Annotated in this window: 56 protein-coding genes (2 of these 56 cut by a window edge); 28 read left to right on the forward strand and 28 right to left on the reverse strand. The window is 48.1% G+C overall.

The features are described from left to right. Positions 1-726, forward strand: partial view of an electron transfer flavoprotein subunit beta/FixA family protein gene (locus ACXAGR_RS16880; RefSeq protein WP_474851441.1) — the 3' portion only. Its footprint begins 27 nt before the window's first position; 726 of the gene's 753 nt are visible here — the last part of the coding sequence; the start codon falls outside the window, past its left edge; its stop codon occupies positions 724-726. After that, positions 723-1649, forward strand: coding sequence for an electron transfer flavoprotein subunit alpha/FixB family protein (locus tag ACXAGR_RS16885; RefSeq protein WP_474851443.1), 927 nt, complete (start codon positions 723-725; stop codon positions 1647-1649). Before ACXAGR_RS16880 ends, ACXAGR_RS16885 begins: the two co-directional genes overlap by 4 nt. A gap of 44 nt (positions 1650-1693) precedes the next feature. Here ACXAGR_RS16885 and ACXAGR_RS16890 read toward each other — a convergent pair whose 3' ends face one another. Next, complete coding sequence (locus ACXAGR_RS16890) at positions 1694-2002, reverse strand: isoamylase early set domain-containing protein (RefSeq protein ID WP_119501481.1); 309 nt, start codon at positions 2000-2002, stop codon at positions 1694-1696. 299 nt (positions 2003-2301) lie between these two features. Between ACXAGR_RS16890 and ACXAGR_RS16895 the strand changes: the two genes are divergently transcribed. The 4 genes from ACXAGR_RS16895 to ACXAGR_RS16910 all read left to right on the forward strand — a co-directional run bounded on the left by ACXAGR_RS16895 (position 2302) and on the right by ACXAGR_RS16910 (position 8489). Then, positions 2302-3522, forward strand: a complete 1221-nt coding sequence (locus tag ACXAGR_RS16895) for an efflux RND transporter periplasmic adaptor subunit (RefSeq protein WP_474851445.1) — start codon at positions 2302-2304, stop codon at positions 3520-3522. Then, positions 3515-6670, forward strand: a complete 3156-nt coding sequence (locus ACXAGR_RS16900; RefSeq protein ID WP_474851447.1) for an efflux RND transporter permease subunit — start codon at positions 3515-3517, stop codon at positions 6668-6670. The genes ACXAGR_RS16895 and ACXAGR_RS16900 overlap by 8 nt, the downstream gene beginning before the upstream one ends. 96 nt (positions 6671-6766) lie before the next feature. After that, positions 6767-7144 (forward strand): hypothetical protein, encoded by a 378-nt coding sequence (locus ACXAGR_RS16905; protein ID WP_474851449.1) that lies wholly within the window; start codon positions 6767-6769, stop codon positions 7142-7144. Between the two features lie 181 nt (positions 7145-7325). Next, the gene (locus tag ACXAGR_RS16910; protein ID WP_474844282.1) at positions 7326-8489 is read left to right on the forward strand and encodes a response regulator; all 1164 of its coding nucleotides are present in this window, start codon (positions 7326-7328) and stop codon (positions 8487-8489) included. 49 nt (positions 8490-8538) lie between these two features. On the opposite strand, the gene ACXAGR_RS16915 is transcribed toward ACXAGR_RS16910, so the two are convergent. Further along, complete coding sequence (locus ACXAGR_RS16915; RefSeq protein ID WP_119501476.1) at positions 8539-9729, reverse strand: amino acid aminotransferase; 1191 nt, start codon at positions 9727-9729, stop codon at positions 8539-8541. Positions 9730-9800: 71 nt separating this feature from the next. Further along, a complete protein-coding gene (locus ACXAGR_RS16920; protein WP_474851451.1) occupies positions 9801-9974 on the reverse strand; it encodes a hypothetical protein in 174 nt (57 codons plus the stop codon). A 103-nt stretch (positions 9975-10077) separates the two neighbouring features. Between ACXAGR_RS16920 and ACXAGR_RS16925 the strand changes: the two genes are divergently transcribed. Continuing rightward, positions 10078-11322 (forward strand): cystathionine gamma-synthase family protein, encoded by a 1245-nt coding sequence (locus ACXAGR_RS16925; protein WP_474851453.1) that lies wholly within the window; start codon positions 10078-10080, stop codon positions 11320-11322. Positions 11323-11762: 440 nt separating this feature from the next. Here the strand turns inward: ACXAGR_RS16925 and ACXAGR_RS16930 are convergent, their stop codons facing one another. After that, positions 11763-12302: a glutathione peroxidase gene (locus ACXAGR_RS16930; protein WP_119501474.1), complete on the reverse strand. Its 540-nt coding sequence runs from the start codon at positions 12300-12302 to the stop codon at positions 11763-11765. A 201-nt stretch (positions 12303-12503) separates the two neighbouring features. Here ACXAGR_RS16930 and ACXAGR_RS16935 point away from each other — a divergent pair, with 201 nt between their 5' ends. The 4 genes from ACXAGR_RS16935 (at position 12504) to ACXAGR_RS16950 (ending at position 18223) form a co-directional block, all read left to right on the forward strand. After that, the gene (locus ACXAGR_RS16935; protein ID WP_474851455.1) at positions 12504-14993 is read left to right on the forward strand and encodes a prolyl oligopeptidase family serine peptidase; all 2490 of its coding nucleotides are present in this window, start codon (positions 12504-12506) and stop codon (positions 14991-14993) included. Between the two features lie 92 nt (positions 14994-15085). Next, positions 15086-15784 (forward strand): 3-keto-disaccharide hydrolase, encoded by a 699-nt coding sequence (locus tag ACXAGR_RS16940; protein ID WP_474851457.1) that lies wholly within the window; start codon positions 15086-15088, stop codon positions 15782-15784. Between the two features lies 1 nt (position 15785). Beyond that, a complete protein-coding gene (locus ACXAGR_RS16945; RefSeq protein ID WP_474851459.1) occupies positions 15786-17465 on the forward strand; it encodes a GMC family oxidoreductase in 1680 nt (559 codons plus the stop codon). Between the two features lie 2 nt (positions 17466-17467). Continuing rightward, complete coding sequence (locus tag ACXAGR_RS16950) at positions 17468-18223, forward strand: gluconate 2-dehydrogenase subunit 3 family protein (protein ID WP_474844277.1); 756 nt, start codon at positions 17468-17470, stop codon at positions 18221-18223. A 20-nt stretch (positions 18224-18243) separates the two neighbouring features. Here ACXAGR_RS16950 and rrtA read toward each other — a convergent pair whose 3' ends face one another. Further along, complete coding sequence (gene rrtA, locus ACXAGR_RS16955; protein WP_474851461.1) at positions 18244-18849, reverse strand: rhombosortase; 606 nt, start codon at positions 18847-18849, stop codon at positions 18244-18246. Positions 18850-18932: 83 nt separating this feature from the next. Between rrtA and ACXAGR_RS16960 the strand changes: the two genes are divergently transcribed. Then, positions 18933-19697: an enoyl-CoA hydratase gene (locus ACXAGR_RS16960; RefSeq protein ID WP_474851463.1), complete on the forward strand. Its 765-nt coding sequence runs from the start codon at positions 18933-18935 to the stop codon at positions 19695-19697. Between the two features lie 39 nt (positions 19698-19736). Next, positions 19737-21467, forward strand: coding sequence for a gamma-glutamyltransferase (gene ggt, locus ACXAGR_RS16965; protein WP_474851653.1), 1731 nt, complete (start codon positions 19737-19739; stop codon positions 21465-21467). Between the two features lie 17 nt (positions 21468-21484). Here the strand turns inward: ggt and ACXAGR_RS16970 are convergent, their stop codons facing one another. After that, a complete protein-coding gene (locus tag ACXAGR_RS16970) occupies positions 21485-21949 on the reverse strand; it encodes a hypothetical protein (protein WP_474851465.1) in 465 nt (154 codons plus the stop codon). A gap of 105 nt (positions 21950-22054) precedes the next feature. After that, positions 22055-23020: a cysteine synthase A gene (gene cysK / locus ACXAGR_RS16975; RefSeq protein ID WP_119501466.1), complete on the reverse strand. Its 966-nt coding sequence runs from the start codon at positions 23018-23020 to the stop codon at positions 22055-22057. 395 nt (positions 23021-23415) lie between these two features. Between cysK and ACXAGR_RS16980 the strand changes: the two genes are divergently transcribed. From ACXAGR_RS16980 to ACXAGR_RS16990, 3 genes are read left to right on the forward strand one after another with little or no spacing between them, the layout of a single operon-like run. Next, a complete protein-coding gene (locus ACXAGR_RS16980; RefSeq protein WP_474851467.1) occupies positions 23416-24402 on the forward strand; it encodes an XdhC family protein in 987 nt (328 codons plus the stop codon). Further along, entirely contained in the window at positions 24387-25010 is a 624-nt protein-coding gene (locus ACXAGR_RS16985) for a nucleotidyltransferase family protein (protein ID WP_474851469.1), read from the forward strand. The genes ACXAGR_RS16980 and ACXAGR_RS16985 overlap by 16 nt, the downstream gene beginning before the upstream one ends. Positions 25011-25053: 43 nt before the next feature. After that, on the forward strand, positions 25054-25746 hold the full coding sequence (locus ACXAGR_RS16990; protein WP_474851471.1) for a rhomboid family intramembrane serine protease: 693 nt from the start codon (positions 25054-25056) through the stop codon (positions 25744-25746). Here ACXAGR_RS16990 and ACXAGR_RS16995 read toward each other — a convergent pair. The 8 genes from ACXAGR_RS16995 to cmoA form a co-directional block, all read right to left on the reverse strand. Next, the gene (locus ACXAGR_RS16995) at positions 25712-27085 is read right to left on the reverse strand and encodes an MATE family efflux transporter (RefSeq protein WP_474851473.1); all 1374 of its coding nucleotides are present in this window, start codon (positions 27083-27085) and stop codon (positions 25712-25714) included. The genes ACXAGR_RS16990 and ACXAGR_RS16995 overlap by 35 nt on opposite strands. A 7-nt stretch (positions 27086-27092) precedes the next feature. Next, positions 27093-28340, reverse strand: a complete 1248-nt coding sequence (moeA, locus tag ACXAGR_RS17000) for a molybdopterin molybdotransferase MoeA (protein ID WP_474851475.1) — start codon at positions 28338-28340, stop codon at positions 27093-27095. A gap of 97 nt (positions 28341-28437) precedes the next feature. After that, the gene (locus ACXAGR_RS17005) at positions 28438-30198 is read right to left on the reverse strand and encodes a sugar phosphorylase (protein ID WP_474844267.1); all 1761 of its coding nucleotides are present in this window, start codon (positions 30196-30198) and stop codon (positions 28438-28440) included. A 3-nt stretch (positions 30199-30201) separates the two neighbouring features. Further along, the gene (locus ACXAGR_RS17010; RefSeq protein ID WP_119501460.1) at positions 30202-31425 is read right to left on the reverse strand and encodes a glycosyltransferase family protein; all 1224 of its coding nucleotides are present in this window, start codon (positions 31423-31425) and stop codon (positions 30202-30204) included. Between the two features lie 17 nt (positions 31426-31442). Continuing rightward, on the reverse strand, positions 31443-32258 hold the full coding sequence (locus ACXAGR_RS17015) for an HAD-IIB family hydrolase (RefSeq protein WP_474844266.1): 816 nt from the start codon (positions 32256-32258) through the stop codon (positions 31443-31445). A gap of 2 nt (positions 32259-32260) precedes the next feature. Continuing rightward, entirely contained in the window at positions 32261-33130 is an 870-nt protein-coding gene (locus tag ACXAGR_RS17020; protein WP_474851477.1) for a kinase, read from the reverse strand. A 137-nt stretch (positions 33131-33267) separates the two neighbouring features. After that, entirely contained in the window at positions 33268-34242 is a 975-nt protein-coding gene (gene cmoB / locus ACXAGR_RS17025) for a tRNA 5-methoxyuridine(34)/uridine 5-oxyacetic acid(34) synthase CmoB (RefSeq protein WP_474844527.1), read from the reverse strand. Between the two features lie 8 nt (positions 34243-34250). After that, the gene (cmoA, locus tag ACXAGR_RS17030) at positions 34251-34997 is read right to left on the reverse strand and encodes a carboxy-S-adenosyl-L-methionine synthase CmoA (RefSeq protein ID WP_474851479.1); all 747 of its coding nucleotides are present in this window, start codon (positions 34995-34997) and stop codon (positions 34251-34253) included. A 183-nt stretch (positions 34998-35180) separates the two neighbouring features. Between cmoA and ACXAGR_RS17035 the strand changes: the two genes are divergently transcribed. Further along, positions 35181-35816 (forward strand): response regulator transcription factor, encoded by a 636-nt coding sequence (locus ACXAGR_RS17035; protein ID WP_119501455.1) that lies wholly within the window; start codon positions 35181-35183, stop codon positions 35814-35816. 62 nt (positions 35817-35878) lie between these two features. Here ACXAGR_RS17035 and fadE read toward each other — a convergent pair whose 3' ends face one another. The 4 genes from fadE to purM all read right to left on the reverse strand — a co-directional run bounded on the left by fadE (position 35879) and on the right by purM (position 40843). Then, complete coding sequence (gene fadE, locus ACXAGR_RS17040) at positions 35879-38311, reverse strand: acyl-CoA dehydrogenase FadE (protein WP_474851481.1); 2433 nt, start codon at positions 38309-38311, stop codon at positions 35879-35881. A 138-nt stretch (positions 38312-38449) separates the two neighbouring features. Beyond that, positions 38450-39193 carry a DUF3108 domain-containing protein gene (locus tag ACXAGR_RS17045; RefSeq protein ID WP_474844262.1) on the reverse strand — a complete coding sequence of 248 codons (744 nt, stop codon included), beginning with the start codon at positions 39191-39193 and terminating at the stop codon, positions 38450-38452. Then, positions 39153-39803 carry a phosphoribosylglycinamide formyltransferase gene (gene purN, locus ACXAGR_RS17050; RefSeq protein ID WP_474851483.1) on the reverse strand — a complete coding sequence of 217 codons (651 nt, stop codon included), beginning with the start codon at positions 39801-39803 and terminating at the stop codon, positions 39153-39155. The genes ACXAGR_RS17045 and purN overlap by 41 nt, the downstream gene beginning before the upstream one ends. Continuing rightward, positions 39803-40843, reverse strand: coding sequence for a phosphoribosylformylglycinamidine cyclo-ligase (purM, locus tag ACXAGR_RS17055; RefSeq protein ID WP_474844260.1), 1041 nt, complete (start codon positions 40841-40843; stop codon positions 39803-39805). Before purM ends, purN begins: the two co-directional genes overlap by 1 nt. Before the next feature lie 207 nt (positions 40844-41050). On the opposite strand from purM, the gene ACXAGR_RS17060 reads away from it, so the two are divergent. Both ACXAGR_RS17060 and hda read left to right on the forward strand, forming a co-directional pair. After that, complete coding sequence (locus ACXAGR_RS17060) at positions 41051-42322, forward strand: DUF2066 domain-containing protein (RefSeq protein WP_474851485.1); 1272 nt, start codon at positions 41051-41053, stop codon at positions 42320-42322. Positions 42323-42332: 10 nt separating this feature from the next. Then, the gene (gene hda, locus ACXAGR_RS17065) at positions 42333-43070 is read left to right on the forward strand and encodes a DnaA regulatory inactivator Hda (protein ID WP_119501449.1); all 738 of its coding nucleotides are present in this window, start codon (positions 42333-42335) and stop codon (positions 43068-43070) included. 23 nt (positions 43071-43093) lie between these two features. Here the strand turns inward: hda and ACXAGR_RS17070 are convergent, their stop codons facing one another. The 3 genes from ACXAGR_RS17070 to arsC are packed head-to-tail and all read right to left on the reverse strand — an operon-like array spanning position 43094 to position 44465. After that, positions 43094-43513, reverse strand: a complete 420-nt coding sequence (locus ACXAGR_RS17070; protein ID WP_474851655.1) for a DUF2069 domain-containing protein — start codon at positions 43511-43513, stop codon at positions 43094-43096. A gap of 5 nt (positions 43514-43518) precedes the next feature. Next, on the reverse strand, positions 43519-44112 hold the full coding sequence (wrbA, locus tag ACXAGR_RS17075; RefSeq protein ID WP_474851487.1) for an NAD(P)H:quinone oxidoreductase: 594 nt from the start codon (positions 44110-44112) through the stop codon (positions 43519-43521). Then, the gene (gene arsC, locus ACXAGR_RS17080; protein WP_303574728.1) at positions 44112-44465 is read right to left on the reverse strand and encodes an arsenate reductase (glutaredoxin); all 354 of its coding nucleotides are present in this window, start codon (positions 44463-44465) and stop codon (positions 44112-44114) included. The genes wrbA and arsC overlap by 1 nt, the downstream gene beginning before the upstream one ends. A gap of 89 nt (positions 44466-44554) precedes the next feature. Between arsC and ACXAGR_RS17085 the strand changes: the two genes are divergently transcribed. Then, positions 44555-45046, forward strand: coding sequence for a TlpA family protein disulfide reductase (locus tag ACXAGR_RS17085; RefSeq protein WP_474851489.1), 492 nt, complete (start codon positions 44555-44557; stop codon positions 45044-45046). Positions 45047-45060: 14 nt separating this feature from the next. Here ACXAGR_RS17085 and bepA read toward each other — a convergent pair whose 3' ends face one another. Further along, positions 45061-46524, reverse strand: coding sequence for a beta-barrel assembly-enhancing protease (gene bepA, locus ACXAGR_RS17090; protein ID WP_474851491.1), 1464 nt, complete (start codon positions 46522-46524; stop codon positions 45061-45063). Between the two features lie 247 nt (positions 46525-46771). Between bepA and ACXAGR_RS17095 the strand changes: the two genes are divergently transcribed. Next, positions 46772-47854: an AI-2E family transporter gene (locus ACXAGR_RS17095; protein WP_474851493.1), complete on the forward strand. Its 1083-nt coding sequence runs from the start codon at positions 46772-46774 to the stop codon at positions 47852-47854. Positions 47855-47927: 73 nt separating this feature from the next. Here the strand turns inward: ACXAGR_RS17095 and bcp are convergent, their stop codons facing one another. Together bcp and ACXAGR_RS17105 are read right to left on the reverse strand one after the other, a co-directional pair. Next, positions 47928-48398, reverse strand: a complete 471-nt coding sequence (gene bcp, locus ACXAGR_RS17100) for a thioredoxin-dependent thiol peroxidase (RefSeq protein ID WP_474851495.1) — start codon at positions 48396-48398, stop codon at positions 47928-47930. After that, positions 48395-48934, reverse strand: coding sequence for a glycine cleavage system transcriptional repressor (locus ACXAGR_RS17105; RefSeq protein ID WP_119501442.1), 540 nt, complete (start codon positions 48932-48934; stop codon positions 48395-48397). The genes bcp and ACXAGR_RS17105 overlap by 4 nt, the downstream gene beginning before the upstream one ends. 260 nt (positions 48935-49194) lie before the next feature. Between ACXAGR_RS17105 and dapA the strand changes: the two genes are divergently transcribed. The 7 genes from dapA to ACXAGR_RS17140 all read left to right on the forward strand — a co-directional run bounded on the left by dapA (position 49195) and on the right by ACXAGR_RS17140 (position 54714). Beyond that, a complete protein-coding gene (dapA, locus tag ACXAGR_RS17110; protein WP_303574724.1) occupies positions 49195-50079 on the forward strand; it encodes a 4-hydroxy-tetrahydrodipicolinate synthase in 885 nt (294 codons plus the stop codon). Between the two features lie 12 nt (positions 50080-50091). Beyond that, positions 50092-51207, forward strand: coding sequence for an outer membrane protein assembly factor BamC (bamC, locus tag ACXAGR_RS17115; RefSeq protein ID WP_474851497.1), 1116 nt, complete (start codon positions 50092-50094; stop codon positions 51205-51207). A 15-nt stretch (positions 51208-51222) separates the two neighbouring features. Continuing rightward, positions 51223-51939, forward strand: a complete 717-nt coding sequence (gene purC / locus ACXAGR_RS17120; protein WP_119503399.1) for a phosphoribosylaminoimidazolesuccinocarboxamide synthase — start codon at positions 51223-51225, stop codon at positions 51937-51939. 137 nt (positions 51940-52076) lie between these two features. Next, complete coding sequence (locus ACXAGR_RS17125) at positions 52077-52916, forward strand: DMT family transporter (RefSeq protein ID WP_474851499.1); 840 nt, start codon at positions 52077-52079, stop codon at positions 52914-52916. A gap of 98 nt (positions 52917-53014) precedes the next feature. After that, a complete protein-coding gene (locus ACXAGR_RS17130; RefSeq protein WP_474844250.1) occupies positions 53015-53485 on the forward strand; it encodes a zinc-ribbon domain containing protein in 471 nt (156 codons plus the stop codon). 176 nt (positions 53486-53661) lie between these two features. After that, positions 53662-54237, forward strand: a complete 576-nt coding sequence (gene efpL / locus ACXAGR_RS17135) for an elongation factor P-like protein EfpL (RefSeq protein ID WP_119501438.1) — start codon at positions 53662-53664, stop codon at positions 54235-54237. A gap of 141 nt (positions 54238-54378) precedes the next feature. Continuing rightward, positions 54379-54714, forward strand: a complete 336-nt coding sequence (locus ACXAGR_RS17140) for a hypothetical protein (protein ID WP_474851501.1) — start codon at positions 54379-54381, stop codon at positions 54712-54714. A gap of 35 nt (positions 54715-54749) precedes the next feature. On the opposite strand, the gene yfaE is transcribed toward ACXAGR_RS17140, so the two are convergent. From yfaE to nrdA, 3 genes are all read right to left on the reverse strand, one after another. Next, positions 54750-55022: a class I ribonucleotide reductase maintenance protein YfaE gene (gene yfaE / locus ACXAGR_RS17145; RefSeq protein ID WP_303574717.1), complete on the reverse strand. Its 273-nt coding sequence runs from the start codon at positions 55020-55022 to the stop codon at positions 54750-54752. A gap of 18 nt (positions 55023-55040) precedes the next feature. Further along, positions 55041-56171, reverse strand: a complete 1131-nt coding sequence (gene nrdB, locus ACXAGR_RS17150) for a class Ia ribonucleoside-diphosphate reductase subunit beta (RefSeq protein ID WP_474844248.1) — start codon at positions 56169-56171, stop codon at positions 55041-55043. 71 nt (positions 56172-56242) lie between these two features. Next, positions 56243-57671 carry the 3' portion of a class 1a ribonucleoside-diphosphate reductase subunit alpha gene (nrdA, locus tag ACXAGR_RS17155; protein WP_303574716.1) on the reverse strand. Its footprint extends 899 nt past the window's final position, so the window shows 1429 of its 2328 coding nt (coding positions 900-2328); the start codon falls outside the window, past its right edge; the stop codon is at positions 56243-56245.

Below are 57671 nucleotides of genomic sequence, written 5' to 3' on the forward strand. Positions count from 1 at the left end.
GTTATCGATTACAACGTAAAGGTACGCGTGAAAGCTGATGAGTCAGGTGTGGATCTGACTAATGCAAAAATGGCGTTAAATCCTTTTTGTGAAATTGCAGTAGAAGAGGCGATCCGCCTGAAAGAAAAAGGTATTGCGACAGAAATCGTCGTTGTGTCTGTCGGCGATAAAGCGTGTCAGGAACAAATCCGTACGGCACTGGCACTGGGTGCTGACCGTGGTTTGCACATCGAAGCGGATAGTTCGCCGGACTCTTTGCAGGTAGCGAAGCTGTTGAGTAAAGTCGTTGAGCAGGAGCAACCCGGGCTTGTGATTCTGGGCAAACAGAGTATCGACTCCGACAATAATCAAACCGGACAAATGTTGTCAGCATTGACCGGCATGCCACAGGGTACCTTTGCTTCAGCCGTTGATGTGAAAGACGGCACGGTGGAGGTCACCAGAGAGGTAGACGGCGGTCTGCAAACTGTGTCACTAAGCTTACCAGCTGTAGTAACGACAGACTTACGACTGAATGAACCCCGCTATGCGTCGTTGCCTAACATTATGAAAGCAAAACGTAAGCCTCTTGATGTAAAGACAGCTGCGGATTTCGGCGTAGATATGACCTCAAAAGTGAAGGTGATCAAAGTCACTGCACCGGCTCAGCGAAGCGGAGGCGTGAAAGTGGCAGATGTGGCTGAACTTGTCGAAAAACTGAAAAGCGAGGCGAAAGTAATATCATGAGTATTCTTGTAATCGCAGAACATGACAATGACCAGTTGAAACCGGAGACGGCGAAAGTGGTACAGGCGGCGTCACAACTGAGTGGAGACATTCACGTACTGGTTGCCGGGGAAGGTTGCAAAGCCGTAGCAGAGCAGGCCGCAGCGTTAAGCGGTGTGTCGCTGGTCAAATGTGCTGACAGTACCCACTATGCACATCAGATGGCAGAAAGTGTGTCAGCCCTGGTGGTATCTCTGGCCGCGGACTATTCTCATATTCTTACCGCTGCCACAACCACAGGCAAAAATTTTATGCCTCGTGTGGCGGCCTTACTGGATGTCGCGCAAATCTCTGACATAACCGGCATTGAGGCTGATAACCGTTTCATCAGACCGGTCTATGCGGGTAATGCTATTGCCACTGTCGAATCTGAAGAGACAGTACATGTTATTACTGTACGAACGTCCGCCTTTGACAGTGTCTCTGATGGCAATACCGCAACGGTTGAAAAGATCGATGCAGAATTTCCGTCGGAAAAATCATCCTTTACCCGTGCACAGCTCACTGAGTCCGAACGCCCTGAGCTGACTGCGGCGAACGTGGTGATCTCCGGTGGACGTGGCATGCAAAACGGTGAAAACTTCAGTTTGCTTGAGGGCATAGCCGATAAACTGGGGGCCGCAATTGGTGCCTCCAGGGCGGCCGTGGATGCCGGATTTGTACCCAATGATATGCAGGTAGGTCAGACAGGTAAAATTGTTGCCCCTGATTTGTATATAGCAGTAGGGATTTCCGGTGCAATTCAGCATCTTGCCGGCATGAAAGATTCAAAAGTGATTGTCGCGATTAATAAAGACGAAGAAGCCCCGATTTTTCAGGTGGCGGATTATGGTCTGGTGGGTGACTTATTTGATATCCTGCCGGAACTTGAAAAGGCCCTGTAGCTATAAAGCAAAGAAGGCGCTGTACCAGCGCCTTCTATCAATTTCTATACCCTTACAACCGAGTTATCCTCCAGACTCACCGGCGAAGGCATATACCCGTCAGCTTCCCAGTCATTCTCCCACACATCGTCATTCAATAAATAACGGAACTGGTATTCGGCATCAGCATCCAGCGTTACAGTTTGTGTGAAATCACCATTCTTAAGCTTTTTCATTGGTGTGACATCCGTATCCCAGGCATTAAAGTCGCCCACCAGTTTTGCTGTGGCAGCTTCACCAGCCTCGTTGGCATTTAAACGGAATGTGACCTTACAGGCAGGTTTAGTTTTTAAATACTGTTTTTTAAGACTCATGAGATCCCTCGTGCAAAATGCGTATGATTCATCACCAAGTTAAGACTAATTTTCAATCAGTTCAAGGGATTTCGTGTTAAAAATCAGCCAGTGAGCTGTTGCTGCTTTAGTAAAAATATAAACAAACAGAAATAAAATTTAACAATCTAAAAGCAGCCAGCATCAGGCAACAGGTTTACACTAAAGATGTAAAAATAATAATACCGTTAAAACGGCGCCCGGAATGCCTGTACCCGTTAATCCATCAGGGGCAGTTTTCCACGGCAGCTGTTATTACATTGCGCCTTAAAGGAATATTCATGTCTAAAAGTGGTTGGGTCAAAACACTCGGTCCTGTCATCGTCATTGTCATTGCGCTTGTGCTGGCAATCATTCTCATTTCATCAAAAACACCGCCTGAACAAAAAGTACCTGAATCTAAAGATTTTCTGGTTGAAGCAAGGCTCGCTGAGAAACAACAAACCGCTTTTGTGGTGCATTCTCAGGGTAATGTGGTGCCTAAAAATCAAACCCGTATTAGTGTCCAGGTTAATGGTCAGGTGATGGCTATATCGGAACAGTTTGAAGTAGGGGGCACATTCAGAAAAGGTGATGTACTTGCTGTACTGGAGCAGCAGGACTATCAGACTGAAGTGAAACTGGCTGAAGCTGAACTGGCGCAGGCACAGGCAACATTACAGGAAGAAATTGCCAGAGGAAAAGTGGCAGAAAAGGAATGGCGTTCTGTGAACTCAGTCGTGCCACCTGAACTGGGATTACGAAAACCACAGCTTGCCCGTGAGCAGGCCAATGTGAAAGCGGCAGAAGCGAAACTGGAAAGAGCTAAGCGCAACCTCGCCAGAACTGAGATCAAAGCCCCTTATAATGGTATTGTGATAAACCGGAATATTGATCTCGGGCAGTACGTTTCAGCGGGCAGTGAAACAGGCACGATCTACTCAACTGATACAGCAGAAATCCGCTTGCCCGTAACTGAATCTGAACTGGCTTATATTGACCTGAAGGGTGATCTGAAAAGTAAAACGTCGGTACGGCTGAAAGCTAAAGTCGCCGGAACACTTCAATACTGGGATGCTGAGCTGGTCAGAACCGAAGGGGTAATGGATGCCGGTAGCCGCGTATTATATGCCGTAGCCAGAGTGGAAGACCCTTACAACCTGAATGGCAAAAGGGACGGAGCCGTTTTACGGTTTGGTCAGTTTGCAGAAGCTGATATCACCGGCTCGGATCTCGAAGAACTGTATGTGTTACCACGCAGTGTATTACGGCTGGATAACACCATTCTTACTGTATCAAAAGACAATACATTGCAAATTAACCCGGTTGATGTGGCGCGGGCTACCGCAAAGCAGGTGTATGTGCGCTCAGGCTTACCGGAAAATCCTAAGGTAGTCTTCAGTGTCGTGCCCAATCCCTATGAAGGAATGAAGGTACGGATTTCCGGTGAAGAGTTAATAACGGAAGATGCTACTGAAAGTGACAGCGACGAGCTGAAAATCCCGGGAGCAGACAATGAGTAAAATCGATACTCATAAGGGCATTATTGCCTGGTTTGCCCGTAACAGTGTGGCTGCCAACCTGCTGATGATAATCTTACTTGCTGGCGGTCTGTTCTCTGCATTCTCGATTCAGAAACAGGTATTTCCTGCTTTTGAAATTGACGTTATTAACGTGAGGGTGCCTTATCTGGGTGCTGCACCTCAGGAGGTGGAAGAGGGCGTTATACTGAAAATTGAAGAGGCGGTAAAAGATCTCGACGGTATTAAACAAATAACCTCAACCGCTGTAGAAGGCATGGGCACCGTCAGTATTGAAGTCGATGAAGACTACGATGTGCAGGAAGTACTTGATGAAGTAAAAGTGCAGGTTGATGCCATTCCGACATTTCCCGGTAACACCGAGAAGCCGGTGGTTTACCGCCAGAAAATTCAGCAGGATGTTATCTGGATCTCCGTCTATGGGGAGGCCACCGAACGGGAACTGAAAGAATTCGCCAAAAACATGCGCGATGAGATTGCCAATCTGCCCGGTATTTCCAGTGTTTCCGTTGTGGGTGCAAGAGACTATGAAGTCGCCATAGAACTGTCTGAAATGGCGCTGCAGAAATACAACCTGACTTTTTCAGAAGTGGTGAATGTTGTCCGCCAGTCCAGTGTAGATTTGCCTGGCGGTGCGATAAAAACGGAAAACGGCGATATTCTTTTACGTACCAAAGGTCAGGCATACCGGGGAGATGATTTTGCCCGCATTGTACTGCTGACAGACAGCAACGGCACCCGTGTTACGCTGGGTGATGTGGCGGCCATTAAAGACGGTTTCGTTGAAGATAATCAGTTTTCAGAGTTTGACGGTAAATCTGCTGTAAACTTGCGGGTCCGGGCTGTGGGTGATCAGAATGCACTGGATATTTCTGATCAGGTTAATCAGTACATTGAGAAAAACAAAGAAGACTTCCCGGGTAATATTACTGCCGATACCTGGGGAGACAGCTCATTTTACCTGGCCGATCGCCTGAACATGATGCTTTCAAACATGTTTTTCGGTGCACTACTGGTATTTATTGTTCTGTCTCTGTTCCTGAAAATTAAACTCGCTTTCTGGGTTATCTGGGGGTTACCGGTGTGTTTTCTGGGCACGTTACTGGTAATGCCCATGGAAGCGGTTGATGTGTCTATCAACATGCTAAGCCTGTTTGCCTTTATTCTGGTGCTGGGCATCGTGGTGGATGACGCCATTATTATGGGCGAGTCGGCATACTCTGAAATCGATAAAAAAGGGCACAGTACAGAAAATGTCATTATTGGTGTTAAGAAAGTGGCAATGCCGGCTACCTTTGGTGTGCTGACTACCGTTGCTGCCTTTACACCTATGCTAATGGTTTCCGGGCCCTTCGGTGTGATCTGGAAGACAATCGGCTGGGTTGTAATCATCTGTCTGCTTTTCTCCCTGCTGGAGTCAAAGCTCATTCTGCCTGCCCACCTGGCTCATATGAAATTAAAGCCCTATGACCCGGCAAAAGCCAATCGTTTCCAGCGCTTCCGGGATTTTTTCAGTGAAGGTATCAAAACCTTTATCGATAAGGTGTACGCCCCGTTTTTACGCAAAGCCATTCATTTGCGTTATCTGACTTTGTCGATATTTCTGGCCATGATGATCCTGACTATCGGGCTGTTTATGGGCGGTATAGTACGCTTCGTGTTCTTTCCGAATATTCCCAGTGACTTCATGATGGCATCTTTCGAACTTGAGCCGGGTTCTTCGCTGCAACAGCGGGATCAGACCCTGGCAACCATGCTGGATGCCATGTACCGCATGGATAAAAATGTCACAGATGAAACCGGTGCCGGAATCATTAAACACGCCATTGCTTTTGACAGCGGTACTACGGGCGGTGAAGTCTTCGTGGAAATGACCAAAGGCGAAAGCCGTGAAATGAAAGACTTTGAGATCCACCAGCGCTGGCGGGATGAAATGCCTGAAATTCCCGGCGTAAAATCCTTCAATATCGGCGCGCCGGGGGGAATGGGGAGCGGGGCTGATCTCAGTTTTGAATTCAGTTCATCAGATATTGCCGCTCTGCAATCTGTCAGTGAAGCATTAAAGACCAGATTATCGTCTTTTGACGGGGTGACAGATATCAATGATACGTTTGCCGGTGGCAGCGATGAAATTCAGCTTTCTCTGACCACGCAGGCAGAGGCGCTGGGGATCTCACTTCAGCAGCTCGGTCAACAGGTACGGTATGGCTTCTATGGTGCTGAAGTACAGCGGGTGCAGCGTGACGATGAAGAAGTCAAAGTCATGGTGCGATATCCCAAAGAGGAACGCTCATCGGTTTCTCATTTGCAGGAAATGCGGGTACGGGCGCCTAATGGCGATGATATTCCGTTTGAAGAAGTGGGTGAAATCACATTAGGCAAAGGCTATGACTCTATTATCCGTGTAGACGGCAGCCGTTCGGTGACGGTAACCGCTAAAGTCGACAAGGATATGTTGGATCCCGGTGAAATTACCAAAGAAGTGGTCATGAAAATCGTGCCTGAATTACTCAAACAGTATCCGAAGGTGCACTTTAAACTGCAGGGCAACTCTAAAGAAGAAGCCGATGCAATGATGGGACTGGTTAAAGGGCTGCTCTTTGCTTTATTTGCCATCTATGCACTACTGGCCATTCCGCTTCGCTCATACAGTCAACCGCTGATCATTATGTCTGTGATCCCGTTTGGTGTAGTCGGGGCAATATTTGGCCATCTTGTGCTGGGACTTGCTGTGAGCGTGCTGTCAATTTGCGGCATCATTGCGTTATCCGGGGTGGTGGTAAATGACAGCTTAATCATGGTGGATTTCGTTAACCGTGCCAGACAGGAAGGACACAAGTTAATTGATGCCGCTATTCTCGCCGGTACCCAACGCTTCAGAGCCATCATTCTGACCTCACTGACAACCTTTATGGGGCTGATGCCCATCGTAGCAGAAAAGAGTTTGCAAGCTCAGATTGTGATACCCATGGCTGTATCACTGGCTTTCGGTATTCTTTTCGCCACGGTGATCACCCTTCTGCTGGTGCCTTGTCTGTACCTGATGATGCACGATGTACGCAAACTGTTCAGAAGCCGGCGTGATGAGAAAGTCCGGATTTACGGAGAAGCAGAATCTACCACTGATTAATTCAGCAGCCCCGCTTGCGGGGCTTTTTTGACCAATATGCTTGATAAGTGTGCAAATATACAGTACTGTTTGTACGTACAGTATATGGGGGGACTTATGAATACAGGTCTGAAAACAGTTGATAATTTAATCCGCACGTTTGGTATACGCACCAGAAATGGCGCTGATAAATCACAATCGCTGGTCACTCTGTCATCTGCTGATGAACGTCTGGCCTCTATGCGCATTCCTTTTTGTATGATGCAGAAAATACTGTCATTACCGCAAAACCGTTCACTGCGTTTTCACCAGTGGTATTTACCCCATAAAGGGGCAAAGCTTGCCTGTTTTCTCATAGACGAAGAAGGTCGTATTATGGAGCAGGTCTATTTTCAGCGCGATACAAAACACGTGAATGCAGCAAGAAAGCTTCAACAAATGGTGGAGCAGGCACACCGCAGTCAATATGAAATGACGGTGAAAATGGCCGCTTAGTGTAAGAACAGACTGTTTTAATTATAAATTCAGGTGGAATCCGTGCAAGATGTACTGACAGTGTCTATAACTTAGTAATTGTGAACCTGCCCGGTCATGTGCTGTCCGTCGTGTATTTCTGCGCCGGATAATGCGAAATGGTCAGACAGTCACTGCTAAGATTCTTACACTGGAGGTAATTTTGAATTTACTGGTCGTCGAGCCGGATGATATTCAGGCTGAAATTTATCAGTTGTCTCTTGCTGAAGCTTTTTTTGTCGATGTAGCTGACTCTTTTGAGAATGCCCGCATCATGATGAGAGACAAATATTATCAGCTGGTAGTGTGTGAATGGGAAATTGAGGGAGAGAAGGGATCCTGCCTTACCCACGCCAGTTATAAGCCGGATTATGCGGCGTCACCGGTTATCGTTGTTGTCAGTCATCATGATGAAGAAGAAACCATGGTTGAGGCATACAATGGCGGGATTTCTTATTATTTCACCAAGCCTTATACCATCGTACCGTTCTATGAAACTTTACTGGCCATTCAGGATCAGATTGAAGCGCTGCAGCAACTCGAACACGATAAAAAGCAATCCGTGATTGTATCTGAACAGGCAGTAAACAGAGCAGCTATATACCGTTTAGGGTTGGAAACCCTGGGCAAACTGAATGATGCCAAAAGTGTTGCCGATATCGCCCGTATTACTCTCACGGCATTAAGAGAGCAGGGGATCCATGCTGTTCTGGAATTCCGGCACAGTAACAGGCCTCTTTATTTTGACGGTAAAACAGACTCCTGTGATGAAACTACGGTTAAAGTGTTTACAACCCTTCGCAAACAGGGAGAGTATTTTTTCTTCGGACATCGGCTAATGTTAAATGCTGAGCACGTCTCTATGCTGGTGAAACAAACTGATAATCTCACCATTCCCTTGCAATCAGTTCTCACAGATTTAGGCACGAAATTTATGCCTCTGCTAAATATGCGTTACGTCGCATTATTGCAGGAGCAGGCCTTGTATGATGCCGGTAACGATGTCAACAAGTTGGTGAACAAGCTTCACGATGTGCTTATTGACCGCCGGGATCAAAAACATAAATTCTCATCCAGGGTGCGTAATGTGGTCATGGAGGACAAAAGCACAGGATCTCTGAAAGACACTGACAAAGAAGCTCTGGTCCGGCTGTTACAACAGGCGACAGACAGCACGTTAAATGACGAGGAACTGATTAATGCAGATGCGTTACTTGCAGGCATTGCCGCCAGGATGCATAGCCGGCTGGTGGATTTATCTGTCAGGGAAATCTCCGGAGAGGATGACGAGCTGGATGACGAATTGAGAGGGCTGGAATATTTCTGAAACAAAAAAGGTGGCAATCAGCCACCTTTTATCGTTTGTCTTACAAAGGTTAAAGCACCGAAACCAGGGCCTTAGCCAGCGCATCAACGTTTTGCTGGTTAATACCGGCAACGTTAACGCGGCTTGAATCCACGAAGTAAACGCTGTGTTTTGCACGTACTTCACGAACCTGCTCCGGTGTAATACACAGGAACGAAAACATCCCTTTTTGGGTGTTCAGGAAGCTGAAATCTTTCTGGGCGCCATTCTCTGCCAGTTTGTTAACTAACATTGTACGCAAATCAGACATGCGGTTACGCATTTCATTCACTTCAGTTGTCCATTCGTCCTTCAGCGCTGTGTCAGACAAAATGATATCAACTAATGCGCCGCCCCAGCTTGGTGGCATAGAGTAAATACCACGGGCAACAGACTGAATCTGCCCCTGGGCAATTTTACGGGTAGCACTGTCATTCGTGACAATTGCAGCCAGACCGGTGCGCTCACGGTACAGACCAAAGTTCTTTGAACAGGAAGCCGCAATAATCACTTCAGGCAGGTTTTCAGCCAGTAAACGGATGCCGTAAGCATCTTCTTCCAGACCGTCACCGAAACCCAGATAAGCCACATCGATAAATGGCAGGAAACCTTTTTCCTGAGCCAATTTAAGTACTTCATCCCACTGTGCGTTGGTTAAATCTGCACCGGTAGGGTTGTGACAACAACCGTGCAGCAACACGATGTCGCCTTTACCGGTTTGCTTAAGCGTTTCCATCATCGCATCGAAATTAATGCCCGCAGCAGCTTTATCGAAGTACGGATACGTTTCGATTTGCAGACCGGCAGAACCGATTAACGGAATGTGGTTCGCCCACGTAGGGTCGCTTACCCACACTTTCAGGTTGTCGCCGCAACGTGCAAGTAATTCAGATAAAATACGCAGCGCACCGCAGCCACCCGGCGCCTGAACCGCAGCGACGCGATCAGCCAGCATGACTTTGCTGTTTTCACCCAGCAATAATTTCAGCATGCCATCAATATAACCCTGATGACCCTGCGGGGTGATGTAAGTTTTTGAGGTTTCTCTTTCCAGCAAAATTTGCTGAGCTTTAGCCACCGACGTCATGATCGGCGTATTACCCTGCTCATCTTTATAAACACCAACACCTAAATCAATTTTAGCCGGATTGGTATCTTCCCGAAATGATGCAGACAATCCCAGAATTGGATCAGGAGCTAGTTGTGGTAATACTTCAAACACGATTTTTCCTCACGTTGCGTGATAATTAAGCGAGGTCGGCATTATGCCACTGCTCACGTAAATTACGAGACTTAAAATGCAATTTTCTTCAGGTTAAATTGGAATAAATCATTGCCGGATGCTGCGGGTTGTAAAATACATAGTTCATCATGGGGTTTTAAAGCGGATCCGAACGAATGATTTGTCACTTCACCGGCAATTGGGACTGGGCGTAAACGCTGGTTTGCGGTAATATCCGCTTCCACAGGCAAACTCAAATCCGCTTTATTTTAGCGTTACAGACAGCCGGCACTCTCTGTGCGGCCTGATTTTGCTTCCTACATTTTTTATCAAACGTGGAGTTTCAGCGTGAATAACAAGGGATTCACTACCCGTCAGGTACATGCAGACCGCCTTTTGAATCAACCTGAGCACGGCGCTGTGCATACAGGGACGACCAATTCTGTGCTTTATGCCTTTGAGGATGCACAAGGTATTATCGATGTCTTCCAGGGTAAGAAAGCCGGTCATGTGTATTCACGCTCTTCGTCAGGCTCGATTGCCGCGTTGCAGAATATCCTTAACGAACTTGAAGGTGGCGCAGGGGCTTTGTGCTTTGCCACAGGTATGGCTGCAATCAGCAGCACGCTGTTATCACTGCTTAAGGCGGGCGACCATATTATTGTCAGTCAGTATTTATTCGGTAATACCCGTTGCTTCGTGGATACGCTGGCGGATCTGGGTATTCAGGTCAGTTTCGCCGATGTGACATCAATAGAGGATGTACAGGCACTTTATCAGCCGAATACCCGCATTGTGTTTTCTGAAACCGTGGCGAATCCGGCTACTCAAGTCGCAGATGTTCAGGCTATCAGCCAGTTCTGCCGTGAAAAATCATTATTATTTATCATCGACAACACAATGACACCGCCGCCGCTTTTCGATGCTAAAGCTGCCGGTGCTTCGATTGTTATTTCCTCGCTGACCAAATACGTGTCCGGTCACGGCAATGTGCTGGGTGGTGTGATGGTAGATCTTGGTACGTTCGACTGGTCAACTTACCCGAATATCAAACCCGGCTACCAGGTCGCTGACAAGGGGCAGTGGGGAATTACTCAGGTCAAGAAGAAGGGGCTACGTGACATGGGGGCAACATTAGCCCCGGGTTCTGCCCATGCAATTGCTACCGGTCTTGAAACCCTTTCCCTTCGTATGCAGCGTAATTGTGAGAATGCGATGAAACTGGCTACCTGGCTGGACAGTCATCCGCTGGTAGAAAAGGTGTATTATCCGGGTCTTGCTGAGCACCCTCAGCATTATACTGCCAGAGAAATGCTGTCAGGTGGCTATGGTGCCATTTTGAGTCTTGACCTGGTAGACCGCATTAGTCCGCGGGACTTTTTAAATGCCCTGGAGCTGGTGATTTGTGCAACTCATCTTGGTGACAACCGCACCCTGGCGCTTCCTGTTGCCTCAACCATTTTCTTTGAAAACGGACTGGAAGAAAGACAGAAAATGGGAATTTCTGAAGGTATGATCAGATTATCAGTAGGTATTGAAGATACTGACGACCTGGTAGCTGATTTTACCCAGGCTTTCGGACAGTTTAACTGACACCGTTTAGAATTTTTGTAAAGACAGGGTTATTTTAGAAGCAATTCTGCAACAACCCTGTTATGATAATTTTCAGCAAGTAAGCGGGCTTTCTTTTCTCGTAGGGTGTTTTGGCGAACTTCGAACCGGGTGATGCTTGAATTTCCGCTACTTGCTCCATTTTCCTCACCTTTATCTCAAATTTTTCCCACTATTTTTCTATCTGAAGTTACAGATTTTTCTCACTTTTTTAACATTCAGATAATTTATCAAAAATAATTTGAACTAAAGACTGTTAGTAATGACTAAATCTATGCAGTTAGCAATTAACGGTTTAAGCCAGGACTTGTGCTTAATCGTTACCGCTAAAGTGTGTTCCAAGTTGAGTGTGCTTGATTGCCCCGCCATGTGCGGGGCTTTTTTATGTCTGTTTATAACTGAGAGTGTGGCAGAAAAGCCAGTTACATGGCTGCTTTAATATCTGCGCGCAGATCTTCATCTGAGGGCTTAACGCGGCTTCCGTAGTGCTTGACGATGTTACCGTCTTTATCTACCAGGTATTTATTGAAGTTCCATGAAGGCTCTTCGCCGGTGGCGCGGGTGAGCATGCGGTACAGAGGGTCCTGATCATCACCGGTAACCACAGTAGGTTCAAACATCGGGAATTTTACGCCGTAGGTCAGCTCACATAATTCCGCCGTTTTACCTTCATCTTTTGCTTCCTGATTAAAGTCGTGGGCAGGAAAACCAAGAATGGTGAAGTTTTGATCTTTGTATTCTTCATACATGGCTTCCAGTCCTTCAAATTGCGGCGTGAATCCACAATAGCTTGCTGTATTCACGATCAGCAGAGCCTTTCCCTGGTATGCTTCGCACAGGTTCACTGTTTCCTGGGAATTCAGTTTACGTTTAACAAATTTCAGGACAGAAGGGCAGTTTTCAGCAGCGAAAGTAGCACTGCTGAACAGAGTAAGTGTCGCAAGCAAAAGCGTTTTTTTCATAATGGCCTCAAGATGTGGAAGAGTTTGTCTCAACCTTAACAGTAATCTGCGCAGAGAAACAGTTGCGCGGTTGACGACACCGGTCAGTCACCGTTAGGCTGGGATAATCCGACAAGTTAACCCGATGAAAACGGCTGTCGGAATTACCTTGTTGCGTATAATTAACATGCTTATAAATAACACACTTAAGACAGAACCATAATGAAAAAAATGTTAAGCCTCGTTATTGCTGCTGCGTTAGGCACGTCACTTTCCGCTTGTGTCTCTACAGCTGCTGATCCCGCTACTTCCTCAACGCCGGTACCGGTCAATGCACCACCTGCAGTGGTAACACCGGAAACAGTCACTCAACCGGTGTCATCAGAAACGATTACACTGAAACAAATTATGGCCGATCCACAGTGGATGGGTCGTTCTCCGGTACGCCCCGGCTGGAGCCTTGACGGCAGCATGCTGGTGTATGAGCAGGAACGGGAGAACAGTCATCTCCGGGATGTATTTGCCGCTCCGGTCAACATGCCTGCCAATGCAGAGCGTATCCCGCTATCCGAACAGTACCTGTACCGCTACAACGAAAAAGCACAAAGTGTTGATGGCCAGACAATGGCATTTCTCGCCGGAGAGAGTGTTTTTATAAAACACAAAGGTCAGCCGGCTGAACAACTCATCCGTGGCGGAGCACCGGTACACGGATTGTCTTTTATGACCGACGGCAGGCTGATGGTGACCACAGGTAACCGTATCGTTGCTATCGACGTGAATAATGGCAGACGTGAGCAACTGTTCAGTTGGGCATTCGGGGACAAACCTGAAGCAGTAAGCGAACCGGAAGACTATATTGCCGGTGAACAGATAAAATTAATCAAATATATCGACAAAAAACGCAGACAGAGCCAGCAAAGTGCTGACCGTAATGAAAAACTGAAAACGGTAAGTCCGGCCTACGTTCAGGATAAGGTCTGGTTCGATAAGGGTGACAGACTGGTCACCGCTTCGGTATCTCCGAATGGTAAATTTGCACTTGTCGTGACTACTGCTGATGTGAAGTTCAGAGACGACTCTGACATCATGCCGCATTTCATTCAGGAAGATGCGCGGATCTTGCCAATGCGGGTGAGAAGCCGTGTTGCTGATGCAGAGCCGGTGAATCACGATGCCTGGCTGGTTAATCTGCAAACCGGTGAGAAATCAAAATTATCCTACATGAGCTTGCCCGGCTACAACGACGATGTACTTGCAGACGTGAAATCTGAAAATGCTGCTGCCCGCGGCGACAAGTATGTGGTTAACCGCCTGCCCAGAGACATTACCCTGTTCAGCAGCTGGGACCGGAACAATCCGTCTGTTCGCTGGCACAAAAGTGGCGGGGCTCTTGCCCTGATGCTGGAAGCGTGGGACAACAAAGATCGCTGGATTGTAACTGTTGACTTTGAAAAAGGCCGGTTTGAAACTCAGGAGCGATTACACGATGATGCATGGGTGAATTACAGCCATAACCAATTTGGCTGGCTGAATAACAGTGAAACACTTTTCTATCAGTCAGAAAAAGACGGTTACTCCCATCTTTATCTGCAGGTACCCGGTGAGAGTCCTCAACAACTTACACGTGGTCAGTTTGTCACGGAAGAGCCGGCACTCACCAGCGATGATAAGTTCATTTACTATCAGGCCAATAAAAAGCACCCCGGCATTTATGAAGTTTACCGGGTGAATACCGCTACCGGTGCCAGTGAAGCCATGACCGATTTGAACGGCATAACGGACTTTGTACTCAGTCCTGACAACAACACACTGCTGTTAACTCACAGCAAAGTAAACCGTCCGCCTGAGCTTTACATTAAGAAAGCCGATGACAGTGGCGCAGCACAGAAGATCACAGATACTGTCAGCGATGCATTCCTGTCAATGCCCTGGGCCGTACCTCAGGTGGTAGCGATGCCATCATCTCATACCAGTCAGCCTGTTTATGCCCGTGTGTATTTACCTGAAGGCTACAACGAGGGTGAAAAGCGTAAAGCGGTGGTCTTTAACCACGGCGCCGGATATTTGCAGAATGCGCACCTTGGCTGGTCAGGGTATTTCCGTGAATACATGTTCAACAGTATGCTGGTGCAGCAGGGTTATGTGGTGATGGACATGGATTACCGCGCATCAAAAGGCTACGGCCGCGACTGGCGTACTGCCATTTACCGTCAGATGGGCACACCTGAAGTTGAAGATTTACGGGACGGAGTGAACTGGCTGACAGAAAATGCGAATATTGATCCGGCGCGAATCGGCACCTACGGTGGCTCATACGGTGGTTTCCTGACTTTTATGTCTATGTTTACCGCACCGGATCTGTTCGCAGCCGGCGCAGCATTACGTCCGGTAACTGACTGGGCGCATTACAATGCACCTTACACATCTAATATTCTGAATACGCCGGATGTGGATCCCATCGCATTTGAGCGCAGTTCTCCTATTTACTTCGCAGAAGGGCTGGAAAAACCACTACTTATCATTGCTCCTATGGTCGACGATAACGTGTTCTTCCAGGACTCAGTGAGACTGGTTCAGCGCCTCATCGAACTTGAGAAAACTGATTTCGAAACGGCGATATATCCGGTTGAACCTCACGGATTTGTTCAGCCCAGTTCCTGGCTGGATGAGTACCGCAGGATCTACAAATTGTTTGATACAAACCTTTAATAAAGCAGGCAGTGACTGACCATCACTGCCTTTTTTTATCCGCCGGAGACGGCATACAACAAGAACGAAAACACCAACAACAGGCAGGAAATATGATGAAAGCGCTTATGGCAATCGCCGCAACGATCTATCTGGCCGGTACCGCCACAGTGCAGGCTGCACAGGACAATACACTTACTGCAGAGGAGTCTGCCGCCGGATGGCAGTTACTCTTTGACGGGCAATCTTTTACAGGCTGGCGTAACTATCGTGAAAAACAGGTAGGTGACGGCTGGACTATCGAAGAGGGGGCCATGAAGCTGGCTGAAGCTGGTGGTGGCGATCTGATCTCTGACAAGACTTGGGAGAACTTTGATTTTCTCATTGACTGGAAGATCTCAGAAGCAGGAAACAGCGGTATTTTTATTCTCGCCGATGAGACCGGAAAATATATTTATTCCCATGCACCTGAGATTCAGATCCTCGATAACGAAAAAGCGCACGACAACAAAACAGATACTCACCTTGCCGGTTCACTATATGACATGGTGGCCGTGCATTCCTCTGCTTCAAAACCCGCCGGAGAGTGGAATACAACCCGCATAAAACTGAACGATAATTTGTTACAGGTGTGGCAGAACGGTGTGATGACGACCAACGTGGTTATCGGTACATCAACCTGGAAGAATCTGGTGGCGGCGAGCAAATTTGCTGACTGGGAAGGCTTTGCGGCTAACTCTTCCGGTCATCTTGGATTGCAGGATCACGGCAACACGGTCTGGTTCAAAAATATAAAAATAAAGGAACTGTGAAATGGATAACACTGATTTTCAGGTACTGGTAGTTGGCTCCGGTGCCGGCGGTGCCATGGCTGCTTACGAGTTAACCCGGCAGGGCATCAAAGTGTTGCTGCTTGAAGCTGGCCGTGATTATGACCCCCGTACAGAAACCCCCATGTTTAAAAGACCCGGTGATGCGCCTTTGATGGGCTCGGGGAATGTGGATAAAGATTTTGGCTACTACGACGCTACCGTAGACGGTGGCTGGACCGTACCTGACGAGCCTTACACGACTGCGGATGATACCGAGTTTCTCTGGTGGCGGGCGCGGATGCTGGGTGGCCGGACTAATCACTGGGGCCGTTATTCCCTGCGTTTTTCTCATCATGATTTTAAAGGTAAGACCCGTGACGGTCATGGCGCTGACTGGCCATTTGAATATGATGACATTGCGCCCTGGTATGATAAAACAGAAACCCTTGTCGGCGTGTGCGGGGAGAATACAGGTCATGAAGATATGCCTGACTCTTCTGAAGGTGTATTACAGCCACCTCCGGCCCCCAGAGTCACTGAATTACTGGTGGCTGCTGCCGCCGGTAAAGAAGGCATACGAACCGCGCCTATGCACCGTGCAGTGCTGACACGCTCACAGGATATCCGCCAGAAGTGTTTTTATGCCACGCCCTGTGGTCATGGCTGCTCTATCGGTGCGGCTTTTCAGACCACCACATCATTGATCCCTATGGCCAGAGCTACCGGAAACCTGACTGTGATTACGAATGCAATGGTTAAAGCTGTCCGTACAGATGTGAACGGTAAAGCCACGGGGGTGACCTACGTGGATAAGAAAACAGGTAAGGATACCGACCTTGATGCTCCCGTGGTTATTCTGGCCGCCAGTGCCTGTGAGTCGGCGCGGATCCTGCTGAATTCAGCATCAGAACAACATCCTGCCGGACTGGCTAATTCCAGCGGACAGGTAGGTCGCAATCTGATGGATTCCACCGGGGCGAACATCGGTGCCTACGTGCCGGCACTGCGGGACCGGCCACGGTATAACGAAGATGGCCATACATCGAACCATTTGTTCATTCCCTGGTGGGGCCACGAGGCGCAGGAAAAAGGGGAGCTGGACTTTCCGAGAGGTTATCACTTTGAAATCGGCAGTGGTTTCCGTGAGCCCGGCAGTTGGGTAGCCGGTGATTTTCAGGGATACGGTGAAGCTGTAAAAGCTGAGGCCCGTTCTGCCTATGGCAGTTACATTGGCTTCGCGCTGCGTGGGGAAATGGTGCCGAATGAACATTGTTATATGGAAATTGATAAAGACGTGAAAGACAAATGGGGTATACCTGTTGCGAAGTTTCACTGGAAGTGGTCGGAAAATGAACTCAATCAGGTCAGGCACGGCCTTGAAACCGCGAAGAAAATTTTTGCCAATATGGGCGCTGACCCGGGGGAATTACCTTCTCCTGAAGAGGCTATCCTCAAAGGCGGCGAAATTATTCATGAGGTGGGCACAACCAGGATGGGAGAGGATCCCGGCACCTCTGTGACCAATGAATGGGGACAAACCTGGGACTGTAAAAATCTGTTTATCATGGATGGCGGCGTGTTCGCCTCTAATCCTCATAAAAACTGTACTCTGACTATACTGACCCTGGCCATGCGTAATTCAAGCTGGCTGGCAGGACAAATTCAACAAGGGAGCCTGTAGCCATGAGAGATGTAAAATCTTCCGTTTATGTGCCACGGTTAACACGCCGCGAATCGTTAAAATGGCTGAGTGCTCTGGCAGCCACTGCGGCATTTCCTGCATTAACAGCGTGTTCAGGCGAGCCGGATAAAAGCGCAAAGGCCACAGCAGGAGCGGGTGAGGGGCACTGGCCTGAACTCACACTGAAGCCGGTGAATGCCGCCGGTTACGGGAAAGATCCTGATCTTATCATGCCGCCTGAATCACCCTGGCCGCGGCTCCTGTCACAAAAAGAGCTGCAACTGGTTGCTGACATCAGCGATCTTATTGTTCCTCAGGAAGGGGAATACCCTTCTGCGACCGGGGTTAATGTACCGGATGTCATTGACGAGTGGATAAGTGCACCCTATGAGCGGCAGCAAAACGACCGCAAATTCATCATGCCACTTCTGGTATGGCTGGATGACGAAGCTGCATTGCGTCATGACATGACGTTCACGGACCTGACAGAAGCCCGGCAGAAAGCCATCCTGGATGATATAGCGACGGTGGACGACAATACTGGTGATGCATATCTGCGTCCGGCTGACGCTTTTTCCCGTCTTCGTGGTTTGGTTCTGGCTGCCTATTTCAGTTCGCCGGAAGGCACCAGAGATATTGGCTATCAGGGGAACGTTGCCATTGCCGGAGACTATCCAGGGCCCACGGATGAGGCTATGACGCACATTAACCGTGTTATCAGTGAGTTAGGTTTGTCGGAGTACGCGCTTAAAGGCTGATAATTGAATAAAGCCGTCTGTCAGTGCTGCACTGCCGGTCGGCGTTTGTTCACCGGAATAATCATCAGCAGAAACATTAAAAGACCCGCTACCGCGCCGTAAAGGTGGGCATCTGTTGCAACCGCAGCGCCAATCAGTGCCTCCACATCAGCAGAACCGCCATTGATTTGTTCATAAACAATTTTAGCGACAACACCGCAGGCCAGTAACCAGCCCGAATTTAAACCTGCACGGATATCCATGCAGGCGCCCCACAAAAACACGCCATGTAATGCGCCGGACAAACCTGCATACCATATGAGTTGCGGTGAAAAGTAATAAATACCTGCACTGGTCAATAAACTGCACCAGAGAAATAATTTAATAAACCGCATGAAACGATAATGGTCGCTATGCAGAAAGGTGAGCAAAGTCAGCCCGGCCAGATTCAGTAAAGCGTGCCAGCCGTTGGTGTGGACAATATTGGCTGTAAGTAAACGCCAGGTTTCAAAGCCCTCTATGGCGTAACGGTCATATGCCAGCCATTCCCCTGAAACGGGTTCGAAGACGCAGGCCAGTAACACACAGAGTGTCAGTAGCAGGGGCCCGCCATAAGGTCCGGCAAATTTGGTGAAATCAGATGACATGAAATTTTGTAGTTTTTGCTGTTAAATCGCTATGATACAGAAAACTGATAAGAATTTGCCTGTAATTTTGTGAGGATTTTGTCATGAGCACTGTGACTACACAGATAGAAAACCACGTTCTGACCATCAGCCTGAACCGCGCGGATAAGAAAAATGCGTTAACCCGTGAAATGTATCAGTTAATGGCGGATGCAATTAATACCGCGAGCCTTGATCCGGAAGTGAAGGTTATTCTGCTCAGGGGGGAAGGCAGTGCGTTTACGGCCGGAAATGATATTGCAGACTTTGCACACAGGGAGGAGGGCGACAACGTTGCTGAGATTGTTGCCTTCATGAATGCTCTGACTCAGTGTACTAGTCCTGTTGTAGCGCAGGTTCATGGCGTTGCCGTTGGCATCGGGACGACCTTATTGTTACATTGTGATCTGGTGTACTGTGCACCGGACAGCGTTTTTTGTATGCCTTTTATTAACCTGGGCCTGGTGCCCGAATATGCGTCAAGCTATCTGTTACCCAGACTGGCCGGCCGCAGAAAGGCCAGCGAATGGCTGATGTTGGGCGAAACCTTTGGCGCAGAGGAAGCACAGCAGTTTGGTGTCGTTACCGCTATCATTCTGGCAGAAAATCTAAGCGAACATGTTGAGGCTGTGTGCCGTAAACTGGCACAGAAGCCTGCATTCGCGCTGAACCAGACAAAAGCATTGATGAATAATGAGCAGGATGCCATACAACAACAAATCAGTGCTGAACTGGATATCTTTCTTGAAGCGCTGTCTACGCCGGCAGCTAGAGAAGCATTCGATGCATTCATTAACAAGCGCCCGTTAAACCGGGATAAATTTAAGTAATTCAGAGGAAGCGATACATTGAAGTTCAGTCAGGGAATTCTGGCAACGGCTGTTAAAGTCGTTTGTTTATCGGTCACACTGGTGTCCGCCACTCAAGCTGTTGAACGTTTTGAGCCTGAAGCGGCTACCGGATTTGAAAATAAAAAAGCCCGTATAGCCAATGATTATATGGTTGTGGCTGCAAACCCCTACGCCTCATGGGCGGGTAAAAACATTATCGAAAAAGGTGGTTCTGCCATTGATGCTGCTGTGGCTGTGCAGGCAATGCTGACACTGGTTGAGCCCCAGTCATCGGGGATCGGTGGCGGTGCCTTTATTCTTTACTGGGATAATAAAACTAAGACGCTGCATACATTTGACGGACGGGAAACCGCACCGGCTGCCGTAACACCTTACTGGTTCTTCAAAGGTAAAAACCAGATGAACTGGCTTGAAGCTGTGGTTGGTGGTAAATCTGTGGGTGTTCCCGGCGCGTTAAAAGCACTGGAAACTGCACAGCAGGAATTCGGCAAGCTGAAATGGGAAGACCTGTTTGACGATGCTATTAACACCAGCGCTGAAGGGTTCCGGGTATCAGCCCGTCTGGCGCACCTGGTCTCGCTGAATAAACACCCGGGTCTGAAAGAGTTTCCATCCAGCGCTACCTATTTTTATCCTGCCGGTGCACCGCTGAAGGAAGGAACGGTTAAAAAGAATAAAGCACTTGCAGATACCCTGCGCCATATTGCCAGTGACGGTACAGACTATTTCTACAAAGGCCCTGTGGCTGAGAAAATTGTTAAGGCAGTGAACGGGGCATCCATCAACCCGGGACAAATTACCACGGCTGATATTGCCGGATACGAAGCATTAAAGAAAAAACCTGTGTGCGGAGATTACCGCGAACATAAAATTTGTGGCATGGCACCGCCCAGTTCCGGGGGGATCAATGTATTCCAGATCATGAAACTGCTGGAAGGTCAGGACATTGCTTCATTGCAGCCTGACAGTGCTGAATTTGCCCATTTATTTGCACAGGCCAGTGCCCTCAGTTTTGCTGACCGGGAAATGTATATTGCCGACAGCGACTTTACCGATTTACCCTTTGCGGCATTGATCAACGCGCCTTACCTGAAACGCCGTGCAGAGACGATTGGCATCAATGAAAAATGGCATAAAGCAAAGGCCGGCAAGCCTTACACCGATGCTAAAGTTCACCTTGGGATGAATCTGGAGCAGCCTAACACCAGCCACTTCTCAATTGTGGATAAAGAAGGGAACGCGGTGTCTATCACGACCAGCATTGAGTTTATGTTCGGTTCCGGCTTAATGGTCGACGGTTTCCTGCTGAATAACCAGCTTACGGACTTCTCATTTAATCCGGATATTAACGGCTGGCCTGTGGTTAACCGTGTGGAGGCGGGTAAGCGCCCGCGCAGTGCTATGAGCCCGACCATGGTGTTTGATGATAAAGGTGATCTTGAACTGGTCATCGGCTCACCGGGTGGCAGTCGTATTATCGATTATGTCGCGCAGACCCTGTTTGGTGTTCTCGACTTTAACCTTGATGTGCAGCAGGCCATTAATCTGCCCAGAATGACCAACAGAAATGATTATACTGCGCTGGAGTCCGGTACGTCCGCTGAGGCGCTGAAACCTGCACTTGAAGCACTGGGTCATGATGTCAAAGTGATGGATCTGAACTCAGGTTTACATGGCGTACAAGTGAAAAACGGTAAGTTGATTGGCGGCGCCGATCCCCGCCGTGAAGGGGTAGCAGTGGGGCAGTAAAAGCCCCGCTTACCGGTTTACATAAAATGGTCCGGGTCGATGCGGTCAACTTTCCATAGCCCGTCGTCGCGGATCATTTGTACCGTTCTTAAATCTTCCACTTTGTCATCATTATACTGGCCGCTGAAAAATAAAGTGACGGTGGCATTTTCCGCAAACTCATTACGTCCCACACGGTTAGATCCCTGAGGTGTAATGGTTACTGTATCGTAACGCAAATTAACAATGTGTCTCTGAACGTTGCGGTTTGTATGGTAGCGCTTAAGCATTCTTGCCATGCTGTCAGAACTCAGTTCTACTGCACGGTTTATATTCTTGTCTTCATAAATACTTTTCATAAATGCCACAGCAGCGTAGTCCGGCGTATTTTCATCCATCATCCCGTAGCGCCCGAGCCCTTCTTCCTTTTCTTTACAACCGGATATCAAAATCAGACATAAAGCGATGAACAGGGAACTGAGGTGGCAGGAAGGGTAATTCATAATATTTATTCCGGACGGCTAAACTATTATAAAAATAGCAGATTTTACAGGCGAAAAAAAAGCGGAGTAATCATACCCCGCTTTCTGATTTTATATCTTTAACGCTTACTGAACTTCTTCCTGTTCACCAAATTCACCGGCAAACAGCGGACTGCTCAGGTAACGTTCTGTACCACTGGCAAGCAGAACAACAACGATTTTGTCTTTGTTTTCCGGACGCTCAGCAAAACGCTTGGCTGCGACAACCGCCGCACCGGAAGAAATACCGGCAAGGATACCTTCTTCCTTCATCAGACGGTGAGTCATTTCCATACTCTCGTCGTTAGTTACCTGTTCAACTTCATCTACCAGATCCAGATCCAGATTACCCGGAATGAAACCGGCACCGATCCCCTGGATTTTGTGAGGACCCGGTGTCAGTTCTTCACCATTCTTGGCCTGAGTGATAACAGGTGAATCTGTCGGTTCAACGGCGACAGAAGTAATTGCTTTACCTTTAGTATTCTTTAGGTAACGGCTAACACCGGTAATCGTACCGCCGGTACCGACACCGGCAACGAATGCATCAACCTTACCGTCAGTGGCTTCCCAGATTTCAGGGCCGGTTGTCTTTTCATGGATTGCCGGGTTAGCAGGGTTATCAAACTGCTGCAGCAGAACGAATTTTTCAGGATCTGAAGCAACGATTTCCTGAGCGGCTGCAACGGCACCTTTCATGCCTTTAGGGGCTTCAGTCAGTACCAGGTTTGCACCCAGTGCCTTGAGTAATTTTCTGCGCTCAAGACTCATGCTGCTTGGCATGGTCAGTGTCAGCTTGTAACCACGGGAAGCTGCAACGAATGCCAGTGCAATACCTGTATTACCACTGGTCGGTTCAACAATCTCTTTACCCGGGCCCAGAACACCACGCTTTTCTGCATCCCAGATCATGTTAGCGCCGATACGGCATTTGACACTGAAGCTCGGGTTGCGTGATTCAATTTTTGCATACACATTGCCACCGGTAACGCGGTTGAGTTTTACCAGCGGTGTGCGGCCAATAGATAATGAGTTGTCGTCAAATACTTGCATTATTATTCCTTACCTGGTTAAAAATACCTGCAGACAATGATGTAGTCTGTCAAATGAACAGAACCACACAGGTATTTGTGTACGGTTATATAATTGGTGTCATTTTGTAAAATGAAAAGTGCTTTTTCGATATAACTTATTTTGATTTGCGATGAGGGTTAAAAAGCAGGCAAACGGGTGGTCGTTACAGTCAAATTCACCGTAATTACAAACAGCGTTCAGCCGGGATGACAGGTGCAGTGGTACGGGATTTACGACAGACGTCACGGATGCGGTACTACTTTGTTATATATTAGCGGTAAATTTGCCGGTGATACCGGCTTAAGAAATATAAAACATGAACTGGTATCTGCGTTTAGCGTACTGGCCGTTCATGGTCGTTCAGGCGGGGAAAAATGAATCATCATATTTACCATGTGTTGTCGGACTGGTTCCCTCAGCGCGATGCAGGTAACTGGTTGCTGGCAACCATCATTAATACCGAAGGCTCTTCTTACCGCAAAGCCGGTGCAATGATGCTGTTCAGTGAATTTGGCAGTCAGCTGGGTGTTGTTTCCGGCGGATGTCTGGAAAGTGATTTATTGCATCAGTCACGACGGTGCTGGGAAACAGGTAAAAGTCGTATTGTGACTTATGATATGCAGGAAGAAGGTGATGTTGCGTGGCGGCTGGGTATAGGTTGCGGCGGTGAAGTGACGCTTCTTTTACAACCTGTGAGTGCACAAAATAACTGGCTGGGGCTGACAGATGTGCTGGATGCGCTCAGCCGGCAGCAAACCGTTTATTTTTCACAGCCGGTCACACCGGGTATTCCGTCAGGGTCTGCGGCGGCATCTGATCCCGGCGACAAAGCTCTGTTTACAGCCACACTCACACCACCTCCCACGCTGGGCATTTTAGGTGGCGGGGTTGATGCACTGCCGTTATGCGATATGGCTTCAAGGCTCGGCTGGCGGGTTATTGTTAATGACAGCAGAGCGCGATATGCGCGGCCTGCAGACTTTACCACAGCTACTGTGACAGACGAACAGGCAGCGGGTGAGATTAGCGGCACAGACTGGTATCACCAGATGAACGCAGTCATTGTTATGCATCATCAGGTGCGTATGGACGGTGAGGCGCTCGCAGCAATGGTCTCTGTACCGCCGCATTCTTTACAGTATATTGCCTTGCTGGGTCCCTCTCATCGGGCTGAGCGGGTGCTGGAAGAAGCCGGCATTGAAGAATCTCTGTTACCGCTGCCACTTCATGCACCTGCCGGTATCGCAATCGGAGGTGAATTACCTGAGTCAATTGCATTATCCATGCTTGCCCAGGCACACGCTGTGGTACATGGCAAGTCAGCCCGTTCACTGAAGGGTAAGCCATGTCAGGCAGAATAGCGGTAATTATACTGGCTGCCGGTGAGGCCAGCCGGTATGGCGACAACAAATTACTTACTGCCCATCCGCAAGGTGACACATTACTGGAGTATGTTGTACAGCAATATGCGCCGTTTACGGATTTGCCCGTATTTGTGGTGACCGGTTGTTACCGTGAGGCAGTTGCAGAATGTCTGGTAAGTAGTCCGTTATTGCCAGAAATTTCTCTCAGCCACAATGACGCCTGGCAGCAGGGAATGGGCGGCAGTATTGCTACCGGTGTTAAAGCCGTGCTGCATTATTGTGAGGAAACCGGCACATTGCCGCCGGATCATTTTTTTATCGGATTAGGTGACACGCCGGCCGTCACTGCAGATTCCCTTCGCGCACTCGCGGAAAAAGCCGGGATTTTTCCTGCCAGCCGGATTGCCAGCCTGGCTGAAGGAAAACGCATGTCACCGGCTATCTTTCCTCACCTTGATGAAGCATTGCTTTTGTCTCTGAGTGGGCAGAAGGGGGCGGCAAAACTGCTCAACGCTGCTGCCCCTGAGTGTTTTGCCGTACCTCACCCGCAAGCTGCGCTGGATATCGATACGCCGGATGACTGGGATAAATTAAACCGTAATTAAGCCGCTGTCTGGTAATTCCCGGTATTGTCCCAATATCGGGATTATGAAGCATTCAAATAAACGCGATATCCTGCTGCGATCGGTATGGCTCAGTGTCCTGTGTGTCACAGTGCTCTGGGTCATCCAGTCCGCCGGTGTGTTGTTCCATTTACCCTTAAATACACTGGGTATTGTGCCTTTGTCCTTAGCAGGACTACACGGCATTATTACCGCTCCTCTGGTACACAGTTCCTATGAGCATTTATTCCATAATACATTGCCACTGATCATTCTTGGTTCCGCCCTGTATTATGGCTATCCGGCTACGAGAGGCAAAGCGCTGGCATTCGCATGGCTGGGTTCAGGTATTGGGGTATGGTTATTTGGCAGGCCGTCTGTGCATCTGGGGGCAAGCGGAGTTGCACACGGATTGTTTTTTTATCTGTTTGTTATTGCCATTCTGCGCAGAGATAACCGCTCAACGGGCCTGATGATGATCGCGTTCTTTCTGTATGGCGGCATGATGATGTCTATTTTTCCCCGCGACCCGCAAATTTCTTACGAGGCGCATTTTTTCGGTGCAGCAGGGGGGGTTATTGCTGCACTGCTGTTTGGTAAACAGGATCCCAAACCGCTGAGGAAGCGCTATTACTGGGAATCGCAGGATGAAGAAGACCCGGTGATTGGTGATCAGTGGCAATCCACCGGGGCGGAAGAGCCGCCTAAGCCGCGTGAACGCGCTGGCGGCGCTGAATAATCATAACGCGGCTGCCTAACATTACGGCAGCACTGCTTAACCCCACTATAAAACCTATCCAGAAGCCGGCAGCGGACATGGGCTCACTGGTTATCCAGTCTGTACGACCCAGAATAAGCCCGGTGGGAAGACCGATTAGCCAGTAGGCAATGAAAGTGATGATAAACATAGCCGTGGTGTCTTTGTATCCCCGTAACGCATTGGCCGATAACACCTGGATTGCATCAGAGAATTGGAAAAGCGCGGCGTAAATCAGCAATGAGTTAGCCAGTGCAAATACCGTTTCATCCTGCGTATACAGGCTGATGATGGCATCCTTTGCCAGTAACGTGAAGCTGGCGGTTAACGTGGCAATACACATACCGATGGTAATACCGCTTTTTACCACCATGCGGGCCTGCGCAGGATTGTTCTGGCCAATCCGGTAACCTACACGGATTGACAGCGCCATGCCTAAGCTCAGGGGAAACATGAACATGATTGCACTGAAATTGAGTGCAACCTGGTGAGCCGCTACGGTGCCGGGTCCGAAAGGGGCCAGCATCAGGGCAACGACGGCAAACAGGGTAACCTCAAACAGAAGCGTCATGGCCACCGGAAATCCGAGTTTGAATGTGCGCAGGATCATGCGCAAATCCGGGCGATAGATGTGGCCGAACAGGTTGTACTTCTTCAGTCTGTCAGACAACAAAACGTAAGCCATGGTAGCGAAAAACATCGTGTAGATAACAATGGCCGTGGCGATACCGCAACCTGCGCCCCCGAATGCCGGCACCGGCCCTGCGCCATAAATGAATATGTAGTTACCCGCGACGTTACACATTAATCCTATCAACGTAATGGCCATGGTGGGTTTGGTGGTGCCAAGGCCTTCACAGAAGTTACGCAACCACTGGTAACCGGCAAATGCCGGCATGGAAAGCAACACAAACTGCACATAGTCCACGGTAATATCGTAGAGTGCCGGTTCCATGGGAAACAGTGCTACCAGCTGGCCGGTAAACGGCCAGATAAGCAGAATGAGTAAACTGATTGTCAGTAGCAGGTATCCGGCCTGCCAGGCCGCAGAGGCTACGTCAGATGTATTTCCCTTTCCGTGTAATCTGGACAGGATAGGGGGCATAGCAAGGCCCAGGCCCTGAATAAAACACTGCAGCGGTACAATGATACTGAAACCCAGTGCCACAGCGGCCATATCCGTAGCGCTGTAATGACCGGCCATAATGGTATCAATAACACCCATCATCATCTGCGTTATCTGGGCAATCAACAGAGGCCAGGCAAGGGTGATCAAACGTTTACTTTCCACGGCAAAGCGCGGAGAAATGAAAGCCGCCATGGGTGAATTATGCTCCGTTAACTGAAAATGGCTGCACTTTTACCGTGTCACCGGCACTGAGCATTTTGCAGTCAGACGGAACGACAATGTAACAATTGGCCTGTGTCACGGTGGTCATCACACCGGAACTTTGTTTACCTGACGGAGTGACGTTATAGCTGCCATCCTCCTGCACAACCATAACCGCCCGCAGAAATTCTTGTCTGCCGGCTTTACGTTTTATACCGGCGGTCAGTGTGGCATTAATGGTAAGAAGCTTACCTGCCCCGTCAGTTTCAATACCGCTCAACCGCTTGAGCATGGGTAACACCAGTTGCTGTGTGGTGACCCAGGCTGACACCGGGTTGCCCGGTACGCCACAGAAGCGTGCATTTCCCAGAGAACCGAATGCGAAGGGTTTGCCCGGTTTAATCGCGATTTTCCAGAACGCAATCTCACCAAGCCTGGCAACCAGTTCTTTAACAAAATCGGCATCACCTACAGATACACCGCCGCTGGATATAATGACATCCTGAGATTCAGACGCCTCTTTAAATACCGTTTCCAGAGCGGCTTTGTCATCAGGAATAATGCCATAGTCAGTGATTGTGACCGGCTCATGTGCGAGTAAGGCCCGTGTGCCGGTACGGTTTGATTCGTAAATCTGACCTGACTGCAAAGGTACTCCCGCCTCAACCAGTTCATCGCCGGTAGCCATGATCCCCACTTTCAGTTTGCGGAAAACACTCACTGAACTGATCCCCATTGAGGCAAGCAGTACCAGATGACCGGGCTCCAGGCGGGTGCCCCGTTTAATGACCTGTGCGCCTTTAGCGATATCTCCGCCGGCGCGGCGAATATTTTCACCGGCAATAGCGGGTTTGGTCACTGTGATAATGTCATCTTCCCTGCGTGTATTTTCCTGCATAACCACGCATTCTGCTCCGGGAGGGATAAGCGCACCGGTCATGATCCTTACTGCTGTACCCCGCTGTATTTTTTCTTCCGGCAACGCCATGCCCGCAAACTGCGTACCGGATACCGTGACGGGTGCGCCGGCGGTATCGGCTGCATAAAGAGCGTAACCGTCCATCGCAGAATTATCAGCCGGTGGTACATCTGTCTGTGAAACAATGTCTTCGCCGGTAATCCGGTACAGCGCATCAGATACTGCAACGTTTTCAGTTTCTGTAACAGGAGTAACAGCGGCAAGAGCACGGCTCAGGGCCTCGTCCAGTGGAAGCCAGCCGGAGGGAGTGGAAGCAGAATTGGTCATATTTATTAGCGCAGGCGAATTAAGAAGGGGATTATTACTGATTGGTATAAGAAAACCAACACCTGCGGCCAGAATTCCGCAGGTGTTGATAAGCGTGTCAGTCTTCAAACTCCATATTGCTGATCCACACAGTCTGGTACGGCTTTAACTGCATGAATCCGCCCACGTCTTCAATTTCATCACGGGTAATGAGGTCCATCCATTTATCTGTGCCAATCAGATTAATACTGGAAAGCAGGATAGACTGTTCTTCATTAGTGACATTGCTGACGCAGAACACGCTCTGGCGTCTGTCGAGACTTTGCCGCCAGTAGCCAAACAAGGTGTCACCCAGTTGCAGGGTAAACTGTGTGGCATTGGGGTGAAAAGCCGGTTGTGCTTTTCTGATACGGATAAGCTGGGACAAACGGGTTAATACTTTATGGTGTTGAGAAAACGGCGAGTCCAGCAGGGCTGCCAGTTCCTCAAAGTTCCATCTGTGCCGGTTGATAGAGCGGTTCTGACCGGTGTTAGCCACTTTTTCATAGTCATTACTGGTACCCAGTAAACTATGGATGTACAGACCCGGTATACCTTCCATACCCAGCATAATGGCATGAGCACAAATAAAGCGGTCTACCTGATACTTATCCGGGCCTGCTGTGGTTCCCTGCAGTGCGTCAAACAAAGTAATGTTGATTTCATACGGCTTCTGCTGACCATGATCAGACGCCCGCCAGGAGACTTTTCCGCCGAAATTCTGCATGGTATGCACCAGTGTAGAAATTTCTTCATCGTCAAGTAACCCTTCAGCCGGGCGCAGACCGATCCCGTCATGGGATGCAATGAAGTTAAAATATGTCGTGCCGTTTTGGGCAGGCGGCATACTCATCATCCAGTTCTTCAGATAACCACAGTTGCCGGTCACGAGGGTATTTACCAGCAATGGGGGGAGTGAGAAGTTATAGATAGCATGGGCTTCATTGGCATTACCGAAATACGTCAGGTTCTCCCGGTTAGGGATGTTGGTTTCAGTAATAATAATGACAGTAGGATCAGTGTGTTCAATCAGTGTACGGAGCAAACGGATAACTTCGTGGGTCTGTGCCAGATTGATACAACTGGTCCCGATGATTTTCCATAAAAACGCCACTGCATCCAGACGGAACAGCTTAGCGCCTTTATCCAGATACAGACGAATAATTTCCACAAAAGCCAGCAGTACCTTCGGATTGCGGAAATCAAAATCCACCTGGTCGTGACTGAACGTACACCAGACATGTTTCGTGCCGGTGGCGGTTTCAGTTTCCCGCAGCAGGGGAGACACCCGCGGGCGGGTAACCATAGATAAATCATCAGACGGATCGGCAGTAAAAAAGAAATCACTGCCAGTGCCTTCGCCTTTCTGAAAATTGTCAAACCAGGCACTACGGGCAGAACAATGGTTGATAACAAGATCAAACATCAGGCCGTAGTGCTTTGACAGCCGTTCAATATCAGGCCAGTCTCCCAGTGATTCATTCACACTGGAATAGTCGATGACGGAAAAGCCATCGTCTGAACTGTAAGGAAAGAAGGGCAGCATGTGTACCTTGTTGATCGTGTTCTTACAGTAGGTGTGCAGAAAACGGTCAAGGGTAAACAATGGCTGCTCATTATCACTGATCACACTGTCACCGTAAGTGATCATGATAATATCTTCTTCATCCCAGTAATTGCAGTGCGGCGTTGGTTGAACAACGTCTTTATCTTCTTCAAGACGCATCGTATGCATCAGCTGAGTGGCAAGATCTCCAACAGGGATATCCAGAACCACATCAGCATAAATCGACTGCAAGTGATGACTGACTTTTTCGTGTAATTGTTCCCAACTCGTCATGCGTTACCCTAATAATTCTGCTGTGTCTGCTTCAACGGCCTCCAGCAGGCGGTCAAGAATGTCCGGTACTGCACTGGTGACCCTGTTCCAGCTTGGAATAAACGGTGTTTCCATCGGATTATCCAGGAAGCTGTTACCCGCTTTCATAATATTGCTGGCAAACAGTTCAACGGCTTTTTCTTCATTGTGAATGTCTAATGTCAGGCCATTCATTACTGCATCGTTGTGATAGGTTTCAACGAAATCCAGCGCAATACGGTAATAGGTTGCTTTAATGGAACGGAACATTTCGTTGCTGAAAGTAAATCCCTGAGTCGCCAGCTTTCTGAACAGTGCTTTGGTGATGTCGATAGACATCTTCGACAAACCGCCCTGGTCATTATTGAATGACAAGTCCTGGTGTTTATGATCGTAATTATCTGCTATATCGGCCTGACACAGGCGGTTGTGATTGTAGTTGCGGTGCATTTCAGACAGCACGCCCACCTCAAGGCCCCAGTCACTGGGAATACGGATATCGTTCAGCACATCACGACGGAAAGAGAATTCGCCGGCCAGCGGATAACGGAAGCTGTCCATGAATTCCAGATATTCGTTATCACCCAGCGTGCGTTTCAATGCGCGCAGCAACGGGGTAACCAGCAAACGGGAAACCCGGCCATTGATTTTTCCGTTGGCTACGCGGGCGTAATAACCTTTACAGAACTCGTAGTTGAACTGAGGATTCGCGACCGGATAGATAAGGCGGGCCAGCAGGTCGCGGTTGTAGGTGACGATATCGCAATCGTGGAGGGCGACGGATTCGGCACGGTTTGATGCCAGAATATACCCCATACAGTACCATACGTTACGGCCTTTACCCAGTTCCTTAGGTGCGAGATTCAGAGCCGATAATTCTTCGTCAATGGCTTTAAGACGGGGGCCATCGTTCCACAAAACGCGATGATGTTGCGGCAGCTTTTCGAAAAATTTTAATGCAGATTTGTATTGCTCTTTATCTGCACGGTCAAGGCCAATGACGATTTCAGACAGATAGGGGACGTGGGTGAGTTCGTCGACGATGTGCGGCAGGGCTTCGCCTTCCAATTCTGAATACAAAGACGGCAGGATCAGCGCCATCGGACGTTTCTGAGAAAATCGTAACAGTTCAGCTTCAAGCTCTTCTGTAGGGCGTCTTGATAAGTTGTGTAACGTTGTCACTACGCCATTTTGATAAAAATCAGCCATGTGTTCTCCATGTCCTGTTAAAAAAGTAATCGGGTCAGTACTTCAGTCCAGCCTTGCGGGCCGTGCAGGGTACTGGTGTATACATTTTCTTCTTTTTTTAGTGTAGGGGGTTGATGACTCGGGGAGGCGATCCGAACGGCAATATCCGCTGCCTCAAGCATTGCAATATCATTTTTACCGTCACCCAGCGCAATACTGGTCACCGGTTCGTCATGTTGACGGATAAACTCTTCGACAAACCATTGGAGGGCTGCGCCCTTATTACAGTCGCCGGAAATATGAATAAAACGGCCGCCTTCCAGCGGATAGGCGCCTCTGTCTGTCACAGACCGGATAAACGCCTCTTTTCTCTCCTCTGTGCCTTGCCATAAGACCGGCTCACCGAATTGTCGCTGTGCAGCCAGTGCAGCTTCTGCGGGTGATAACCCGGTGGCTTCGCAGATGTCCTCGTTGGACATCTCGCTGAAATGGGTGAATTCACCGGCAAAATCCGGTTTGACCTTTTCGAGTAATTTCAGCCAGTACATTTTCGATGAGGTGAAAGATTTGCACCAAAATCCATCCTGCCACACGGTACCGGCTGGCTTTTTCGCGAAAAAACCATGAGGAATGTATGCTGCTGCGCCGTTTTCTACGATAAACGGGCCGGTCAGGCCAATGGTTTCCCGCAATTCAAGCAATTCAACAAAGGTCTTGCTGGTGGTAGGGATGACGGGAATATTTCGCTCTGACAGTGAGGTCAGCGTAGGCTTTGCAGCTTCAAAACTGTATGTATGGTGGTCAAGCAACGTACCGTCCATGTCAGTGAAAATGAGTGTATTCGCTGTGTCCATGACTACTTCCTGATGACGTTTTTAATGACTCTGTTTTCATCTAACTCAAATACCTGATTACACTTTGCAGGCAGGGAATTAAACGCATGTTCTGTGAGTCTCTGATAATGTTGTATGAAACGAAGGATTTGTTCATCGCTCATTATACCGCTTCCGGTTTTTCCGGTTTTCGCGGCCAGTTTGTGTTCCTGTTCACACCGCCATTTGTAAACATGCTCAAAAGACGGACCTTTTAACATTACCCAATACTGCATTTCATCGTATAAAGATTCATAATCTGCAGCAATTTTATCATTCACATATCCCCGCCATGTGCCATCCGGGTCTTCGGTACGCTCAAGATCATTAACCGGCTCTTTAAGTGCGTCCTCAGATTGCGCTGACACGCCCCAACACCAGCCTTCAATTAACACAATATCAGGTGGAGAGGTGATTACCGGCCACGCAGATCCTTCAAAAGGATCATCGTTGGCTTTATTAAAGCGGGGCAGAGCAACGCTGCCTGCAGATTTTAACGCTGTGAAAGTGCTATCAGCCAGAACCGTATTGTGCGTACCGGGTACGCCTCTGGTGCAAAGCAAGGGATGTACGTTGGCAGCAAGTTCTTGTCGTCTTGCACGGGAGAGATAGAAATCGTCAAGGGAGATCGTGACGGCTGACAGCCCGTGCTGGTTGGTGAAGTAGTGGATAAGAAAGTCGCATAATGTGGATTTCCCTGATCCCTGGCAGCCATTAACACCGACGAAAAATGGCCCTTCTGCACCATTTTCGTGCGAAAGGATTTCGTCTGCTAACGGTATGAACCATTCTTGTGCAATGGCCTGGTAAGTGTCCGGTAACTGGTGCTCGTTCAGAAAGCCCGTAATATCCATGTTACTACCTGTGTGACGTGCTGTTTCAGCACAGTTTATAAAGTAGTAACTACAACAATTATGCCAATCCGGGTCAGGAATGCTCGCAGACCGGTGCCAAGAATTGGCAACAGTCTGCAAACGAACAGGACATAAAGTTACTTTTTCGTGGCTATCAGCACTGCACGTTGTGGTGCAGGATAACCTTCAATGGTTCTGCTGATGTCATCAGGATCCAGAAAATCTTTTAAAGACTGAGACGTCATCCATTCTGTGGTGCGCTGCTCATCAAGAGACGTGGTGTTGATATCAGCGACCTTAATATTTTCAAAACCCAGCCTGCTCAGCCACACAGTGAGTGCCTTTACACTTGGCAGAAACCAGACGTTGCGCATCTGTGCATAACGTTCGCCTGCCATCAGTACGGTTTGTTCATCACCTTCCACTACCAGTGTTTCAAGCACCAGTTCGCCGCCTTTGCGTAACTGATCTTTTAGTTGGGTGAGAAACTGTACCGGATCTTTTCTATGGTATAGCACACCCATTGAGAACACAGTATCAAATGCTTTTAATGCCGGCATCTGCTCAATGCCCAGGGGTAAAAAATGGATATTGGCGGCAGGAATAAAATGCCTGATAGCCTGAAACTGAATTAAAAACAGTTGAGTCGGATCGATGCCATAAACGCCGGCAGCATCTTCTCCCAGCATACGCCACATGTGATAGCCGCTACCACAACCCACATCCAGAACATGACGGTTGGCAAGCGGGCTGATATGAGGCAGTACCCGATCCCATTTCCAGTCTGACCGCCATTCTGTATTAATATGAATGCCGTGAATGTGATAGGGGCCTTTTCGCCAGGGCATAAACTGTTTCAGCAGACCTTCTATCTGTTTCTGCTGATATTCGCTGATGTCAGCGGCGCTACCCGCAGTAACACTGTGTTTCAGTTCTTTTGAACTGACAGTGGTCTCAGGAAGTTTTTCCAGCAATTTACACCATTTACTGAATTCTCCGTGAAGGTGTCCCCTTTGCCATTCGCTGATTTGTGCCGGCAGCGTTTCAAGCCAGTGTGCCAGAGGCGTGTCCAGCAACTGACGGTAACATTCAGTGAACCAGGGATCAGAAATACGTCGCATCAGGCAATGTCTCCACCAGCCTTAATGGCCACCATTGAAGTAAAGTTATAGCATTTGAACCACATCACCACATCTTCAAACCCTACTTTTTTCAACCGGTTTTCGTGAGTCTGATAGCTGTCGGTGAGCATCACATTTTCAAGCGCTGCCCGTTTCTGGCTGACTTCCAGTTCACTGTAACCATTATTGCGCTTAAACTGATGATGCAGGTCGATAAGCAGATGATTTCCCTGTTCACTGGGATGCTGGATTTTCTCTGACAAAACGAGGATCCCACCCGGGTTAAGGCCGTTGAAAATTTTGCTCAGCAGCGTTTCTCTTTGCTCCGGCGGAATAAATTGCAAGGTGAAATTCATGATCACCATAGATGCATTTTCTATTTTGGTGTCCAGAGCAGATTCACAATGGAGTGTGACAGGGTTAGGTAAATGAAAACTGGAAATTACCCGTTCACAGCGCTCAATCATTGCCGGAGAATTATCAATACCGGTTATCTGACAGGACAAATGATCCGTGTTGCGTGCAACAGAAAGACTGGCTGCCCCCAGAGAACAGCCGAGATCATACACATTGCTGCCATCAGTAACTCTGGCTCTGGCCAGTTCTCCGATGGTATGCAGAATCGTCTGATAACCCGGTACTGAACGTTGAATCATATCGGGAAATACGTCAGCTACGTGTTCATCAAATCGGAAATCACTGACGGTTGTCATATGGCTGGCAAAAATATTATCCGGCTTTTGCACTGAAAGACCTTACTGATTAGCTAAAAAACGGGGCAGATTTTAAAGGATTGCCACGTTTTTTTCATTTAAAAGGAAAAATTTCTTGATTATAAAGCGCCTTAAGTTAATTTGACTTTATATCATTAGCCTAAAGTATTACCCTATAGTAACAGGAAAAATTACATAATTCGGGCACCGCATTATATGACTCGTATATTAGTTGCAGATGATCATCCACTGTTCAGGGAAGCATTAAGTGCTGCACTGGAACCGTATTTCAAGGACGCTGAAATTCTTGAAGCGGACAGTCTTGAATCCATGATGACCGTGTTAACTGAAAATCACCACATTGATTTACTGTTATTAGATTTAAATATGCCGGGAGGCGAATACTTCAACGGTCTTATTTCCGTTAAAGATGTTTATCCGGAATTACCCGTCGCGGTTATCTCTGCCAATGAAAGCATTGATGTTGTCGCTCAGGTTATGGGATTGGGTGCACAGGGCTTTATTCCCAAATCATCGCCCACAAAGCAAATTGCTGAAGCAATCGTGACCATTAAAGGTGGTGAAAACTGGGTACCGGAAGAGATGAAAGCGGACCTGGAAAACGTTGATGAAGAACTCACTCAACTGTTGAAACGATTCCGTGAACTGACGCCGAAACAAATTCAGGTGCTGAGCTTCCTGCGTGCAGGTTTAATGAATAAGCAAATTGCCCACGAAATGAATGTGACCGAAGCGACTATCAAGGCACACATCAGTGCAATTTTACGCAAGCTTGAAATTAACACCCGGACTCAGGCTGTACTGCTGATGGACAAATTGCAGTTCAGTTAATTCTCCCGAGGAATAAAAAAGGCCGCATCATTTTGATGCGGCCTTTTAGTTTCAGGCAGTATTTAAGCCATTGTATTCACTTTTGCAATGAGTTCTTCGTTGTCGAAATCATCTACATTGATAGTACGCAGGCGGCCGGCTTCGGCTCTGGTAAGTAACTCAGCTTCTTCTTCGTCAATAATACCCTCTGATAATGCTGCATCAGCCAGTTTATCCAGACCGGTAAAGGGAAGACGGGCTTTTCTGGCCTTACAAATTTTATCGAATACCGGCTCAGCAGCCAGCACGTCATCCAGTGTTTGCTCCAGATCACCAAACAGACTGCCTTCCTCCCGTGTGAGGTACTGTCCGTCACCGAGTCGGGTACGCACTGTGCCGGGCGTTTGCAGAATGGTTGCGATCTGGTGTTCCAGTTTGTCATCGGGACGTTTACAACGTCTGCCAAAGGGTAATATCAATACTCTTAATGCCGCAGCCATTGCTTTGTTAGGGAAGTTACTGATAAAGGTATCCAGTGCTTCTTCAATGTCGAACAAGGTGTTTTGCAGTGCCCAGTGCATCAGCGGAGCATCTTCCTGTAACCGGCCTTCTTCATCAAAACGTTTCAGCGTTGCACTTGCCAAATATAAGCCACTGAGAATATCCCCCAGTCGGGCAGATAAACGCTCTTTACGTTTCAGTTCACCACCAAGCAGACCCATTGACACGTCAGTCAGAAATGCCAGGTTAGCACTGTAACCCTGGAGTAACTGGTAATAGCGACCGGTGTCGTCATTAAACGGCGTGCGGTGAAATAAACCACCTGTGAGTGAGAACCACAGGCTTCTTACTTTATTTGCAGCGGCGAATCCCAGGTGACCAAATACCGCTTTATCAAATTCCCGGAGTTGTTCAGATTTATCCGTCATTGCCGCAGCCTGAATTTCAGACAGTACATACGGGTGACAACGCATAGCGCCCTGACCGAAAATCATCATATTGCGGGTAAGAATATTGGCACCTTCCACGGTAATGGAAATGGGCGCGCCCTGGTAACCGCGGCCAAGATAATTATTTGGCCCGAGCATAATGCCCTTACCACCGTGAATATCCATAGCGTCGTTTATGACCTGGCGCATTTTCTCCGTCAGGTGATATTTGCTGATGGCAGATATCACGGACGGTTTTTCGCCTAAATCTACACCTACCGTGGAGAACCGGGTGACGGCATCCATCAGGTAAGCATTACCGCCGATACGGGCAAGCATTTCCTCCACGCCTTCCATATGACCAACGGGAATGCGGAACTGACGGCGTATACGTGCATAGGCGCCGGTTGCCAGTGCCACTGATTTTGCACCGCCTGCGCCGGTAGAGGGCAGGGTAATGCAACGACCCACTGATAAACACTCCATCAGCATGCGCCAGCCTTTGCCCGCCATTTTCGGTCCACCGATAATGAAGTCCAGGGGCACAAATACGTCTTCACCTTTAAGCGGCCCGTTCTGAAAGGGGGTATTCAGCGGGAAATGACGACGGCCAATTTCCAGTCCTTTCGTTTCTCTTGGGATCAGAGCACAGGTTATGCCTGCGGTTGTCTGACCTTCCAACAGCCCTTCAGGATCTTCCAGCTTAAATGCCAGTCCGATAACCGTTGCCACCGGTGCGAGAGTGATATAGCGCTTATTAAAATTAAGACGCATGCCCAGAATTTCTTTTCCTTCCCATTCACCACGGCAAACGACGCCGGTATCTGGGATGGCGCCGGCATCGGAACCTGCTTCAGGCCCGGTAAGTGCAAAACAGGGAATTTCTTCTCCGTTAGCCAGCCGGGGCAGATAATAATCCTGCTGCTCTTTAGTGCCGTAATGTTGCAGCAATTCGCCGGGACCAAGAGAATTCGGAACGCCTACCGTACTGGATAACACTGCAGAGCAACCCGCCAGTTTCTGCAATACTCTCGATTGTGCGTAGGCTGAAAATTGCAAACCGCCATATTTTTTCTTAATAATCATGGCGAAGAATTTATGCTCTTTCAGATAGGCCCAGATTTCCGGCGGCAGATCAGCGTTCTGATGATTAATTTGCCACTCATCAACCATATGGCATACACGGTCTACCGGACCGTCAAGAAATGCCTTTTCTTCCGCGGTCAGACGGCCTTTAGGAATTGCATGGAGTTTGTTCCAGTCAGGTTTGCCGGAGAACAACTCGCCGTCCCACCAGACTGTACCGGCATCAATGGCTTCCTGTTCAGTTGCGGACATTTCCGGACTGACTTTTTTGTAAAAAGCGAGCAGGCGTGACGAAATGAATTTTCTGCGTACATCCGGCATAGACAGTGGAACAGCAATGATGAGGAAGAGTAGCCAGCTGAAGAAACCGATGCTTCCGGTGATTGTGCCAAGCACCATAATGCCCGCCAGTAAAGACACGGTAGACGTTAAGCTCATACGCTTATACGCGGCTACACAAACGGCCACCATGAATATGATAAACCACGCGAGTTCACCCATACATTGCTCCTTAACAGTATGAAATATGCTGAATCAGTAAGTTGGACTGAGGTCAGACCAGAGTATGATGCTAAAACTAATGTCTGTCACATCAAAGGTCAAGAAAGAGAACACAAAAATTTTACAACTTAACGTAGATTAAAGATGACGGTATGCACTGAGCTTGATATCCCCCTGCTCATCACCATCTTTAAATTGCTGCAGGCGGACCAGATTATAATCCAGAGCGGGGGCAAACCAGGCAAATGTTTCCCGGCTGCTATTATTGTCGCGAAGAATTTTTACCTTAACAGTGTCAAGTTCGCCGTAAGGCAGTGACAGTTTTTCTTCACCGGTGACTTCAATACCATAATTTTTCCGTTCACCACGGTAGTTAATGAAATCATAAGACAGGGTTGTTTTGCCTGCGGCCAGTTGTCTGGCGAGATCAATACGGTAAAGTTGATTATCGGTTTCTCCCTGCCATGGCAGAGTCTCACCACCTTCGATTTCTATCTGCTTGTCAGGGAAACTGGCAAACTTAACCGAAAGCTGTTTATCAGGTCCGGTACCCGTGCGCTTATAGTAGTAGGAGAAAGGCAGAATTGTATCTTCCGAGGCAAAAAACACGGAGTGTTCAAAACGTTCGTCAGATAAGAAGAATTTGGAAACGTCTGAAGAATAGGTGAGGGAGTATTGTTCGTCGCTCAGATATTCAAGCTTGATTTTGGCTTCACCCACATCATCACCCCATTTATAAGCGGTATAATGCGCTTCAAAAGGAGTAATAACAGGTTTGTCTTCTGCAGATGCCGGTACAGAAACCAGCATCAACAAAAGTGACAGCAGAAACCCTGCCGGTTTAGTCGTTGGCGTAACCTTCCGGCGGAAGAATTTTATCATCAAGCACAGCCTTATTATCTTTCATTGTCAGACGACCGGCGACAAACCACTTCAACACTAACGGATAAATCCGGCGTTCCTGTTCCTGAACCCGTTCAGCCAGTTCATCTGCGGTATCATCTTTAAATACCGGTACACGACTCTGGATGATTACCGGACCACCGTCCAGTTCAGGAGTCACAAAATGCACACTGACACCGTGTTCTTTGTCGCCGTTATCAATCGCACGTTGATGGGTATGTAACCCTTTGTACTTTGGCAACAAAGACGGGTGGATGTTCAATAATTTACCGGAAAAATGTTCAACAAATTCAGGCGTAAGAATACGCATGAATCCGGCCAGTACTACGCCATCCGGGCTAAAACTATCAATCAAAGATTGCAGTTTTGCGTCAAACTCATCGCGGTCTGAAAAATCTTTATGATCCAGGCAATGTGCAGGGATGCCGGCTTTTCCGGCTCTTTCAAGGCCGAATACATCGGGGCGGTTTGAGATCACCGCCACAATTTCAGCCTGCAACTGACCGGCTTCGATACTGTCGATCATAGCCTGCAGATTAGACCCGTTACCGGAAATCAATACGCATAAGCGGGGTTTAGCGGTAGTCATTACTTAATTTCTACCTGTTCTTCGTCGCCGCTGCGATCTTCAATATGACCCAGCAACCAGGCTTGTTCTCCGCCTTCATTCAGAATACGGACGGCTTCATCTGCATCGTTTTCATCGACAACGAGGATCAAACCAACGCCACAGTTGAAGGTACGGTACATTTCATGTTGCGTAACGTTACCGTTTTCCTGCAACCAGTTAAATACGACAGGCCATTGCCAGCTTGACTCATCTACTACAACTTTGGCGTTTTCAGGCAGCACACGGGGAATATTTTCCCAGAAACCGCCACCGGTGATGTGAGAGATGGCCTCTACTTTTACTTTTTCCAGCAGTGCCAGTACCGGCTTCACATAAATACGGGTTGGCGCAAGAAGATGATCGATAAGCGGCTTACCATCAAGGTCTGCATTCACGTCTGCTTTGCTGACTTCAACGATTTTACGGACCAGTGAGTAACCGTTTGAATGGGGGCCGGACGAAGCCAGAGCAATAATTTTCTGACCAGCTTTTACGCCGCTGCCGTCAATCACTTTATCAGCTTCTACAACACCTACGCAGAATCCGGCAATATCGTAATCGCCGTCGTGGTACATGCCGGGCATTTCTGCTGTTTCACCGCCAATGAGCGCACAGCCAGCCTGTTCGCAGCCTTCACCGATACCGGTGACCACGTCTGCAGCCACATCTACGTCCAGTTTTCCTGTAGCGTAATAGTCGAGGAAGAATAACGGCTCTGCACCCTGAACAATCAGATCGTTAACACACATAGCAACCAGATCGATACCCACGCTGTCATGACGGTTGGCATCCATCGCTACGCGCAGTTTAGTTCCTACACCGTCGGTGCCGGATACCAGTAACGGGCGTTTATACTTCGCGGGCAGTTCACATAACGCACCAAAACCACCAAGGCCACCACGGACTTCCGGACGGGTTGTTTTTTTAGTAACAGATTTAATACGTTCAACCAGCTGATTTCCGGCATCAATGTCTACGCCTGCATCTTTATAACTAAGTGACTGTTTGTTTTCGCTCACGAGTATGGCCCTGGTGCGGTGATTGGAAAGACGCGGATTCTACCAGTAAGTTGCAGTAAGTCCAACAGGGCGCAGGGGGGAATTCGGCTGCTGATCTGTCCTGATGCTAATCTTTTACATTTTAGTGGTGAAATATTCCGGTAAATAACACACAATACGTTTTCGCATAGTCCAGGTACGGGTTTCACGGAGCGGCGTTAATTCTTCATGCTTTTTCAATTATCTTCCTTTTCTTTAGTGTTCATTGTTGTTTCTCTGTTTGCCGGAGCTTTCTCAGGATCCGTTCAGGCCAGTACAGTGGTATCAGTTAACGAGGCCAGTGTGGCTGTGTCCGATCAGTCATCATCGACCCAGAAGAAAGCGGCCCGTCAGGCACTGGAACAGGTAGTCATAAAAATTACCGGTCAGCGTGCAGCTACTTCAAACAGTGCAGTAAGGGCCATGTTGTCTCAACCTGAACGGTATTTGCGGGCGTACCGCTTTGATGTGGTTAACGGTCAGTTGTCTTATGTCGCTGAGTTTGATTCCCGGGCAGTTATAAAGGTGATCAGGGAAGCCGGATTACCCGTCTGGGGGCAGCGCAGACCGGATACTTTATTATGGCTTGCCACCGAAGATGAAAATGGAAACCGCCAGATCATCGATGACGGTGCTAAAGGACAGGTAAGCCGTCGTCTGCGTGAACTGGCTGTTGAAAGAGGCGTGCCTGTCGTGTTCCCGCTGATGGATTTAGATGACAGCGTGAATATTTCCGTTTTTGATGTTTGGGGACGGTTTGCCAGAACGTTGCAAACTGCTTCGGTCAGATATCAGCCTGATTACATTGTCGGCGCGCGGTTATACAAAGTAAAGATGAATGCTGTGCCTGACATTGAAGAAGAACAGCAAACGCGGGAGCAGGCATCAGCATTTCGCTATGACACCTACCGGCCTGCTTTTTCCAATAATGGTTTACAGGATTTGAATACCTACCTGGTGGATGATCTTGTGGAAGAAGCCCGTTCTCCGGCGTTCACCCGCAGCGAATTCGAAGCAATGTCACAAAAGCACACGCAAGGTGACTGGGCGCTTGACTGGGTAGTGATCAAAAATAACGACATTCAGTTCGGTACCCTTTATGCAGATGATGAAGACAGCCTTACCGCGTTGTTTTTTGAAGAATACAGCGATTATCTTGGCCAGCATTTTTCAGTCCGTAGCGGTGATGAACAAACAGAAGTGAATAACATTTCTATCTCTGTTGCCAATGTGGACTCGCTGGAAAAGTACGTGCATGCCAGAGAATACATGGAACAGATGAGCATGGTGAGTCATGTGTCGCTGGTGAGTCAGAAAGGGTCTGTGGCGACGTTCTCACTGTCGCTGTTGTCGCAAACCAGTGACTTTTTCAAACTGGTGAGCCTGGATTCAAAACTCAAGCCGGTGTCTGACGTGTCAGGTAACCCCCTTGACGGACTGAACTTTTACTGGAACGAATAACACAGCGCCTATGCAGTTACCTCTGGCGGTATCGTTACCTGATGATGAAACCTTCGCAAGCTTTGAGGCTGGTGAAAACAGCGGCCTTGCAGACTTTCTTTCTGCACTGAGCCAGAGTGGCAGCCGCTGGCGGGATAACACGGCATTCAGTTCGCTGGACAATAGTCCGCTGGCGGGTGTCGGTATTACCGGTGCTGCGGGGCGGGGCAAGAGTCATTTACTTTATGCCGTATGCCACCAACTTGCCTTTCACCAGACACGGCATATTTATTTAAACTTACGGGAATATGCTGACTGGACGCCGGTGATCTTTGATGGCCTGGAGCGCCTGCCTTATGTGTGTCTGGACAATATTGATGCCATTGCCGGCATTGATGAGTGGGAAGAGGCGCTTTTTCATTTTATTAATCGTGTGGTAGACAATCATACGTCCATATTTATCTGGACCTCTTCCATAGGCCCGAACCATCCCGCTTTCAAATTACCTGACTTACGTTCACGTCTGAGCTGGGGTATTACCTGGCAACTGGCAGGCCTGACTGATAATGAACGTTTGAATGTGCTGAAAAAGCGCGCGGCGCAACGGGGTATGCGTTTTTCCGAACAGGCTCTGGCGTTTTTACTCACCCATTGTGACCGTGATTTACCGGCGTTGCTTGCTATGCTCGACCGGCTGGACACCCGCTCTTTGCAGGAACAGAAGAAACTGTCTGTGGCTATGATTAAGCGGGAACTGGAAAAAGAATAACCTTTCTGTGTGTCATGGTGTCTTTATTCCGTTTCTTCGAAGCGCTGCTTCTCTTCCTTCATGACATCTTTCAGTTTTTTAAGTCCGAGACCCAATTCCCGACCCCGTAATCTGGCAAACAGGCTGCAACCGGCAAACATGCCCGTGGCAAGTATCAGTTCCGTTATGGCATAACCCAGTTCCTGCGGTGCCGCGTAACCGGCTGTAATGCCGTGGATGACGTAAAACAGTACCACAAAGTTTGCCCAGGCGTGGGTATAGGGTTTGCCTGCAATGATGCCGCGAAGTGGCAGGAGTAAAGGCAAAATATAAATTATGGCGATGAAGAGCGTGCCGTAGACCCTTTCATCAACCAATACAAATTGCCACAAGGTTACCCAGGCGAGTAATCCGAGATAACTGAGTAACGCCAGCCAGCGTGCTTTTTTAGTTGCCGGTGCCATTTCTGTCATGATTTCTTCCGTGCTAATTGCCGTACCAGTTCCCCGAGACGCTTTCCCTGGGCAAAAGCCAGCGCTGATTCATCAGCAGTCAGTTTACCGTCACTGAGGCCTGACACATGTCCGGCACCATAAGGCGAGCCGCCGGAAGCAGTATCGTGTAATTGCGATTCAGTGTAAGGAATACCAAAGAGCACCATGCCATGATGGAGCAGGGGCAGCATCATGGTAAGCAGGGTTGACTCTTGTCCGCCATGCATACTGCCACCGGAGGTGAATACACAGGCGGGTTTATCAATCAGTACGCCTTTCAGCCATTCCTGAGAAGTACTGTCGAGGAAATGTTTAAGCGGAGCGGCCATATTTCCGAACCTGACCGGACTCCCCAGTGCCAGACCGGAACATTCTGTCAGATCAGAACGGGTAACGAAGGGCGCGCCTGCTTCTGGAACATCCGGCCATGGTGTCATATATTCAGGGATCGCCGGCACGGTACGCACCCGTGCTTCGGCTCCTGTACTTTCAATGCCTCTGGCGATATGTGTTGCCAGTTGCCGGGTTGTCCCGTTTCTTGAGTAATACAACACCAGTACCGGCGACATCAGAGTATGTCCAGAACACTTTCAGGTGGACGACCTATGCGGGCCTTATCACCTTTAATGACCACCGGACGCTCAATTAACTTCGGAACAGAAACCATGGCATCGAATAATTGTTCGTCGGTAACAGAGCTCTCACCTAATGCCAGCTCTTTATATTCAGCTTCTTTTGTCCGCATCATGTCACGGGGGGACGAAACACCCAGCTTTGTAGCAATGGCTTCAAGCTGTTCCCGGGTTAACGGGTGTTTAAGGTATTCGGTGACTTCAACATCAATACCCTTTTCCTGTAATAAAGTGAGGGTCTGGCGACTTTTGGAGCAACGGGGGTTATGAAGTATTTGTACTGAAGACATAGGCTTTTTATTCAATGTGTTATAAATTTCACTGAGATGAATTCTAACAAGTATTAATGTAAGAATAATATGACCGGACGCAATTAATCATGAAAAAATCATTAATGATTGTCAGTGCGGCTGTGGTTGCACTGATTGCCGGCTGGCAACTTCAGCAATATACCCGCGCAGATGCCGTTACACTTTCTGTACAGCCGGTTCGCTGGGCAGACAATGGCGGAGAATGGCATATCATCAACTTTTTCGCCCCCTGGTGTTCTCCCTGTTTACGGGAGATCCCGGCCCTGAACAGGCTGATTAATCGCCTGCCTGACCATGTGAAGATAACCGGTGTCAGTTTTGATGACAAAAATGAGCAGGAACTGCGTGCCTTAACACAACAGCTAAATATTGAGTTTGCTGTGATAAACACCGCAAAAGAAACCATTTTTCCCATGCCGTATCCGGACTATCTGCCCGCAACGTATCTGATTTCACCTAAGGGGGAGGTTGTGAAAGCGTTGTACGGTGAGCAGGACGATGACTCCCTGGACGGTTTAATTCAGTATACAAACGCGGAGGCGGGTACCTCCGCTCACTGAATTAAGGGAGGTATTTACAGTCGTTTCAGCCGCTCTTCCTCGTCCCGCAGTTGTTTAATCCTTGCGCGGATCCGCTGCTTGTCAAGGTGCTTGTCGGCAGTAAAGTTATAAGCAAACTGTAATTCATCCACAGCGCGACGGTAAGCACCGTTCAGTGCCATCACTTCTGCTTTACTTTGATGCATGCCCTGAAAATCTTTGTTGTTTTTATATGCTTCAGTGAGTAACTGCCAGGCGATTTCATAGTCAGGATGCACCAGCAACAAGTCTTTCAGTAACTGAACAGCTTTGTCATTTTCATTGGCGGCAATAAGCGCATTGGCCTGATTCAATGCCAGTACCTGATTGCGTGGTGTTAATTGCAGGTGCGGTGCCAGACGTTCTGTTGCTTCCTGTGGTTTACCCATTGCCAGAGAAAGATCAGTGGCTGCATCAAGGTAAAACAGATTATCCGGGTCTTCATTGAGTAATGTATCGATCACCTTCGCTGCTTCCGGAATCTTCTCATTGCGCATGAGTGCCAGCGCTAGACCATACATTGCCGCTTCACGGACTACATAGTTCTTACGGTCCACCGCATCCTGGTAGTATTCCAGGCTGTATTTTTTATTGAACGTGTACCTGGACATCACTCTGGCCTTTGCCAGATGAAAAGAAATACTTTCTCTTAACCGCACAGGTGGAAAATCACCGGCTCTGGCGCGGGCATCGGCAACACGCGTTTCCGTTAACGGGTGAGAAAGCAATCTTGCAGGCGGACGGGATACCATGCGGTATTGTTCCAGCAAGGTTGAGAAGAAGCTGGCTGCCGCGTCAGGATCAAATCCGGCACGGTATAACATGCCTATCCCAATCCGGTCAGCTTCCTGTTCATTAGAACGGGTATAATCAATCTGCATTTGCGCTGAAGCGGCCTGACCGGCGGAAATGGCTGCCATACCGGCCTGAGGATCTGCCATCGCCAGTAAAACACCGCCTAATATACTGGCAATGGCCAGTGGCGTAGCACGCTGTTGTGCCTGCATGTGGCGGGCAAGGTGACGCTGGGTAACGTGAGAGATTTCGTGGGCCAGCACTGACGCAAGCTCACTTTCGTTTTTCGCATTATGAATAAGGCCGGTATGCACACCAATGTGGCCGCCAAAGAAAGCAAAGGCGTTAATGGCATCGTTGTTGACCCAGAAGAATTCAAAAGGAAACTTGGTGTTGTCGGCATGAACAACAAGGCGGTTACCCAGATCCTGCAAATACTCATCCAGCACTGGGTCGCCGATAATCGGGGCCCCACCGCGCATTTGCCGCATAACGGCATCGCCAATCAGCATCTCTTTGTCAAGGGAAAGGGCTTCGGACGCTACCACACCTATTTCCGGTAACGTATTACGATCGCTGTATTTACTGGTTTGTGCGATGGCAGAAAAACTCATTGCCAGCAAACACAAGCCTATTTTAATTCCGTTTCGCGCTAAATATCTCATTGAACCTGTTACTGTTGAGTACCACTGAAGCGTTTACAGATAGAGTGGCAAACTCCATGATTAGTTTCATTTTTCCATCGCATTATTTTAGCATTGTGCCGTACAATACGGGTGATTGCTATATTGCTTCATGCATAATGTAACCCGGATGTTTTCATTTAGCCTGTAATACCGTGGAATCCGGGTTGCAGAGCGGTCAGTGATTCTCCTATGATGCATTTTTTTCCGTTCCGACTGAGCAGAATTTATGAGTTTAATCAGTGTATTCGGCCGCTGGTACCGCCGGAAGTTCTCTGACCCCGATGCAGCCATGTTGCTGATCTTAATCCTGTTGACGGCAACTGTGTTCGTCTTCTGGGGTGGGCTTATCATGCCTGTTCTGGTGGCAGCTGTGATTGCTTATCTGCTGGACTGGCCGGTGAACCGGCTGGTAAATATTGGTGTCAGCAGGACCATTTCCTGCAGCGTTGTGATGCTGGCGTTTGTTGCTGTCACCATACTGATGATTGTCGGCTTGTTACCTACTGTGAGCCGTCAGAGCGTGAATCTGATTCAGGAAACGCCGCTAATCTGGCAAAACGCGCAGGACTGGATCCTGCGGTTACCGGATAAGTATCCTGACTATGTACAGGTTTATCAAATTCAGCAGATGATGGAGAGTCTCAATGATCATCTGGTGGATATGGGACAGCAACTTTTGTCAGCATCTGTCAGTTCAATCGGTAATGTTGCAGCGTTACTGGTATATATGATTCTGGTGCCGTTGATGGTGTTCTTCATGCTGAAAGACAAATTGTTTTTTCTTGATGGCATTTCGTCATTGTTACCGAAAGAGCGGCGGTTGATTACGCAGGTCGGGCATGAAATGAATACCCAGATAGCAAATTATATCCGCGGCAAAGTTATCGAAATTCTGATTGTGGGATCTGTATCCTGCATTGTCTTTGCTCTGATGGACTTGCGCTATGCCATTCTGCTCGGCGTACTGGTTGGCTTGTCAGTGCTTATCCCCTATATCGGTGCAGCCGTTGTCACCATTCCGGTAGCTGTTGTGGCATTGTTTCAGTGGGGGCTGACCCCTGATTTCTGGTATCTGATGATTGCCTACGGCATTATCCAGGCATTGGACGGTAACTTACTGGTACCACTTTTGTTCTCCGAGGCGGTGAGCTTACATCCTCTTTATATCATCGTGGCGGTTCTGTTCTTCGGCGGATTGTGGGGGTTCTGGGGAGTGTTTTTCGCCATCCCGCTGGCAACACTAGTCAAAGCGCTGATAACAGCATGGTCCGGCGGACCGGATGAACCGCCGCCCTGTAACACTTATTGACGGTATGTCCGAACAAAAAAGCCCTGCTCTGACAGGGCTTTTTGCTTTGTGAACGACGGGGTAAACCGGGTTATCAACCAGCCTGATTCAGATAATCCAGTACAACCTGATGATGGTCTTTGGTTTTAAACTTATTAAACACGTGTTCAACAGCACCGTTTTCATCGATAAGAAAGCTTAAACGATGAATGCCGTCGTATTCTTTGCCCATGAATTTTTTTGGACCCCAGACGCCAAAAGCATCAGCCACAGCGTGGTCTTCGTCCGAGAGCAGGGTGAAGTTCAGGTTTTCTTTCTCAATGAACTTTGGCAGGCGTTTAACAGCGTCCGGACTGATCCCCAGTATCACAACATTGAGTTCATCCAGTGATGTTTTGCTGTCGCGAAGGTTCTGTGCCTGCACGGTACAGCCCGGTGTCATTGCTTTAGGGTAAAAATACACCAGTACTTTCTTACCTTCAAAATCTGCCAGATTAACGGCTTCGCCATTTTGATCCGGCAGGGTAAATGCCGGTGCTTTATCACCTGCTTTTAAGGTGTTCATAATTCTCCTTTATTTTTGTCTATAATCTTGCCACTCAGATTCAGGGAACCGAACAGGGCATCAGCCTCCGAACGAAGCTGCGTGATATCAACGGAATCCGGCGTACTGACAACAAATTTGCAGCGCATCATTTCTTTGCCGGTTTTTTTATCTTTAAAGGTACGCTGACGAAACGCACTGATGGAGACGTGCCGTTTCGCAAAAAAGCCGGTTACCGACTTCAGCAGGCCATGACTGTCTTCGCCGCTGAACTCCACATCGTAAAGATAATCTAAATTTTGTTTCTCATGATGGCTGGTTCGCTTCATCATAGAAAGCAGGCCGAACTTCTGACACATGGGGGGAATGGCCAGCTCCGCCCGTGTGATTGCCTGATGGGAACCTTCGATGATCATGGTCAGGGAAAATTCTTTCCCGTATATCGCCTGCCTGCTGTCGAGAATATTGCATTGAGCTTCCGACACGGTGCCGGCAATTTCGCTCAGCATGCCGCTCTTGTCGGTACCCAAAATCGTGACTATTAACTGATGATTCATGTCGTTACTTATAAAACCGGAGCCACATTTATACTAACACATCAGGATTTTTTGATGCCACGTTCCGGCATCATAAAGTGAGCTTAAGCACCGCGTCAGTTCGAAAAACAGTCTGATGTAAGGGTTTTATCCCCAATTTTTGACGGAATAGTGATTATTTAGAATAAGGTTGTCGATTAACGTCTAAAAAGCCCTTGCGATAACTTGTTTTTAGGGCTGTACCTCATTACCATGTGCGCTCACAAAACGCGGGAGATAATATGTTTAAAGGCAGTTACGTTGCACTTGTCACACCCATGACCAACGCGGGTGACATTGATTACCCTGCACTTGAGAAACTTATTGAGTTTCATATAGAGCAGGGCACACACGGTATTGTTTCAGTAGGAACAACCGGTGAATCCGCCACATTGCCTTTTGAAGAACATATTGAAGTGGTCAAACAGACCGTTGCTATGACAGCAGGGCGTATTCCTGTGATTGCCGGCAGCGGCGCAAACGCAACGGATGAAGCCATCTTCCTTAGTGAACAGATGGCCGGTTTAGGTATCGATGGTTTTCTCAGCGTTGTACCGTATTACAATAAGCCGCAACAACGGGGTATGGTTGCACACTTTAAAGCAGTCGCTGATGCGACTGATTTACCTGTTTTGCTTTATAATGTACCCGGCAGAACCGTTGCGGACATGTTACCCGAGACAGTGGCAGAACTGGCCACGCACAAAAACATTGTCGGTCTGAAAGATGCAACCGGCAGTATTGAACGTCTCAAAGCCACACAGAAACTGGTGCCTGAAGATTTTCTGTTGCTTAGCGGTGACGACGGTACCAGTGCAGAATTTTTATGTCAGGGCGGACACGGCGTTATTTCAGTAACGGCTAACGTGGTTCCCGGCGCAATTTCCAAAATGTGCGAAGCAGGCCTGGCAGGCAACGCTGAGGAATGTCGCCGTATTAATGCTACTATCGAAACCCTGCATAACGGCATGTTTATTGAGCCAAATCCGGTAATGCCAAAGTGGGCGTTATACCGTATGGGGCTGATAAACAGTGCTGAATTACGATTACCGATGGTTTTACCGGAACTTGCGAGCCAAAAAGCACTCGAAGAACTATTACAAAAACACGCTTTGATTTCTGGTTAATAAGGAACACCGATGAAAAACACTCTGGCTTTGCTCAGTGGCTTATCTGTAATAGCCCTGACAGGTTGTTCAAGCCAACAGGATTATGAAACTGCATCGGGCAGTTATGACTACCTTGAAGTTTCCCAGCGGGCCTCTGTGAAAGTGCCTGAAGGTTTAGATTCGCCTGAATTTACATCTGATTATGATCTTCCGGAATTAAGTCAGAATGCAGACACCCGTCTTACCGGCCGCAAACTGACGATTCAGTCTCCGGCGCTTGTCCTGCCCCTTGTGGCGGGTTCACATGTTGAAGAAGGCAAACAGGAAGCAACGGTCTGGTTCGATCAGGTAGATGACAGCAAGCCGCTGAATACCGCTATCTGGGACACGGTGCTGAGCTTTCTTGAGCAAAATCACATCGGTGTAGACAGCTTCGATAAAGAAAATGGCCGACTTGTTACTGACTGGGCCGTTGAAAAGACGACCGAAGAGTCAGCCTGGTACGACTGGACTGAGGATGAAACGTCAGAGGTTTCACGTCGCTTTGTTTTCACCATGGAACTAAAGCCTCACGGCCGGACTGCTGCGTTACGCGCTAAATTGCAGGATTTCAAATTTAATGGTGCAGATGGTGAAACCATCACCATGGATTCCATTGATGCGATGAAAGAACGCAGAGAAGAAATCGGCATCCTGAACGAAGTACTGACTCATTACGAATACCAAATCAGACTCGACGAGAGTAAACGTATTGCTGAAATCCGCAGTGGTCTTAATTTGGAAATGGGTTTTGACGCTAACGGTGATGCAGCCTACGTGGTTGACGCCAGACACGATATTGTATGGCCAAGAATGCTGCTGGTGTTACGCAACCTTGGTTTTGACGTAAAAGATTTAGACAGAACCACAGGCCTGTTATTTGTCACTTATAATGGTGAGGATAACGGTTGGTGGGGCAGCCTGTTCTCTGACGGAGAATCCCTTCTTGAAAAAGGTGATTATCGTTTGAAAGTGGTGCCGGCCGGCGAAAACAGAACGAGTGTGACCTTCATGGATAATGAGAGTCAGCCGTTTGAACCTAATCAGGTTGCCGACATGTACGAGCAATTTGCCCGTGTCATGACTCAGGACAATCTGGATATCTAATTTTTGAGACTGATGATGGAAAAGCGCGAAGAACTTTACCGCGGTAAAGCCAAAACTGTATACCTCACTGATGACAGCGAAAAACTCATCCTTGAGTTCAGAAATGATACGTCTGCATTTGACGGTGAAAAAATTGAACAGCTTGACCGTAAAGGTGAAGTGAATAACAAGTTCAATCATTTCATTATGACAAAGCTGGAAGAAGCCGGCATTGCCACACAAGTTGAGGCGTTGCTGTCAGACACCGATTCTCTGGTGAAAAAGTTGGATATGATTCCGGTAGAGTGCGTCGTTCGCAACGTTGCTGCAGGTTCACTGGTTCGTCGTCTGGGCGTTGAAGAAGGTTTGATGCTTAACGATTCTCCCATTTTTGAATTCTTCCTCAAAAATGATGCGCTGCATGATCCTATGGTTAATGACTATCACATCACTGCATTTGGCTGGGCAACTGAAGCGCAAATTGCAGAGATGAAACGTCTGACTTTTGCCGTTAACGATGTACTCAAAGATCTGTTCGATAAAGGCGGTATGATTCTGGTGGATTATAAACTGGAATTTGGCCTGGACAGTGATGGCAATATTATTCTGGGTGATGAATTCAGTCCTGACGGTTGTCGCCTGTGGGACAAAGAAACCCGTAAGAAAATGGATAAAGACCGTTTCCGTCAGGGCTTAGGTTCTGTAGTAGAAACATACATTGAAGTGGCTGACCGTTTGGGCCTAAAGCTCTAAAGTCGTCTCTTTTTGAAAAGCACCTGCGGGTGCTTTTTTTGTGTCCGGTGTTTACCGGACCGGAGTAACCGGATCTCAAGTACCATTGTAATTGCTCCTTTGTCGTGGGAAGGTGAACAAAATAAAAGGAGCGATTCATGCCTGTATCTACGTTGTTGTACGCCTGCTTAGCCATGGTGGCTTTTGCTGCTAATTCCCTTTTGTGCCGGATGGCGCTGGTAGAGACTGATATCGGGCCGGCTTCTTTCACACTCGTAAGGTTACTCATCGGTACTGTGGTGCTGAGTTTGCTTATCCAAATGAAAGGGCATAATCCTGCAAAACAGGGAAGCTGGGCAGGATCTGTCGCACTATTCTGCTATGCAGCAGGTTTCTCTTTTGCCTATCAAAGCGTAACTACGGGCACCGGCGCTCTTTTGCTGTTTGGTGCTGTACAAATTTCAATGATCAGCATCGGCTTTTTAAGAGGGGAACGGTTCAGTTTTATTCAGACAGCCGGCTTTGTAGTAGCTTTTGCAGGTTTAGTTTATCTGGTACTGCCCGGCGTTACAGCCCCGCCGCTGCCCGCTGCATTGCTGATGATTACTGCCGGTATCAGTTGGGGAGTGTATTCACTGTTAGGCAAAGGCGTAGCATCGCCACTTTTAATGACGGCAGGAAACTTTGTCCGTACGACGCCGTTTATTGTCGCGCTGTTTATCTTTGTTGATGAGCCACTTGCACTTTCAGAAACAACTATCCGCTACGGTATCATCTATGCCGTATTGTCCGGTGCCATCGCATCGGGTTTGGGTTATGCCTTGTGGTACGCCGTACTCCCTAAAATTGCGGCGACTAATGCCGCCACTTTACAACTCAGTGTACCGGTAATTGCCATCTTGATGGGCTGGGTATTTCTATCTGAAAGCCTTAACGTCAGAGTCATTATTGCCAGTGCTGCAATCATTGGTGGCATTATACTGGTAATAAGAAAATAGCGCTGACCGGCAGGTTTAACAAACAGGTTTCTATACATGCGCTTCGCATAGAGAAATAACTTTGTGTGTTTTTGCTACAGAAAGTCAAAGGATCGGTAATGGAATATGTTAATCATCCAAAATATGGAAATGTCCCGTTAGCTTCAGATGAAGAACACTCACTTGAAGAGATTACCAATGCTCACTGGAGATATTCGTCACTTCAGTTTTTTCCCCAAACAGCGATTAAGGCGGACACGTCGTTACAAAATTTCCGGATGTGCCCGCGTCGCATCTACGTAGATATAGAGGAAACCTGTACGGTCTGCAGCAGGCTTTTCATCTTCTTCGCAAGAGAACAACAATACTGGTTTGAACATTTAAAGTTTTATGTGGACTCACATTGCCGCGAGTGTTTTGAGTGCCGGCAAGTGTCCAAAAGAACTAAATCCATGCAAGCGCATTATCAACTTCTCAGAGAGACTGCTGACCGGACTCCTGAGCAGGATGCGGAACTTGAAGACATTGCCCTGGCGCTGTATCAGCTTGGTATTATTAAAGACGAAAAGTTACTCCGCGTTGGTAAGTGAAGTGGCACAAATTCTGTGCTTATAACCAAACAGCGTTTCCTTAATCTGACGTCGCCGTTTCAATCAGCAAAACATACATTTAAAACGCTTTCTTACCGACGAGAAATCGCGGAAAATAGAGGCTTTCCACTCCTGATCGGGCCCGTTGGTCTGATTTACTAATACAGGGAACCGCCATGCCTAAGGCAAGTGAAATTAAAAAGAATAACACCATCATTTTTGACGGTAAGACATGTATTGTCAGAGATATTGACCGTTCTGTACCACAGGGCCGTGCAGGCGGCAGCATTTATCGTATGCGTATGTACGATGTGGTAAGCGGTGCAAAATATGATGAAACATTTAAGGATTCTGACATGCTGGAAATGGCTGATTTAGTGCGCCGTCCAGCAATGTTCTCTTACATCGACGGCGATGAATATGTATTCATGGATAAAGAAGATTACACACCTTACCATCTGAATAAAGACAGTATTGCTGATGAAGCTTTGTTCATTAACGAAGAAACTGACGGTATTCAGGTTCTGGTTGTAAGCGAAGTGCCGGTAGCGCTTGATTTACCCATGAGTGTTGAACTGGAAGTGGTAGAAACGGACCCTTCCATTAAGGGAGCCTCTGCGACGTCCCGTACCAAACCCGCTACTCTGTCTACCGGTCTGGTTGTTCAGGTGCCGGAGTACATCAGTACCGGCGAGTGGATCAAAATCAACACCGAAGAACGTAAGTTTCAGAGCCGTGCCGATAAGCACTGACAGCATACGGTTCAGTAGCCATAAAAGTCAGGTGGCTGTTGTTACCTTGTAATATTGTGTTATTTTTAACCAGTCCTGCAGGTATTGATTGCCCACAGGATTAACATCAGTACACACTCAACTGCGTAAAAGGAAAGACATATGAAAATGACAAAACAACTCTCATCATTACTATGCATTGGTCTGTTTACCTGCGTGCTTGGCGCATGTAGCGAAGAAAAACAGGAACAGGCTGAAGACTCAATGACTAAAGCAAAAAGTGCCGCCAGCAGTGCATTTGATGATGCAAAAAATGCAGCATCTGATCTGGCAGATAAGACAGAGGAATTTGCTGAAGATGCAGCAGATAAGGCGGAAGACTGGACAGAAGGTGCCAAAGATAAAGCTGAAGAGTGGGCCGACGATGCCGGTAATGCTATTGAAGACGGCTGTGAAAAAATGAAAGATAAAATGGAACTGGAAGATAAGGATTGCTAAAGATTCATTCCTGATAATGCGTTAAGTCAGGTAAGTTAAAGCGGAACATCTATTTTGATGTTTGTTACCGGCTTACAGCAACAGGGCAGTATTTCATCGTCGTCAATAAAGGCGAGGGGGTCTGTGGTATATTCCACCGACCCTTCTATCAATTTAGTCCGGCAGGCTCCGCAGAATCCGTCGCGGCAATGATAATGACAAGCGACACCTGCGGATTCTAAAGATTCCAGCAGTGTTTTATCCGGTACGGCATCAACACACCCCGTATCGACAATATCGATACGAAGTGTGGATTCAGGTTTTCCCATTAACGGGGAAGGTAGGAATTACAATTCAAAATCGGCGAAGTCATCTTCGCTGACTGAAGAGTCAATCTGACCAACCAGATAGGAACTGATCTCTGATTCCTGAGGCGCAACCTGTACATTATCTGAGTTCAGGTAGTTGTTCATCCACGGCAACGGATTACTTTTCACTTCGTATGGTGCGTCAAAGCCAATAGCGGTCATACGCTGATTCGCGATGTATTCCACGTACTGACACAGAATTTCCTTATTCATACCGATCATTGAGCCGTTCTTGAACAGGTAATCAGCCCATTCCTTCTCCTGCTCAACAGCGCTGATGAAGATCTGGCGTGCCTCTTCATGGCACTCTGCGGCGATTTCTGCCATCTCAGGATCGTCCTTGCCTCTGGCCCACAGGTTCAGCACGTGCTGAGTAGAGGACAGGTGCAGGTTTTCATCACGGGCAATCAGACGGATAATTTTCGCATTACCTTCCATCAGCTCACGCTCAGCAAACGCGAAGGTGCAGGCAAAGGACACATAGAAGCGAACCGCCTCCAGGGCATTAACTGAATTCATGCACAAGTACATTTTCTTCTTCAGAACACGCATGTTCACTTCGTACACTTCGCCGTCGACGGTATGAACGCCTTCACCTTGTGTCTGCCACAACTGTGTGTGGAAAATCAGATCATCGTAGTATTTAGAAATATCAGCAGCACGGCGCTTGATTTGCTCGTTAACCACGATGTCTTCAAAAATTGCACTCGGATCGGAAAACAGGTTACGAAGAATATGAGTGTAAGAACGGGAGTGAATCGTCTCAAAGAAAGACCAGGTTTCAATCCAGGTTTCCAGCTCCGGTAATGACACGATGGGCAGGAATGCAATATTCGGACTGCGGCCCTGAACGGAATCCAGCAAGGTTTGATATTTCAGGTTAGAAATAAAAATATGCTGCTCAGGCTCTGTGAGTTTCTGGAAGTCTACACGGTCACGCGTAACGTCAACTTCTTCCGGTCGCCAGAAGAAACTGATTTGTTTTTCAATGAGTTTTTCGAAAATGCTGTGCTTCTGCTGATCGTAACGGGCTACGTTAACAGGGTTACCGAAAAACATTGGCTCGACGAGAGGATTGACGCTTTGTTGATTAAACGTTGTGTATTTCATAACTGCGATAGTACTCAGAACAGATTTATCAGTTAAAAACGGAAGAAACCAGGGCAAGCCCTGGTTTATCGTTAAATTTTACATGCACCGCCGGCACAGTCGTCGTCTTCTTCAATCACAGCGGTTTGCGCCTGTGGCTGAGGTTTCGCCTGGCCTTGTTTGACTTCCATTGAGCTGGTGTCGGTGTTGCCGTCACGGGTGTTATGATAATACAGTGTTTTCACACCCAGCTTGTAAGAGGTCAGCAGATCTTTGAGCAGCAACTTCATCGGTACCTTACCGCTTTCATATTTGCCCGGATCGTAACTGGTGTTAGCAGAAATAGTCTGGTCAATGAATTTCTGCATAATACCAACCAGTTGCAGGTAACCGTCATTGGACGGAATATCCCACAGCAGTTCATAGGCATCTTTCAGATTTTCATATTCAGGAACAACTTGCTTCAGTACACCATCTTTACTGGATTTAATGCTGATATGACCACGGGGCGGCTCGATACCATTGGTTGCATTGGAAATCTGCGAAGACGTTTCAGACGGCATCAGCGCAGACAGCGTAGAATTACGTAGTCCGTGCTCCATCATTTCAGCGCGCAGGCCTTCCCAGTCCATGTGTAAGGGTTCATTACAAATGGCGTCCAAATCTTTTTTATAGGTATCGATAGGCAGAATACCTTTAGAGTAGGTAGTCTCATTAAATTTAGGACACGCACCTTTCTCTTTTGCCAGATTCACAGACGCTTTCAATAAATGATACTGCATCGCTTCAAACGTACGGTGAATAAGCGGGTTTGCGCTGAAGTCAGAGTACTTCACGCCGTTCTTCGCAAGATAATAAGCGAAGTTGATAACACCTATACCCAGCGTACGACGATTCATAGTGGCATGGTATGCCGCCGGAACAGGGTAATCCTGATAGTCGAGCAGGCTGTCCAGTGCACGCACAGCAAGGTCGGATAATTCTTCGAATTCATCCAGAGATTTAATCGCGCCTAAGTTAAATGCTGACAGCGTACACAGTGCGATTTCGCCGTTTTCGTCGTTTACGTGCTCCAACGGCTTGGTCGGCAGCGCGATTTCAAGACACAAGTTGCTCTGACGGACAGGGGCAACAGCCGGGTCAAACGGGCTGTGAGTATTACAGTGGTCAACGTTTTGCAGGTAGATGCGTCCGGTTGAAGCACGTTCCTGCATAAACAGACTGAACAGTTCCATGGCTTTAATTTGCTTCTTACGAATGGAGTCATCCTGTTCGTATTTCACATACAGCTCTTCGAACTTGTTCTGATCAGCAAAAAAAGCATCGTACAGACCGGGTACATCAGACGGGCTGAACAGTGTGATGTAGCCGTCTTTCATCATACGCTGATACATCAGCTTGTTGAATTGCACGCCGTAGTCGAGATGACGTACGCGGTTTTCTTCAACACCACGGTTATTTTTCAATACCAACAGTGATTCAACTTCCATGTGCCACAGCGGGTAGAACAACGTCGCTGCA

The organism is Alteromonas sp. ABH4_457, from assembly GCF_056160625.1.

Excerpts from the sequence above, each read along its gene's own strand:
- ACXAGR_RS16885 (WP_474851443.1), top strand. The coding sequence starts at position 723 with ATGAGTATTCTTGTAATCGCAGAACATGACAATGACCAGTTGAAACCG.
- ACXAGR_RS16890 (WP_119501481.1), bottom strand. The coding sequence starts at position 2,002 with ATGAGTCTTAAAAAACAGTATTTAAAAACTAAACCTGCCTGTAAGGTC.
- ACXAGR_RS16895 (WP_474851445.1), top strand. The coding sequence starts at position 2,302 with ATGTCTAAAAGTGGTTGGGTCAAAACACTCGGTCCTGTCATCGTCATT.
- ACXAGR_RS16900 (WP_474851447.1), top strand. The coding sequence starts at position 3,515 with ATGAGTAAAATCGATACTCATAAGGGCATTATTGCCTGGTTTGCCCGT.
- ACXAGR_RS16905 (WP_474851449.1), top strand. The coding sequence starts at position 6,767 with ATGAATACAGGTCTGAAAACAGTTGATAATTTAATCCGCACGTTTGGT.
- ACXAGR_RS16930 (WP_119501474.1), bottom strand. The coding sequence starts at position 12,302 with ATGAAAAAAACGCTTTTGCTTGCGACACTTACTCTGTTCAGCAGTGCT.
- ACXAGR_RS16935 (WP_474851455.1), top strand. The coding sequence starts at position 12,504 with ATGAAAAAAATGTTAAGCCTCGTTATTGCTGCTGCGTTAGGCACGTCA.
- ACXAGR_RS16940 (WP_474851457.1), top strand. The coding sequence starts at position 15,086 with ATGATGAAAGCGCTTATGGCAATCGCCGCAACGATCTATCTGGCCGGT.
- ACXAGR_RS16945 (WP_474851459.1), top strand. The coding sequence starts at position 15,786 with ATGGATAACACTGATTTTCAGGTACTGGTAGTTGGCTCCGGTGCCGGC.
- ACXAGR_RS16950 (WP_474844277.1), top strand. The coding sequence starts at position 17,468 with ATGAGAGATGTAAAATCTTCCGTTTATGTGCCACGGTTAACACGCCGC.
- rrtA (WP_474851461.1), bottom strand. The coding sequence starts at position 18,849 with ATGTCATCTGATTTCACCAAATTTGCCGGACCTTATGGCGGGCCCCTG.
- ACXAGR_RS16960 (WP_474851463.1), top strand. The coding sequence starts at position 18,933 with ATGAGCACTGTGACTACACAGATAGAAAACCACGTTCTGACCATCAGC.
- ACXAGR_RS16970 (WP_474851465.1), bottom strand. The coding sequence starts at position 21,949 with ATGAATTACCCTTCCTGCCACCTCAGTTCCCTGTTCATCGCTTTATGT.
- cysK (WP_119501466.1), bottom strand. The coding sequence starts at position 23,020 with ATGCAAGTATTTGACGACAACTCATTATCTATTGGCCGCACACCGCTG.
- ACXAGR_RS16980 (WP_474851467.1), top strand. The coding sequence starts at position 23,416 with ATGAATCATCATATTTACCATGTGTTGTCGGACTGGTTCCCTCAGCGC.
- ACXAGR_RS16985 (WP_474851469.1), top strand. The coding sequence starts at position 24,387 with ATGTCAGGCAGAATAGCGGTAATTATACTGGCTGCCGGTGAGGCCAGC.
- ACXAGR_RS16990 (WP_474851471.1), top strand. The coding sequence starts at position 25,054 with ATGAAGCATTCAAATAAACGCGATATCCTGCTGCGATCGGTATGGCTC.
- ACXAGR_RS16995 (WP_474851473.1), bottom strand. The coding sequence starts at position 27,085 with ATGGCGGCTTTCATTTCTCCGCGCTTTGCCGTGGAAAGTAAACGTTTG.
- moeA (WP_474851475.1), bottom strand. The coding sequence starts at position 28,340 with ATGACCAATTCTGCTTCCACTCCCTCCGGCTGGCTTCCACTGGACGAG.
- ACXAGR_RS17005 (WP_474844267.1), bottom strand. The coding sequence starts at position 30,198 with ATGACGAGTTGGGAACAATTACACGAAAAAGTCAGTCATCACTTGCAG.
- ACXAGR_RS17010 (WP_119501460.1), bottom strand. The coding sequence starts at position 31,425 with ATGGCTGATTTTTATCAAAATGGCGTAGTGACAACGTTACACAACTTA.
- ACXAGR_RS17015 (WP_474844266.1), bottom strand. The coding sequence starts at position 32,258 with ATGGACACAGCGAATACACTCATTTTCACTGACATGGACGGTACGTTG.
- ACXAGR_RS17020 (WP_474851477.1), bottom strand. The coding sequence starts at position 33,130 with ATGGATATTACGGGCTTTCTGAACGAGCACCAGTTACCGGACACTTAC.
- ACXAGR_RS17035 (WP_119501455.1), top strand. The coding sequence starts at position 35,181 with ATGACTCGTATATTAGTTGCAGATGATCATCCACTGTTCAGGGAAGCA.
- fadE (WP_474851481.1), bottom strand. The coding sequence starts at position 38,311 with ATGGGTGAACTCGCGTGGTTTATCATATTCATGGTGGCCGTTTGTGTA.
- ACXAGR_RS17045 (WP_474844262.1), bottom strand. The coding sequence starts at position 39,193 with ATGATAAAATTCTTCCGCCGGAAGGTTACGCCAACGACTAAACCGGCA.
- purN (WP_474851483.1), bottom strand. The coding sequence starts at position 39,803 with ATGACTACCGCTAAACCCCGCTTATGCGTATTGATTTCCGGTAACGGG.
- ACXAGR_RS17060 (WP_474851485.1), top strand. The coding sequence starts at position 41,051 with ATGCTTTTTCAATTATCTTCCTTTTCTTTAGTGTTCATTGTTGTTTCT.
- hda (WP_119501449.1), top strand. The coding sequence starts at position 42,333 with ATGCAGTTACCTCTGGCGGTATCGTTACCTGATGATGAAACCTTCGCA.
- ACXAGR_RS17070 (WP_474851655.1), bottom strand. The coding sequence starts at position 43,513 with ATGGCACCGGCAACTAAAAAAGCACGCTGGCTGGCGTTACTCAGTTAT.
- wrbA (WP_474851487.1), bottom strand. The coding sequence starts at position 44,112 with ATGTCGCCGGTACTGGTGTTGTATTACTCAAGAAACGGGACAACCCGG.
- arsC (WP_303574728.1), bottom strand. The coding sequence starts at position 44,465 with ATGTCTTCAGTACAAATACTTCATAACCCCCGTTGCTCCAAAAGTCGC.
- ACXAGR_RS17085 (WP_474851489.1), top strand. The coding sequence starts at position 44,555 with ATGAAAAAATCATTAATGATTGTCAGTGCGGCTGTGGTTGCACTGATT.
- bepA (WP_474851491.1), bottom strand. The coding sequence starts at position 46,524 with ATGAGATATTTAGCGCGAAACGGAATTAAAATAGGCTTGTGTTTGCTG.
- ACXAGR_RS17095 (WP_474851493.1), top strand. The coding sequence starts at position 46,772 with ATGAGTTTAATCAGTGTATTCGGCCGCTGGTACCGCCGGAAGTTCTCT.
- bcp (WP_474851495.1), bottom strand. The coding sequence starts at position 48,398 with ATGAACACCTTAAAAGCAGGTGATAAAGCACCGGCATTTACCCTGCCG.
- ACXAGR_RS17105 (WP_119501442.1), bottom strand. The coding sequence starts at position 48,934 with ATGAATCATCAGTTAATAGTCACGATTTTGGGTACCGACAAGAGCGGC.
- dapA (WP_303574724.1), top strand. The coding sequence starts at position 49,195 with ATGTTTAAAGGCAGTTACGTTGCACTTGTCACACCCATGACCAACGCG.
- bamC (WP_474851497.1), top strand. The coding sequence starts at position 50,092 with ATGAAAAACACTCTGGCTTTGCTCAGTGGCTTATCTGTAATAGCCCTG.
- purC (WP_119503399.1), top strand. The coding sequence starts at position 51,223 with ATGGAAAAGCGCGAAGAACTTTACCGCGGTAAAGCCAAAACTGTATAC.
- ACXAGR_RS17125 (WP_474851499.1), top strand. The coding sequence starts at position 52,077 with ATGCCTGTATCTACGTTGTTGTACGCCTGCTTAGCCATGGTGGCTTTT.
- ACXAGR_RS17130 (WP_474844250.1), top strand. The coding sequence starts at position 53,015 with ATGGAATATGTTAATCATCCAAAATATGGAAATGTCCCGTTAGCTTCA.
- efpL (WP_119501438.1), top strand. The coding sequence starts at position 53,662 with ATGCCTAAGGCAAGTGAAATTAAAAAGAATAACACCATCATTTTTGAC.
- ACXAGR_RS17140 (WP_474851501.1), top strand. The coding sequence starts at position 54,379 with ATGAAAATGACAAAACAACTCTCATCATTACTATGCATTGGTCTGTTT.
- yfaE (WP_303574717.1), bottom strand. The coding sequence starts at position 55,022 with ATGGGAAAACCTGAATCCACACTTCGTATCGATATTGTCGATACGGGG.
- nrdB (WP_474844248.1), bottom strand. The coding sequence starts at position 56,171 with ATGAAATACACAACGTTTAATCAACAAAGCGTCAATCCTCTCGTCGAG.